The organism is Nocardia sp. NBC_01499, assembly GCF_045040275.1.
Classification (GTDB): domain Bacteria; phylum Actinomycetota; class Actinomycetes; order Mycobacteriales; family Mycobacteriaceae; genus Nocardia.
Genome location: NZ_CP109426.1, coordinates 2,242,362 through 2,300,032, shown reverse-complemented (window position 1 = coordinate 2,300,032; position 57,671 = coordinate 2,242,362). Strand labels below are relative to the sequence as shown.

The following is a 57,671-nucleotide window of genomic DNA, read 5'->3' as shown; positions in this document are numbered from 1 at the left end:
ATCAGCAGCGGGCGCCGGCCAACGCGGTCGACCAGCGACGCACCGGTGAAGGCCCCGACAACACCGACAAGCGCGATGATCAGCGAGCCGGCGTAAATGCCCGTGGTGCTGCTGGTGACCTGCTTGAGGATCGTCGGCGTGTACAGGGTGATGCCGTAGTAAGCCAGGGTGTACATGAACCAGAAGCCGCAGCAGAAGAAGGTCATGCGTAGCAACGGCATGGTCAGCAGGGTGCGCCACGGGGTGCGGTGGCCGGTGTGTGCGGTGGCGAGCACGGACTGGGTGTCGCCGAGGTCGGTCAGCACGGCGCGTGCCTGCTCGGTGTGCCCGTTGGACGCCAGCCAGCGCGGCGATTCCGGGATGCTGCGCCGCATCCACAGCACGATCAACGCGAAGACCGCGCCGAGCACGAGCATGATCCGCCAGGTGTGCTCGCCCGCGAACGGCACGAGGATGAGCGCGAACACGTAGGTGCAGGCCGCGCCGATGAACCAGGTGGCGCCCAGTCGGCACATCAGGCTGCCGCGGCGCTTGGCCGGTGCGTATTCGGCGAGCAGTGAGGTCGAGATCGTGTAGTCAGCGCCGATCGCAAGACCGAGCAGGAACCGGCAGATCAGCAACTGCCAGGCGTCTTGGGCCACCGCGGCGAGCACCGCGAACACGACGAACCCGAGCAGGTTCACCAGATACATCTTCTTACGGCCGAGCCGGTCGGTGAGCCTGCCGAACACCAAGGCGCCGAAGAACATTCCGATGACGGCCGACGCGGTCAACGCGCCGGTCATCAGCGAAGACAGATGCCACTGTTTGGCGACGGTCGGCAGTGCGACCGCGATCACCGTGATGTCGTAGCCGTCCAGGAACATGCCAGCGGCCGAGAGCACGGTCACTTTGCGATGGAACGCCGAAAGCTTGGTCGAGTCGAGAACGGAAAAGGCATCGTGCGACACGATGGTCCCTTCGTGGGAGCGAGCAATTTACTCAATCGTTTTAGCAGTGGTAGAAGCGCTATTCCAAGCATCGGCCGACGATGGCGCGCACTGTTCATCTTGGTTCAGCCTCCGTTCGCTAAGGTGTCCCTTTGTGGCAGCCGGGATCACTCAGCGAGATATCGCGTCCTCGCTCGGGGTGTCGATATCGGCGGTGAGTCTGGCACTGTCCGGCCGTGCCGGTGTCGGCGAGCAACTACGCGAGCAGATCCTCGCCCGCGCCGCCGAACTGGGGTACCGGCCCAATGTCTCCGCCGTCGCGCTGCGGACCAGGCGGACCAAGGTGCTCGGCCTGCTCATCCGCAACCTGCGCAACCCACACTTCCTCGACGTGATCGACGGCTTCGACGAGACCTGCGCCAGCGCGGGCTACGACGTCATGGTCGGATCCTCCCGATACGACCCGGACCGGGAGCGGGAACTGCTCGACGCCTTCGAAGACCGGGCGATCGATGGGCTTGCGATCGCGCCGATCGGCGCGAGCCGTCAGGTGCGGCAGTGGCACGCATCGACCAAAAGGCCGGTGGTCCTGCTCAATTCGGCCGAGGGCGGCGACCGGCAGACGACGATGAGTGTCCGATCCGACCAGCGCACGGCGGTGGATCTTGCGGTGCGCCACCTGGTCGACCTCGGCCACCGCCGACTGGCCATGGTGATCGCCCCACCGGACAAATCACCGGATCCCGAACGCTGGCAGCGGTTCCACGTGCTCAGCGCGCAACTTGATTTCGCCGCGACCGCCGTGACCACCGAACTCTCCGCCGATGCCGCACGGGTCGCGGTCGCCGACGCGTTGCGGGGCGCGCCCGAGGTACGGCCGACCGCGTTCGTCGCCAACAGTGATTACATCGCGCATGCCGTCTACCTCGCGGCCGCGGACTGCGGATTGCGCGTGCCCGACGATGTTTCCGTCATCGGACACGACGATCTGCCCACCTCGGCATCACTGTCGCCGCCGTTGACCACGATCGGTGTGAACCGTCGCGAAATCGGCGAGCGCGCCGCCACGCTGCTCATCGGCACCCTCGCCGGTCGTCCACCGGAGGACCCGGACGTCATCGTCGCGGTGGACCTGCGCGTCAGATCCTCCACCGCGCGGCCGACCGTATAGCGCGCCGGATCGCCCGCGATTTCACGCAGCGGGAACGCCCGTAGGAAGTGACCGGTGTCAGGCCCGCGACCGGGTCTCCTCGGATCCGCCAGGCAGGGTGATCCAGATCACAATTCGGTGACGGTTATGCCGATTCCACCTGAAACCTTTCCAAATGCTTTGCGAAGTCTTTACTATTACCCAGACCTTCGCGTCAACCGGGCCGCCGCTCTCGAGTGGCTGAGTTACGCCCCGCTCGCTTTCGATGCCAGTACATGTTCCACCGATGAACCGGGACGGCACACGTCCGCCCGGCGAAGGAGAAATATGTCCACCGACACCGATTCCGCACCACGGACGTCGCCGCGCCACCTCGCTTTCTCCGCACGTCTGGCCAGTATCGGCCGCCACGATCTACCCGCCTCCATCGTGGTTTTCCTTGTCGCACTACCGCTTTCCCTCGGCATCGCGGTCGCCTCGGGCGCACCCGTCGCCGCGGGCCTGATCGGGGCCGTGGTCGGCGGGGTGGTCGCGGGGCTGGTCGGCGGCTCAGCGGTGCAGGTGAGCGGGCCGACGGCGAGTCTCACCGTGATCGTCGCCGAGAGTGTGCACCAATTCGGCTGGGCCGCGACGTGTTTCATCACCGTCGGCGCCGGTGCGTTGCAGATTCTGTTCGGGTTGAGCAGGGTCGCCCGCGGCGTGTTGGCGATCGCGCCGGTGGTGGTGCACGCGATGCTGGCCGGGCTCGGCGTGATCATCGCGCTGCAGCAGGTGCATGTGCTGCTCGGCGGCGCGTCGCTGAGTTCGTCGTTCGACAGTCTCGTCCAGCTGCCGCATCAGCTGATGTCGGTGCATCGCGGCGACCTGCTGATGGGGCTCGTGGTGATCACCATCCTGATCGCCTGGAAGTTCGTGCCGCGCCAGGTCAGGGTGGTGCCGGGGCCGCTGGTCGCGGTGGTGGTCGCGACGCTGCTGTCGCTGGTGCTGCCGACCCATGTCGAGCGTCTGGTCCTGAACGGCTCGCTGCTCGACTCGATCGGACTGCCCGCCATTCCGTCGGGCAGCTGGACCGCGATCGCGATCACCGGCGTGACCATCGCGCTCATCGGCAGCGTCGAAACGCTGCTGTCCGCGGTCGCCGTTGACAAGTTGCGGCCGGGAACCTCGACCGACCTCGATCGCGAACTGATCGGGCAGGGTTCGGCCAACATGGTCTCCGGCCTGCTTGGCGGACTGCCGGTGGCGGCGGTGATCGTGCGCAGCATCACCAATGCGCAAGCGGGCGCGCAGAGCCGGGCGGCGACGGTGCTGCACGGTGTCTGGGTCCTGCTGTTCGCGGTGGCGCTTGTCGGTCTGGTGCAACAGGTCCCGAAGGCGGCGCTGGCTGGGCTGCTCATTCTCATCGGCGTGCAGCTGGTGAAGTTGGCGCACATCCGGCTCGCTCGGCGCACCGGTGATCTCTACGTCTATGTCGCGACGGTGCTGAGTGTGGTGTTCCTGAACCTGTTGGCGGGCATGGTGATCGGGCTCGCGCTGTCGTTCGCGCTGCTGCTGTGGCGGGTGGTCCGGGTGACGATCATCGCGGAACCTGTTGCGAGCGCGCGACGTTGGGTGGTGACCATCGACGGCACCTGCACCTTCCTCGCGCTGCCGAAGCTGTCCGCCGAGCTGGCCAAGGTGCCTGCGGGGGTGGACGTGACGGTGGAGATGACGGTCGACTTCCTCGACCACGCCTCCTATGAGCGAATCACCGAATGGGCCGCGCGGCGCGAATCCGAGGGCGGCACAGTCGAATTCGTGGAGATCGGCAGCGCGCGGATGGCGCGGGCGATGGCGGGCCCGCCGGAGCGCGGCAACTCGAGGCAGGTCATCGATCAGGCGATCAGCCCGTGGCGGCGCACCGGCATCCGCGAGGATCCGATCGTCGCGGGCATCGCGGCCTACCACCGCGGGCATGCGCACTTGATGCGCCCGCACCTGGACGGCCTGCGGCACCGCCCCGACGCGGACTCGTTCTTCCTCACCTGCGCCGACGCCCGCATCGTCCCGAACGTCATCACCAACAGCGGGCCCGGCGACCTGTTCACCGTGCGCAATGTGGGCAATCTGGTCCCCACCGCGGGCAGCGACGTCTCGGTCGAGGCCGCGCTGATCTACGCACTGGAGAAGCTGGACGTGCGCGCGGTCGTCGTGTGCGGTCACTCCGGTTGCGGCGCGATGGAGGCGCTGTATCGCGAGGTGCGCACCGGATCGGGGCTCAGCGACTGGCTTGCGCACGCCCGCCCGAGCCTGGACCGCTTCCGCCTCGGCCACCCGGTCGCCGAGGCTGCCGCGTTGGCCGGATTCGGCGAGGTCGACCAGCTCGGCATGGTGAATGTGGCGCTGCAACTGGAGACGCTGCATGCGCACCCGGCCGTGCGGCAGGGCATCGAGGAGCGTGGCGTCGCGGTGTCGGGGCTGTTCTTCGACCTGGCCACGGCCCGGGTGATCGAGGTGACCGTGGACGGTATCGCGGAGTTCGACGATGAGGGCCGCCGTGTTGCCGCTGCGCCGGTTTAACCGGCGCGACGGCCCATGCGTCCCGCCACGTGTCTGTGCGGCAGGCCATATTCGGGGTAGCGCGGAGTTTACGCGCTATTAGCCCCGTTCTCAGGCTTTGCTAAGTCTTTACTCATAGCCTTATTCCGGTTTACCTCTCGACCCATTGGTGCGTCGAGAACTGCTTCACCGCGAGATGCCGGTTCGCGGTCGTGTGCCCTGCTGGACATGTAGATCGTCAACCGACCTCGGCCGTCGTGGCCGAGTTCGGCGAAGGAGATAGTCATGGTCGTCGAGAACGATTTAGCCCCACCGATGTCACCGCAAGCGGAACGGGGCCATAGTTCTTGGCCCAGGTCCGATCGTCTGCGTTCGATTCTTCGCCACGATCTGCCCGCTTCGATCGTGGTCTTCCTGGTCGCCTTGCCGCTGTCGCTAGGCATCGCCGTCGCCTCCGGCGCGCCCGTCGCCGCTGGCCTGATCGCCGCCGTGATCGGCGGTGTGGTCGCCGGTCTCTTGGGCGGCTCCGTTCTGCAGGTGAGCGGCCCGGCCGCCGGACTCACCGTTGTCGTCGCCGAGTCCATCAACCAATTCGGTTGGAAAGTAACCTGTTTCATCGCCGCCGCGGCCGGTGTGCTGCAGATCCTGTTCGGGCTCAGCCGAATTGCGCGGGCCGCGCTCGCCGTCGCGCCGGTGGTCGTGCACGCGATGCTGGCCGGTATCGGCATCACCATTGCGCTGCAACAGATTCACGTGCTGCTCGGCGGATCGTCGCACAGTTCGGCGCTCGAGAATCTCACGGAACTGCCGGGGCAGTTGTTGTCGCTGCACGGCGGTGACGCGTTCATCGGCGCGGTGGTGATCGCCATCATGCTCGGCTGGAAGTACGCACCGGCCAGGCTGCGCGTCGTCCCCGGTCCGCTGGTCGCGGTATTCGCTGGCACCGTGCTCGCCATGGTGTTGCCGACCGGTGCCGAGCGAATTGTGTTGAACGGCTCGCTGTTCGACGCGATCGGTTTGCCGGAGCTGCCGCGTGGTGATTGGTCGGCCATTGTCTTGATGGTTATCACTATCGCCTTGATCGCCAGCGTGGAAAGCCTGCTCTCCGCGGTGGCGGTGGACAAGATGCACTCGGGTCAGCGCACCAATTTCGATCGCGAGCTGATCGGTCAGGGCTCGGCCAACGTGCTCTCCGGGCTGCTCGGCGGCCTACCGGTCACCGGCGTGATCGTGCGCAGTGCCACCAACGTGCAGGCGGGCGCGCGCAGCCGGGCGTCGGCGGTGCTGCACGGCGTCTGGATCCTGGTGTTCTCGGTGATGTTGGCCGCTGTGGTGCAACAGATTCCGAAGGCCGCGCTGGCCGGCCTGCTGATCGTGATCGGCATGCAGCTGGTGAAACTCGCGCACATCCGGCTCGCCCGGCGCACCGGTGACCTGCTCGTCTACGCCGTCACCGTGGTGTCGGTGGTGTTCCTGAATCTGCTGGAGGGCGTGCTGATCGGCCTCGCGCTCGCCTTCGCCCTGCTGCTGTGGCGGGTGGTGCGAGTTGCCATCAGCGCCAGGCAGATTCCGGGTTCGCAGCGCTGGGTGGTCACCATCGACGGCTCCTGCACGTTCCTCGCGCTGCCGAAGCTGTCGACGGAATTCGCGAAGGTGCCCGCCGACGCCGACGTCACCGTCGAGATGACCGTCGACTTCCTCGACCACGCCGCCTTCGAAGCCATCGAGGACTGGGTGCGTCAGCAGGAAAGCAACGGCGGCAGTGTCGATTTCGTGGAAATCGGCACCGCGAGGATGGCGCACGCGACCGACGGTCCGCCGTCGCGCAGCTTCGGGCGCGCGGTATGGACCGACATCCTCGGTCCGTGGCGGCGCAACGAGCACGCCGATCCGATCGCGGCCGGTGTCGCCGCCTACCACCGCAGTCACGCGCACGTCGTCCGGCCACACCTGGACGAACTGCGGGACAGCCAGGATCCGGATTCGTTCTTCCTCACCTGCGCGGACTCGCGGATCGTGCCGAACATGATCACCAACAGCGGGCCCGGTGACCTGTTCACCGTGCGCAATGTGGGCAACCTGGTTCCCGCCGTCGGCGACCCGTCGGTGGACGCGGCGCTCGTCTTCGCCCTGGAGGAGCTGAACGTCCGCTCGATCGTGGTCTGCGGACACTCGTCCTGCGGCGCGATGAAGGCACTGCACTCCGGGGCGCAGGCCGGTCCGGAAATCGACAAGTGGCTCGCGCATGCCCACCCGAGCCTGGACCGGGTCCGGCGCGGTCACCCGGTCGCGGTGGCCGCAGCGCGGGCCGGATTCGGCGAGGTGGACCAGCTGAGCATGGTGAACGTGGCCGTGCAGCTGGAAAACCTGCAGCGCCATCCCGCAGTGCGCGCGGCGGTGGCCGAGCGCGGCGTGACGGTGTCGGGTCTGTTCTTCGATATCGCCAGCGCGCGCGTCATCGAGATCACCGAGCACGGACTCGCCCATATCGAGGACGAGGCGGGTCACCGGGTCACGCCCGAACTCGTCTGATCTACGACCGTCGAGCCCGCCCGAACCGACCAGGTCCGGGCGGTCTCGACGGCTGCGACCTGGGCCGGACCGGGCGGTCTCGTACGCTGGGATCGTGACGGTCGAGCTGGAAGCAAGATCGACGGGGACGGGCTGGCGCGCCTTCCGTGCCCGCGTTGCCGCGCGACCTACGCTGAACCTCGCCTATCGGGTCGGGGTCGCGATGGTCGGCATCGCGGTGCTCTCCGTCGGGATCCTCGCGATTCCCGACAGGGCGCTTGCGAGGACGAGTGTCCGAGGCCGCACCCTGGACCCGGCTGGGCGATCGTGTTCGCCGGACTTGGCATCCTCGCCACCGAATTCGCCTGGGCACAACGGGCACTCGGCTGGCTGCGCGAAAAGTATCGGCAGGGTATGGCGTGGTATTCGCGGCACTATGGATTTTGGGCACGTTCGGGATGGTCGGCAGCTGGATCGGAGTCGAGTGGCAATGGTTACGCAGTCCCCTGAAATGGTGAATACGGTTCCCGGGCGAATGTTGACGCAGCCGGACTGGCTGGCGGCACGGATCGCCGAGATGGGTCACTCGTGGGGGACAACCACACCGAGGATCGCGGGCACGCTGTGGTGGTGCATGGTCGCCTCCGCGCTGGTCGAGCAGATCGCGCGGGCCTACGCGCACGACGAGCAGGCGGTCGAGCCGGTGCTCGACCGCTTCGACTGCGAGGTCCGTCCCGACGGCGGCGTCGAACGCATCCACCTCCTCGCCGAGCCCGACGAAACCACCGAGCCCGGCGCCGCACTGCGGGAAACCCTTGCGGCCGTGATCGGTCCCGTCGCCGAGGTGTCCGGCGCCGGCATCCCGTCGCTGTGGGCGATCGTCGCCGACGCCGTCGGCAACCGAGCCCTCGACGCGGGTTCCCCAGCGGCGGGCACCCGACTGGCGACCGACATCGGCGGCAAGCTCCCCACCCCGCGCTTCGTCGAGATCGGCGGCCGCACCTTCGTCAAACGCATCTCCTGCTGCCTGGTCTACGAGGTCCCCAACTGCGAGATGTGCACAAGCTGCCCCAAACGCCCAGCCGCCGAACGCGAAACCCTGCTCGGCAACCTGGCGGAGCGTGACCAGTAGGACCCCAAACGGACCAACCGATTTCGCAAAAACAAGGGTACGAGCACGATCGCCGACTCCGAAGACGACCGTGTCCCCGAACCGCAGGGCAGGGCGGCGGGGGTGCCATACGACTGGCGACGTCCGACCTGGGCGCGACTGCGTGCCCGCTGGTGGAACCATTCGCGGCCCCGACACCACGGGACGGGGCAGAGGAATCCGGGTCTGGCGACTGCTGATCCTTGCCCATAGTCTCGGCTCATACCGATGCCGAGCGGGGCGGGTGAAAATGGGGCTACTTGGACGTCCGAGATCGTTGGAGGAGCTGCGCGGCCCGCTCAGAAGCTATCGACATCAACCGCCCGTGGCAGCGCGTGCGCTGGCGGACACTGTACTCGACACAGCCATCGTGCCAGGCCCTCGGCGATCGGATGAGCTGCGAACGGTTCTACTCACCGGTGCGAGTGGGTTTCTCGGCGCGTATCTGGTGCACGAGCTGGTAAACCGGCTCGGGGTGCGGGTCTGGTGTGTGGTGCGCGCGACCGGACCGGTGGCGGCTCAGCGGCGGGTCGAGGCGGCGTTGCGGCGGCACCGGCTGTGGAGCGAGACCACCATGCGGAACGTGGGGGCCGTGCCCGGTGATCTCACCGCGCCACGGCTCGGCCTCACCGCCGCTGACTACCAACGCCTGGCCGAGACCACCGATGCCATCGTCCACAACGGGGCTCGGGTCAACCACGCCGAACCCTACGAGCGGCTGCGTGCGGCCAATGTGACCGGCACCGTGGAGATTCTGCGGTTCGCGTGCCGGAGCGCCACGATCCCGGTGCATTTCGTGTCGACCACTTCGGTGGCGGCCCGACAGGACACTCCGGTCCGCGAGATCGTCCCCGGCCTGCCCGGCAATGCCGACGGGTATGTGCTCGGCAAGTGGGTGGCCGAAGTCCTGATGACTCAGGCCGCCGCGCGCGGTCTGCCGGTGCTGATCCACCGTCCCGACCGCATCTGCGGCGCGGCCGCGACCGGCGCGACCGGCACCGATGATGCATTCTGGACGATCATCCGCGCCATTGCCCGCCTCGGCGTGGCACCAGCAATCGCCGACGTGGCCATCAGCTTGGTCCCGGCCGACTATGTGGCCTCCGCGATCGCCCACACCGTCGGTCAGCACCCACGCATCGGCGCGCGGGCACCGGTACATCACCTGGTCAACCACACCTCGATCACACTAGAAGCGGTCCTGGATCGCTTGCGCGCCAACGGCTTTCCTGTCGAGATCGTCGCACCCGAGAACTTCGTCGTCGAACTCTCCAGGGCCGCCCGCACCGATATGGGGATGGCCCGAGCCCTAATCCTCAGCCAGATGACCGGGCCCGGGACAAGCGAGTGGGATGACACCACCACCCGCCGAGCCCTGTCCGGCTCCGGAATAACGTGTCCCCCGATGACCGCCGACCTGATCGACCGCCACCTGGACCATTTGACCGAGATCGGCTTCCTGCCGAACCCCGCCGCATAACCCCGGACCGCATCAACCCGTCAGCTGCTGAGCAATACAAGGATGCGGCGGGCGCGTATCCAGCGGCTCACATCCCAGACGTGCGCGAGTCGAGATACGCCGCATATCGATCGTTCGGGACCGCGGCGTAGTCCAACCGGCGGGGCGATGACCCACCTGAGTGTGCCCTGAAACCCCGCAGTGGCGGACTAGCCGGGTGAGCGTGTGCGCGTTGGTCATGGCATGCCGATAGCATGGTCGCGCCGGGGCACACCGCTTGTCCCGGCCATGATCCACCGCACCCGAGAAACTCCAAGGAGAGCACCGTCGTGACCACCTCAGCCCGCAACAACCCCGCCGTCCTCGTCCGGGTTCCGGCCGGGACGACGGCGGGTGCCGCGGTGCGCGAGGCCGGGCTGCCGACCAAGGGCCCGGACACCATCGTCGTCGTGCGCGACGCGGAGGGTCTCAAAGACCTGTCCTGGATCCCGGACACCGACGTCGAGGTGGAGGCGGTCGCCGCCGACACCGAGGACGGCCGCAGCGTCATCCGGCATTCCGCCGCGCACGTGCTTGCCCAGGCGGTGCAGCAGGAGTTCCCGGAGGCCAAGCTCGGTATCGGCCCGCCGATCACGGACGGCTTCTACTACGACTTCCAGGTCGACAAGCCGTTCACCCCGGAGGATCTGGCCAAGCTGGAATCCAGGATGAAGAAGATCGTCAAAGGCGCGCAGCGGTTTTCGCGTCGTGTGATCGAGGTCGAGGACGCCCGCGTCGAACTGGCCAAGGAGCCGTTCAAGCTGGAGCTGATCAGCGACAAGTCCGGTATCGACGATCCGGAGGTGATGGAGGTCGGCGGCAAAGAGCTGACCATCTACGACAACCTCGATCCGCGCACCGGCGAACGCCTCTGGGGCGATCTTTGTCGGGGTCCGCACATCCCGACCACCAAGTTCATCCCCGCGTTCAAGCTGACCCGCAGCTCGGCCGCCTACTGGCGCGGTGATCAGAACCGCGAAGACCTGCAGCGCATCTACGGCACCGCCTGGGAATCGACGGAGGCGCTGGAAGAACACCTGCACCTGCTCGCCGAGGCCGAACGCCGCGACCACCGCAAGCTCGGCCTGGAACTGGACCTGTTCAGCTTCCCCGACGAGCTCGGCTCCGGCCTGCCGGTGTTCCACCCCAAGGGCGGCATCATCCGCAAGGAGATGGAGGAGTACTCGCGGCGCAGGCATGTCGCCGCGGGTTACGAATTCGTCAACACCCCGCACATCACCAAGGGGCACCTGTTCGAGGTCTCCGGCCACCTCGACTGGTACCGCGACGGCATGTTCCCCGCGATGCACCTTGACGCGGAGCTGAATGAGGACGGCACCGTCCGCAAGCCGGGCCAGGACTACTACGTCAAGCCGATGAACTGCCCGATGCACAACCTGATCTTCCGGGCCCGCGGCCGGTCGTATCGGGAACTGCCGTTGCGGCTCTTCGAATTCGGCTCGGTGTACCGCTACGAGAAGTCCGGCGTGATCCACGGCCTGACCAGGGTGCGCGGCATGACCCAGGACGACGCGCACATCTACTGCACCAAAGAGCAGATGCACGCCGAGCTGACCAGCACCCTGCAGTTCGTGCTCGCGCTGCTGAAGGACTACGGCCTCGACGACTTCTACCTCGAGCTGTCCACCAAGGACCCGGTCAAGTTCGTCGGCACCGACGACATGTGGGAAGAGGCCACCGAGACCCTGGCCAAGGTGGCCGAGGCCTCCGGGCTCGAGCTGGTGCCCGATCCGGGCGGCGCCGCCTTCTACGGCCCGAAGATCTCCGTGCAGGCCAAGGACGCGCTCGGCCGCACCTGGCAGATGTCGACCATCCAGCTCGACTTCAACCTGCCGGAACGGTTCGACCTCGAATACACCTCCTCCGACGGCACCAAGCAGCGGCCGGTGATGATCCACCGCGCGCTGTTCGGTTCCATCGAACGGTTCTTCGGCGTGCTCACCGAGCACTACGCCGGTGCCTTCCCGGCCTGGCTTTCGCCGGTGCAGGCGGTCGGCATCCCGGTCGCGGAAGCCTTTGCGCCGCACCTGGATCGGGTGATCGAGCGGCTGCGGGACGCGGGCGTGCGCGCGCAGGTCGACCGCAGCGACGACCGGATGCAGAAGAAGATCTTCAACAACACCGCGCAGAAGGTGCCGTTCATGCTGCTCGCGGGCGAGCGGGACGTGAACGCCGACGCGGTCAGCTTCCGATTCCGTGACGGCACTCAGGTGAACGGCGTGCCGGTCGCCGACGCGGTGGCCACCATTGTGGCGTGGATCGCGAACCGGGAGAACGCTTCGCCGACCGCGGAGGGCTTCGAGATCAAGGGTGCGGAATGACTGAACGTGCGGCGCCCGAGCTGAATGACGCCGAGGGCGGCATCGTGGACCGAGGTGCGGGCGAACCGGACCGGCTACAGCGGCTGTGGACCCCGTATCGGATGTCCTACATTTCCGAGGCCGCCTCGACCGGCCCCGCCTCGACCGGGCATCCGTTCACCGACATCCCGAAGATGTCCGACGAGGACGGTCTCGTCATCGCCCGCGGCGAGCTGGTCTACGCGGTACTCAACCTGTACCCGTACAACCCCGGCCACATGATGGTCGTGCCCTACCGCAAGGTGGCCAACCTCGAGGACCTCACCCCGGCCGAGAGCGCCGAGCTGATGGCGTTCACCCAGCAGGCCATCCGGGTGATGAAGAAGGTGTCGCAGCCGCACGGCTTCAACGTCGGGCTGAATCTCGGTGGCGTGGCGGGTGGTTCGCTGGCCGACCACCTGCACCAGCACATCGTCCCGCGCTGGGGTGGCGACGCGAACTTCATCACCGTGGTCGGCGGCGTGAAGGTGATGCCGCAGCTGCTCCGCGAGACGAGGGCGCTGCTGTCGGCAGCCTGGAAGGAAGTCCACTAGAAGTGCTGAGCTTCTTCGGCCGCGATACGTTTGCCAAAGCGACTGCGCCGCTGGGCAAAGCGCTGGTGAGCACCGGGCTCACCCCGGATGCGGTGACGGTCATCGGCACCACCGCGTCGATCGCCGCCGCGGTCACCCTGTTCCCGAGCGGACACCTGTTCTGGGGCACCATGGTGATCTGGTTGTTCGTCATGTTCGACATGCTCGACGGCGCGATGGCACGGGCGCGCGGCGGCGGCACGAAATACGGTGCGGTGCTCGACGCCACCTGCGACCGGATGGCCGACGGCGCCATCTTCGGCGGCCTCGCGTGGTGGGCGGTGTTCCACGAGCATCACAAGCCGTTGTTCGCCGCGACCCTGGTGGTGCTGGTGACCTCGCAGGTGATCTCGTACGCCAAGGCGCGCGCCGAGGCCAGCGGGCTCTCCGCCGACGGCGGGATCATCGAGCGGCCGGACCGTCTCATCATCGTGCTCGTCGGCGCCGGGTTCACCGGTATCGGTGGGTATTGGGGTCTCAACTGGCTCACCTACGCCGTGCACGTCGCGATGTGGATCCTTGCTGTGCTGAGCATCGTCACGGTATTCCAGCGGGTGCTCGCGGTGCGGAGTTCGCCGGGCGCGCGTGACGTGCTCACCCCTACTCAGCGACCGGCGCGGCCCGAAAACCCTACGGCGGGACCGGCGAACGCGACGGAGCTGCCAACGTGAGACCGCCATATCGTGGCGGTGTGGTGCAGGAAACGGGGCAATGGTCATGAGTATCGGGGAGCGGTTGAGCGACGTCGGATACGCGGCGGGCTGGCGGCTGGTTCGGGCACTGCCCGAGTCGACGGCGCGGCGACTGTTCGACTGGGGCAGTGATCGCGTCGCGCGCAAGGCGAATCGCGCGTTCCGGGCCGGTGGCGAGCCGAATCAGTTGCGGCGCAACCTCGCTCGGGTAATCGGCGGCACGCCCTCGGACGTGCCGGACGAGCTGATCCAGGCGAGCGTCCGGTCCTATGCGCGGTACTGGCGTGAGGCGTTCCGGCTGCCGTCGATGGACCACGCGGCCATCGGCGGACTTGTGCTGCAAGGAAAGTCGCACCTGGAGGCGGCGCTGGCCGCAGGGCGCGGGGCGGTCCTCGTGCTGCCGCATTCCGGGAACTGGGACATGGCGGGGGTGTGGCTGGTGCAGAATCACGGCACCTTCGCGACCGTCGCCGAACGGTTGAAGCCGGAGTCGCTGTTCGAGCGGTTCGTCGCCTACCGGGAAAGCCTCGGCTTCGAGGTGTTCCCGCTGACCGGCGCCGAGCAGCCGCCGTTCGTGCAGCTGGCGAAGCGGTTGCGGGAGAACAAGGCGATCTGCCTGATGGGGGAGCGCGACCTCACCGGTCGTGGCGTTCCGGTCACCTTCTTCGGCGAGCGCACCTGGCTGCCCGCCGGCGCCGCCAAGCTGGCCATCGAGACCGGGGCGCCGCTGCTGCCGGTGCACACCTGGTTCACCGACGACGGCGCGGAGGGCTGGGGGATGAAAGTCTACGAGCCCATTGATGTTTCGCGCGGGGTCGCGGCGGCCACGCAGGCGCTGGCGGACCGGTTCGCGGCGAATATCGCTGCGCACCCGGCGGATTGGCACATGTTGCAACCACAGTGGGAAAGCGACCTGTCCGAGGCGCGGCTTGCCCGGATCGCGGCCGCGCGGTCCGCCCATGATGAGCCGAATACGGCGGCGGGCGTGGGTGTTTCGGCGGCGTCGCAGGCAGCCATCGATCTGGACGCGGCACCGGGCGCGGACGCGGCGGCGACCCCGAACGGCACGGCAAACGTTGACACGACGGCTCATTCGGACGGCGCCCCGTGAAGATCGGCATGGTCTGTCCCTATTCGTTCGACGTCCCCGGCGGCGTGCAGGCTCACGTGGTCGAACTGGCGCGGGTGTTCATCGAACGCGGGCACCGGGTGAGCGTGCTCGCGCCCGCCTCGGAGGACACACCGCTGCCCGATTTCGTGGTGTCGGCCGGTCGCGCGGTCGCGATCCCGTACAACGGATCGGTGGCGCGACTGTCCTTCGGGCCCATGGCCTACACCAGGATTCGCCGCTGGATCGACGGCAATGATTTCGACGTGCTGCACATCCATGAGCCCAACGCGCCGAGCCTGTCGATGCTCGCGTTGAAGATCGCCGAGGGTCCGATCGTCGCCACTTTCCATACCTCGACCACGAAGTCGTTGGTGCTCAGCACCTTTCAGGGGGTGCTGCGGCCGTACCATGAGAAGATCAGCGGGCGGATCGCCGTCTCGGAGCTGGCCAGGCGCTGGCAGGTGGAGGCGCTCGGCTCCGACGCGGTGGAGATTCCCAACGGTGTCGACGTGCCCGCGTTCGCGCGCGCCCCGATGCTGCCCGGCTACCCGCGCGCGGGGCGGACCGTGCTGTTCCTCGGCCGCTACGACGAACCGCGCAAGGGGATGGACGTGCTGCTCGGCGCGCTGCCCGCGCTGGTGCGCAAGCACAAGGACCTGGAGATCCTGATCGTCGGGCGCGGCGACGAGGACAGGCTGCGCCGCGAGGCGGGCCCGCTCGCCGGGCACCTGCGTTTCCTCGGTCAGGTGTCGGATGCGGAGAAGGCCTCGGCGATGCGCAGCGCGGACGTCTACGTCGCGCCCAATCTCGGCGGCGAGAGCTTCGGCATCATCCTGATCGAGGCGATGGCCGCCGGAACCGCCGTGGTGGCAAGCGAATTGGATGCCTTCCGCCGCGTGCTGCGCGACGGGGCGGCGGGTGTGCTTGTGCCGGTGGGTGATTCGGCGGCGCTCGCGAAGGCCATCGACGGCATGCTCACCGACGACAGTCGCAGGGCCGGATTGGTCGACACCGCGACCCAGGTGGTCGGCGAGTACGACTGGCCGGTGGTGGCCGAGCAGATCCTGCGGGTGTACGAGACGGTGACCGTCGGCGACACCAGGGTGCGGGCCGCCGGATGATCACCTTCTCCGCGACAACGGTTCTCGTTCTCGCGCTGATCGCGGCGGTCATCGTCGCGATCGGCCTCTGGGCCTACTCCACCGCCAACCGGCTCGACCGGCTGCACGTGCGCTCCGACCAGTCCTGGCAGGCGCTCGACGCGGCGCTGGCCCGGCGGGCCGTGGTGGCCAGATCGGTCGCGATGGCGATCGCCGACCCGGTGGTCGATCCGGTGCTTGCCGATCAGGCCAAAGTCCTTGCGCTGCTGGCCGATCGGGCCGAACGCGTCGGGCGCGCTGATCGCGAGACCGTGGAAAACCAGCTCTCCGGGGCGCTGTCGACGATCGACATCGCGAAGTTGCGTCCGCAGATGGTTGCCGAGCTGGCCGATGCCGAGGCGCGGGTGCTCATCGCGCGCCGCTTCCACAACGACGCGGTTCGCGACACCCTGGCGTTGCGCACCCGGCGGTCGGTGCGCATCCTGCACCTCGGCGGTACCGCGCCGCTGCCCACCTACTTCGAGATCACCGAGCGCGCCACCCCGGCCGCGTCCACCGGTCTCACCGTCGACACGACCCGCACCACCGCGCGCATCGTGCTGTTCGACGAACAGGACCGCACCCTGCTGATGCGCGGCAACGATCCGACCACCCCCGACGTCTCATTCTGGTTCACCGTCGGCGGCGGAGTCGACCCGGGGGAGACCCTGCGTGATGCCGCCGTCCGCGAGCTCTACGAGGAGACCGGGCACCAGGCCGATCCGGACAGCCTGCGCGGCCCGATCTGGCGCCGCGTCGCGGTGTTTCCCTTCGACGGTGACCTGATCCGCTCCGAAGAACTGTTCTTCGCCCTGCGCGTGCGCGGTTACGAACCGCGGGCGACCAACCTGACCACCATCGAACGCCGCTCGATTTCCGGCAACAAATGGTGCACCACCGAGGACATCATCCAATTGGACCGTTCCGGTGAGACCGTCTACCCGTACAACCTTGACCAACTGCTCCCCGAAGCCGCTGCGGCCGCCTCCGGTGTCGCCCATCCCGAGGTCCGCTCGATCCGCTGAGCGGGGTGTGATGTGTTTCACGATCGTGCTACGGTCGCGACTGAATTGTCGCGTTCTGGGTAGTGCTTGACGCAAGGCACTCGAATCCGGTGTCGCGGCCCCCGCCCGCGGTGGGGGGAAATGCTCGGTGTGCGGAGGTACGTAATACATGTCCTACCTGTTGTTCGATTTCCTGCTGCCGCTCGTCGGCCCCGCCGCGGCCGAGTACTGGGCACAGTTGCTGGTTGTCGGCCCGCTCTGAGTCGCCGCCGGAAGTTAGCGGTGGGCGGCGAAAGTTCCCCGCTGCGGCTTTCATGGCCTCGCCGACCGGTCCAGTGAGCGCGGTCGGCGGACAGAGCGCCTGGTAGTTGACAAGGCCAGTCATCTCCGACTGGCTATCAAGTGGCCTGGGTGGCCCGCCTAGAATTAGGTCGATTCAATCCCTTGCGACCCGATTGGCGCAGATGACCCAGGAGTTTGCCGTGACGACGCCCGACACCACCCAGACCATCGGCACCGCCCGCGTGAAGCGCGGCATGGCCGAGATGCTCAAGGGCGGGGTGATCATGGACGTCGTCACCCCCGACCAGGCCAAGATCGCCGAAGACGCCGGTGCGGTCGCGGTGATGGCGCTGGAGCGGGTGCCCGCCGACATCCGTGCCCAGGGCGGCGTGTCCCGGATGAGCGACCCGGACATGATCGACGGCATCATCGCCGCCGTCTCCATCCCGGTCATGGCGAAGGCCCGCATCGGTCACTTCGTCGAGGCGCAGATCCTGCAGAGCCTCGGCGTCGACTACATCGACGAGTCCGAGGTGCTCACCCCCGCCGACTACGCCAACCACATCGAGAAGTGGAACTTCACGATTCCGTTCGTGTGCGGCGCCACCAACCTTGGTGAGGCGCTGCGCCGAATCACCGAGGGCGCGGCCATGATTCGCTCGAAGGGCGAGGCAGGCACCGGCGACGTCTCCAACGCCACCACGCACATGCGCAAGATCCGTCAGGAGATCCGCAGGCTCACCTCGCTGCCCGCCGACGAACTGTTCGTCGCCGCCAAGGAACTGCAGGCCCCCTACGAGCTGGTCCGCGAGGTCGCCGAAACCGGCAAGCTGCCCGTCGTCCTGTTCACCGCCGGCGGCATCGCCACCCCCGCCGACGCCGCGATGATGATGCAGCTCGGCGCCGAAGGCGTCTTCGTCGGCTCCGGCATCTTCAAGTCCGGCAACCCCGCCGAACGCGCCGCCGCCATCGTCAAGGCGACCACGTTCTACGACGACCCCGACGTCCTCGCCAAGGTGTCGCGCGGACTCGGCGAGGCCATGGTCGGCATCAACGTCGAGGAACTGCCGGTCGACCACCGCCTGGCCGAACGCGGTTGGTGATTGCGCGCCTTACGCGGGCGATTTGAACTTCACGGGCAGGGACTCAGCTGAGTCCCTGCCCGTGTGCGTTGGGGGTGTGTTGCGGCTGCGCGGAGGTGTGTCGGCGCATGTCGGGTGTGGTGCGGCGGTCGGCCGGTTGGAGATCGCGGCGTTCGTGTCGCGCGAGATCGCGGCAGATGCGTTGTGGGCTGCGCGGAAGTGTGTCGGCGCATGTCGGGAGTGGGGTGTCGGTCGGCGCGGGTGGGAGATCGCGGCGTGCGCGAGATCGCGGCGGGTGCGTTGCGGGCTACGTGGAGGTGTGTCGGCGCATGTCAGGAGTGGTGCTGCGGTCTGTCGCGTTGGAAATGGCTGCGGTTCGTGGGGCGCGCAGCAGGTGCGTCGGCGTATGCCTCGGTTGCGTTGAAGATCGTTGCGGCTTGTGGTGTGCGTGGTCGTTGTGGGTGCGTTGCGGATTTCGTGGGGTCGATGGTGTTGGCGGCGGCCGGTAGAGGTGGGCGGCGTTTGCGGGCGCGAGAGCGACTCGTGACTTGCGTGTCGATCGTGGCCGGTCTGTCGTTGACGTCTCGGAGGTCGTGTCGGCGGTGCGGTAAGAGCGAAATGTACAGCGCCGCACGACTTTTGATGTCACGCACCTGGAATTTTGGGTGCAGGGAATCAAAAGGGTGCAGCTGTCGGTAGCGTCGACGGCATGGTTTGGCGGGAGGGCGTCGTTTGATCGAGTGTGGACGGGTGTAGGTAGTCGTGGAATTGCGTCAATTGCGGTACTTCGTTGTGTTGGCGGAGGAATTGCATTTTCGGCGGGCGGCGGAGCGGTTGTTCATTTCCACGCCGACGCTCAGTCAGCAGATCAAGGTGTTGGAGCGGGAGATGGGTGGGGCGCTGCTCAGTCGGGAGCCGAGGGTCGAGTTGACGGCGGCGGGGGAGGTGTTGTTCCGCACCGGGAAGGAGGTGCTGCGGTCGGTGGATGCGGCGGTGCGGGAGACCAGGCGTGCGTCCGCCACTGGTGCGCCGGTGCTTCGCTTCGGACTGCTGAACGGTCTACCCCCTTGGCTCCCTTCACGAATCGAGGAACTGCTGCCGCCAGGGACCCGCATGGTGCTCACCGGCGGCACCACCGCCGACCAGGTTCGGTTGCTCGATGACGACGAGGTCGATCTGGCGCTCGTGCGCGCGCCCGTCGCGCTACCCGACCGCTTCGCCCAGCGGCCGGTCGCGCGTGAGAACCTCGGCGTCCTGATCTCATCGGCCCATCCACTGGCCGATTCCGCCGAGATCGACCCCACCGATCTCACCGATCAGGAACTCATCCTCTTCGCCAGAGAATCGGCCGCCGGACTCCACGACGAACTGCTGCGCGCGCTGCGGGATCGAGGCGCCCACGTCCGGCTGAGCGACAGCGCGATGGGACACGCGCAAATGTTGGCAGTGCTGCCCTTACGTCCGGACACGATCGGCCTCAGTTCGTCACGCGCCGCCGACCGCCCCGGCCTGGTCTGGCGACCACTGCACGGCGGCCCCTTGGCGGTCACCTACGCCGCGATCTGGCGCGTACCGGTCAAGAACCCGGCGGTGCGGGCGCTGGTCGACGTGCTCACCGCCGACCCCCATTGGCGGGCGACCGCCGACCCGAGCTGATTACGCTGCATGGCGGACTTTTGTGGTCACTTCGCCGCGATTTGGTGTGCCTGTCAAGAACCTGGCTGTGCGTGTGTTGGTCGCCGCCCCCCATTGGCGAGTGTCCGCCGTCTGTAGCTGATTACGCTGTGTGGCAGCAGTTTTGGGCTACCTTGTCGTGATTGGCCTGTCTGCCAGGAACCGGCTGTGCGGGCCGTTCAGCGATCCGCTCTCGGTCGAGTTGCGGGTCAGTTTGCCGTCGACGGCCACCAGCTTGGTGACCGTGGGTGGTTCGTCGACACTGACAAGCTCGACCGTGTGATCGACGCATTCGTTGTCGAGCTGACGGCCGATGTGCGGACCGAGAGGCTCTCGTTCCCGCCGACCCTCGAACTCGTCGGCCGGTGGGCATATGGCGGCCGGCGGTCTCGATTCAGCAGCGGTCTTATGTGGAACCGACTAGCCTTTTACTCGACGTCTCGACCCGATACGGCCGTATTTGACCGACTCTTCACCGCGCCCACACGATCGTCTTACAGTTCTCACAATTGTGCTGGGTAGCTTGACATTTCGATGCATGTCGACCGCCGCGTCGGCAGTTCGTGCCGCATCACCGTCGATGTACCAGCCGAACGCAAAGGACGAGCAGTTGAAACTTCGTAAGACCGGACGCGTAGCGATCGCTGGCTTGGCCGTCGTGGCCGCACTTGGCTTGACGGCCTGTGGCAGCGACGACAAGAAGGATCCGCCGAAGTCGACCACGACCAGCGCGACTGCCAACCCGGGCACGCCCGCGACTGCCAACCCGAACACGCCACCCCCGCCGACCGTCGATGAGCTGAACCTCCTGCTGCAGAAGGCGCTCGACCCAGCGGTGCCGAGCGCGGAGAAGCTCGACCTCGTGCAAGGCATCGAGGCCGACCCCGACCTGCCCAACCGCCTCGCTCAAGCGTACAAGGACGCGAACGCCAAGGCCGAGATCACCGGAGTCACCGCCTTCGGCGATTCCGTAAGTGCCCAAGGCAAATTGACGATCAACGGCACCGAGAACCCAGTGGACGTGCCCTTCGTCCTCGACGGCGGCAAGTGGAAGGTCCAGAAGTCATGGGCCTGCTCCGCCCTCACCAACCTCAACCAGCAGTCCCCCGCCTGCACCAGCTGACCCCCGCACCCCTGCTGCCCCGCCGCGCACTGAACCGTCAGCGATTCAGTGCGCGGCAAGCGAATTGGTGCGCGGCGTCGAAGTCGTAGTCGCGGAGAGGGGCGCGCTCGCAGTGTGCGCGGTCTGTCGTGCGGGGCCACGTGGGGCCTTCGTGCGGGCTGACCTGCGGCGTTAGTTTGACGCTAACGCGAATTCGATAGTGCGACATGGACACTCGATCGGTGCGGTGGTCGGGTGGAGGGATGACAGATAGCGCAACAACAACAGAACGAGTCGTCATTGTCGGCGGCAGCTCCGGTATGGGATTGGCGCTGGCCGCCGCGCTCGTGGCGGAAGGGGCGGAGGTCATCATTGCCAGCCGGTCGGCCGAGCGGCTGGCCGATGCGGAACGTACGGTGCCCGAGGGGCCGGGCACGGTGCGTTCGATCGTCGCCGATATCACCAGCGAGACTGATATCGAGCGGCTGTTCAGCGAGGTCGGTCCGATCGATCATGTGGTGACGACCGCGGTCGATGTCGAGGGTGTGTATCAGCCGATCGCGTCGTTCGACCTCGAGTTGGCTCGAAAGACCTTGGACGCCAAGCTGATCGGGCCCGCACTACTTGCCAAGCATGCACGGATTGTGCCCGGCGGTTCGCTCACCTTCACTTCGGGCATCGCCGCCTATCGCCCCGCCCCTGGCTCCTCGATCGTTGCCGCCGCCAACGGCGCCCTCGAATCCCTCGCCTACGCCCTGGCCATCGAACTCGGGCCCACCCGAGTCAACGTGGTCTCCCCGGGCTGGATCGACACCCCGATCTGGGACACCATCGCCGGTGACGCCAAAACCGAACGCCACCAACAACTTGCCGCCCGCCTCCCCGTCGGCCGCATCGGCCAACCCGCCGAAATCGCCAAGGCCATGCTCGCCGTCATGCATAACCAGTTCATCACCGGCACCGTCCTGCACGCCGACGGCGGCCATCGCCTCGTCTAGTGGCCCATGGTGGCGGCAACATCGAGAGCGCCTTTCCATGGTGCGCCACGCACGGGCCGGGAGAAGTGGATGCATAACGTGGTCAGCTCGGCGGCGGCGATTCAGGGGAGCCCGGCCAGGAGTCGACGTCGGTCCACGGGGATGGTTGGTGGGGTTGCCGACCGGGCGGCCGAAAACGTGCTGGTGGAAGTAGTCGACGGAGCTGCCGGTGATCGCGGAGACGGCGAATTCCGGTGGTAGCGACGGCCAACGGGACATGGCGGCGGCAAAGTGCGAGTGGAGCCGCCCTCATGTCCCGTTGGATGCATCTGGTTACGTGGATATGCGCATCTAACTACTAGGTGGGCAGCGCCGCTTCGAAACAAGAGAGCAAGGACGGGGGAGGGTTAGTCGAGGCGGAGCGCTGGGCGGTCGGGGTGGTCCCAGCGGGCGAAGAATGTTGGGGTAGTGGGGGTTTCGAGTAGGGCGGGGATGGTCCACTGATCTTCGGGTGGGGTGGTGCGGCGCAGAGCCGGTTCGGACATGTCGAGGCGGACGGTCAGGTCGAACCGGAGGGAGCGGGTCAGGAGCATGGGGCCCGCGATGAGCAGGACGGTGTCGGCGGGAGCGGGGCGGATGGTCGCGCGGGCCGAACGATCGGTTGCCTCGTCCCACAGGGCGGGGAGCCAGCGGCCCTCGGTGTGCAAGGCGTCGATGACCTCGCGGCGGAGCGCGTCGTAGTCGAACCAGGAAGTGCGGTAGGAGATCTCGTCGCGGCCGAATTCCACGCGCAGCGAGGCCGGGCGGACGTAGTCGTGCAGCGAAACCACCTCTGCGGGTCTACCGGTATCGCGCAATGCGGCGGCCACTCGGCGGGCGAGGTCGACGGGGTAGGCGGCGTCTGCACCGTCTATCGCGATCACTCGATGGCCGGGCATGGTGCGGACGCGCTCGATGAGACGTTCAATGAGGGCGTCCTGGGTGATCGGAACGAACTGTGGCACCGGTCCATCAGAGCAAACCGTTGGGGCGGTAGTCGTCGGCGGTGTGGGTGCGGACGTGTTTGTCGTGCGGTGGTTCTCGGCGGTGTGTGCGGGGAGGCGTGTTCGTCGGACGGCGGTTGTGCGGTTGGACGGGCGTTGGTCGCGCGGTGTGTGTGCGGACAAGTGTTCGTCGCGTGGTGGTTGTTGGCGGATCGCGGCAGATCGGTGCGGTGTTTGTCGGCGAAGCGCGTGTTTGTCGGTGCGTGCGGTCGCATGGTCTATCGCGCGCTGTGCGTCGGCGAAGTTGGTGTTCGTCGTGCGGTGTTTGTCGCGGTGTGGGTAGGGACGCGTGTTCGTTGCGCGGTGCTTATCGGCGGTGTGCGGCTGCGTGTTCGTCGCGGGGTGGTCGTCCGAGGAGTGCGGCAGATCGGCGTGAAGCACAGCCCTCGTCACCGGGGTCAGGCGGCCGAGACCGGAATCCATTGCTGGGCGATCACCTGACGGCCGAGGAGGAGCCGGACGGCGTGGCGCGTTAATCTCAGCCCATGGCGACAATCGAAGAGGCGCTGGAGATAGAGCGGCTCGAGCGCGACATCTTCCGTGGAGCGTCCACGAAGACTCAGCTTCCGCGCACGTTCGGCGGACAGGTTGCCGGCCAGGCGCTGGTGTCGGCGGTGCGGACGGTCGAAGCGCGGTATCAGGTGCATTCGCTGCACGGATACTTCCTGCGGCCGGGCAACCCGGACCAGCCGACGGTGTATCTCGTCGAGCGGATCAGGGACGGTCGTTCGTTCTGCACCCGGCGGGTCACCGGCGTGCAGGACGGTCAGGCGATCTTCACGATGTCGGCGTCGTTCCACCTCGGTGACGAGGGCCCGGAACATCAGGACGTGATGCCCGCGGTGCAGCCGCCCGACGAGCTCCCCGACGCCAGCACCACGCTGAGCCCGGAACGCCTGTGGGCGATGCGCGAGTGGGAGCACTGGGATATCCGCACGGTGCCGCAGGACCAGGTGGCTCGCCGCGAGGGCGTCGTCTCCCAACAGCAGGTGTGGTTCCGCTACCGGCATCCGCTGCCCGACGACCCGCTGTTCCACGTCTGCACCCTCGCCTACATGAGCGATATGACCCTGCTCGGCTCGTCGAAGGTGACCCACCCGGATGAGAAAACCCAGAACGCCTCGCTCGACCACGCGATGTGGTTCCTGCGCCCCTTCCGCGCCGACGACTGGCTTCTCTACGACCAGGCCTCCCCGTCCGCGGGTTTCGGCCGCGCCCTCACCGGCGGCAAGATCTTCAACCGCGAAGGTCAGCTCGTCGCAGCGGTAGTGCAGGAAGGCCTCATCCGCAATCTCCGCGACTGAGCGAAGGTTTTGTCGACCGCGGTGGTGTGGGTGTGGCCGACTCACACCACCGCGGCCGCCTGAATTCGTTCAGGCTTTCAGCCCACCTGGACGCGCAGGTGGCAGACCACTGTGTCGGTCATTCGGCGCAGGACGCGTTCGAGTTCGTCGCTGCGGTGGCTGGGTAGGACGCGGTTCCAGCCGACCGGGGGGTCGACCTCGGCGATGACGACGACCTTGCGGCGGCCCTCGAAGTTCTCCCTGACGTAGCGCGCCACCGGCCCGCCGACCGTCGCGTCGCTGTCTTCGAGCAGCACAAGGCGCACCTCGGGATGCCACGCCTCCCAAGCCTTGGTGAACGCCTTGACCGACTCGCCGGGCAGGCAAACATGCACCGCGACAACGTCTTTGCCGATCGACAGCGCCGCAGACAGCGCCTCGCAGCTCAAGTCGGAGACCTCGGACACCGGCACCACGATGACGGCGTCGCGCGGCCGAGGCGGCGGCGGTACCTCGTCGGACCGGCGGAACGCGCCGATCTTGCCGTAGGTGTCGCGAATTCGTTCCATCCCGACCACGAGCACGGGCAGGATCAGCACGATCAGCCAGGCGCCCTCGGTGAATTTCATTGCGGTGGTGACGATCGCGGCGACGAAGGTGAGCACCGCGCCGAACCCGTTGAGCGCCATCCGCCAACGCCAGCCCGAGGTCTTGGCGATCAGCCAGTGTCGAACCATACCGACCTGCGCGATGGTGAATCCGACGAACACCCCGATCGCGAACAGCGGAACCAGCGCGTTCATATTGCCGTTCGCGCCGATCAGCAGCACACCCGCGGCGATGGCGAGGGTCAGCACGCCGTACCGGTACACCTCGCGCGGCGAGCGCACCGCGAACCGATGCGGCAGGCAGTTGTCGTCGGCGAGGATCTTGGTCAGCGTCGGCAACCCGCCGTACGAGGTGTTGGCGGCCAGCGCCAGCAGCACAACGGTCGCGAATTGGACGACGTAGTAACCGATTCCGTGTCCGAGCGCCGCCTCGGTCAACTGCGAGAGCACCGTGGTGCCATCGATCGGATGCACCTCGAACTTCTCGATCAGCAACGCGAGCCCGATCAGCATGACACCGAGCAGCGCACCGAGTGCGACCTCGGCACGTTGCGCGCGAACAACTTTCGGCGCCTCGAAGCTCGGCACCGCGTTCGCGATCGCCTCGACGCCGGTCAACGCGGCACACCCGCTGGAGAATGCCTTGAGCAGCAACAGAACTCCGACCGTGTGCATGTCGAGCACGGTCGCGGTGCCTTCGCTGACACTCGCGGGTTCCGAACGCAGCAGTCCCGCGATGATCACCGTGCAGATGCCGACCACGAAGATGACGGTCGGCACCATGAACGCGCGCGCACTCTCGGTGATGCCGAGCAGATTCAACGCCGTGATGCCAACCAGAATCGCGACGCACAACCACACCGTGTACGGAAGCAACGCGGGAAACGCCGAGGTGAGCGCCGCGACACCGGCGGCGATCGACACCGCGACGTTCAGCACATAGTCGATGATCAGCGAGGCGGCGGCGGTCAAACTGGTGCGATGCCCGAGGTGCGCTTTGGCCACCGCGTACGCACCGCCACCGTTCGGGAACGCCGCGATCACCTGCCGATACGAGGCGACGAGCACCGCGAGCACCGCGGCGATCGCCAGCGTCACCGGCAGGGTCAGGCCGAGCCCGGCACCGCCTGCGGTGGCAAGCACCAGCACGATGGCCTCGGGACCGTAGGACACCGAGGCCATCGCGTCGAGGGAAAGTCCCGCCAATCCGGTCGGCACGGTGAGGCCCCGGCGGGGACGGACAGTATTGGGCTCTCCACGCGGCGCGGGGACCTTACGCGGCAACACAGCTATCACTCTGTGAGTGTCGACCTGTTTCGGGCCGACCGACCCTCTCGTTGACGGAACCCTGACGGAGACCGTGAGCAGGCCCACACCGCGGCGGCTCGTAAACTTTCCGACGTGAACGCTTCCCCGGTCGCCGCACCCGCCGCCGACCTCGCGCCGACCGGCCCGACCATCGGCGTGCTCGCCCTGCAGGGCGATGTGCGGGAACACATCGCCGCCCTGGCCCACTGCGGCGCCGAACCCGTGCTGGTCCGGCGCGCGTCCGAGCTGGCCTCGGTGGACGCGCTGATACTGCCCGGCGGCGAATCGACCGCCATCAGCAAACTGCTCGAGGTCTTCGAACTGCTCGAGCCACTGCGCGCGCGACTGCGAGATGGCATGCCCGCCTTCGGTTCCTGCGCTGGCATGATCCTGCTCGCCGACGAGGTGCTCGACACCAGGCCCGACGCGAAGCACCTGTCCGGCATCGATATGACGGTGCGCCGCAACGCCTTCGGACGACAGGTCGACTCCTTCGAGGTCGACCTCGACTTCGAAGGACTCGACGACGGCCCGATGCGCGCGGTGTTCATCCGGGCACCGTGGGTGGAGCGCGTCGGTGATGGCGTCGAGGTGCTCGCGACGGTGCCCGACGGACCGTTCGCCGGCCGCATTGTGGCAGTGCGGCAAGGGAACGTGCTCGCGACGTCGTTCCACCCGGAGGTCACCGGCGATCTTCGCGTGCACCGGATGTTCGTGGACCTGGTCCGGGACGCGTAGTTCACGCGCCGTTCAGACCGCGATGACCGGCCGAGTAGGCTGGAGAAGTTGTCCGTCCGGCCGGGCCGGTACGGTACACATCACCAAACGTGCCATCGACCTGAAGGAAGTAGGGAATGAGCGGCCACTCCAAATGGGCCACCACCAAGCACAAGAAGGCGGGGATCGACGCCAAGCGTGGCAAGCTCTTCGCCAAGTTGATCAAGAACATCGAGGTGGCGGCCCGCACGGGTGGCAGTGACCCCGGCGGCAACCCGACGCTCTACGACGCCATCCAAAAGGCGAAGAAGTCGTCGGTGCCCAACGACAACATCGAACGTGCCCGCAAGCGCGGCGGCGGTGAAGAGGCCGGTGGCGCCGACTGGCAGACCATCATGTACGAGGGTTACGGCCCCAACGGTGTCGCGGTGCTCATCGAGTGCCTCACCGACAACCGCAACCGCGCCGCGGGCGAGGTGCGCGTCGCGATGACCCGCAACGGCGGCAACATGGCCGACCCCGGCTCGGTGTCCTACCTGTTCCACCGCAAGGGCGTCGTGACGCTGGAGAAGAACGGCCTGTCCGAGGACGACGTCCTGATGGCCGTGCTCGACGCGGGTGCCGAGGAGGTCAGCGACCTCGGTGATTCCTTCGAGATCATCAGCGACCCGAGCGACCTGATCCCGGTGCGTAAAGCGCTGCAGGCCGCCGGAATCGACTACGACTCCGCCGAATCCGGCTTCCAGCCCTCGGTCTCGGTCGAGGTCGACGCCGACGGTGCCCGCAAGGTGATCAAGCTGGTCGACGCGCTCGAAGACAGCGACGACGTGCAGAACGTGTACACCAACGTCGACATCTCCGACGAGATTCTGGCCCAGCTCGACGAGTGACGGGCAGAACTCCGCCGCATCTGATGGTCGACATCTCAGGCGAGATCCTCGCGCAGCTAGACGACTAGTCCGGCAGGTTCTCGTAGTACTGCTTCATCGAGGGGTAGTAGTCCTCGAAATCGGGGCGGTCCGCACCAGTGCGGGCCGCCCTTAGTGCGTTGATGTGTCGAAGCGCGCGATCCAGTCGGCGAGCTCGGTGAGCGGCGCCGGATCGAGCACGTAGTACCGCTGCCTGCCGATGAGTTCGTCACGCGCCAGGCCGCTTTCGCGCAGCACCCGCAGATGCCTGCTCACTGCGGGCCTGCTGATCTCGAACCGCGCCGCGATCTCACCCGCGGTGAGCCGGGTCCCGCACAGCAGCGTCAGGATCTGCCGCCGTACCGGATCGGCGATCGCGCCCGCTACTTCGTCCACCCGGAAAGTGTAACCAAGTGGTTACGCTTTTGTTCATGGTTGCCAGCTGTTCCCTGGCGACCAAAGGGAAGGCGGCCGGTCGATGATCCGACCGGCCGCACAGGACGATTATTCGCGCGTCACTTCGGGAGCTCGGTCCGGCTGGACCACTCGTAAACACGCAACCGCCCCTCCGGGGTGTCCTTCTCCTTGCGGGTCACCTTGAAGTGTTCGTAACCACCCTTGAACGGGACTTTCAACTCGATCCCCGGCGGGGTGATGGGAACGATTCGCGCGGGCATGTCTTTCGGCCCGCCCTCGAGGACAGCCTTCACAACAGTGCTCATCATCGGATGGTAGAAGCGTGACCGCCCCGATTTCGCGGATTCACCGAAGCGCCGCGCGGAAAAAGTTTCGGTGTCAGGGCACAGTGACAACCAGTTTGCCGACGGTACGACCGGTGTCGCCCAACGCATGCGCCTTCGCGGCCTCCGTCAGCGGGAAGGTGCCTGCGATCGTCGGACGCAACTTGCCGGATTCGACGAGCCCGGCGAGCGCGACCATGCCCGCGTGGTCGTCCTCCACCAGCAGGCGCTGCGCGCGCACGCCGAGCTTGTTCGCTTCCGCCGCCAGATCGACATCGCCGAACGGGCGCAACGTGACGAGCAGGCCGCCAGGACGCAGCGTGCGCAGTGAGCGGATGCTGTTGTCGTCATCGATCACATCAAGCACCACGTCCACGTCGCGGACCGCCTCGGCGAAGTCGACTGTGCGGTAATCGATCACTTCGTCCGCGCCGAGGTCGCGCAGGAAATCGTGATTGGGCGCGCTGGCCGTGCCGATGACGTAAGCACCGTGCGCCTTGGCGATCTGGACCGCGAAATGCCCGACCCCGCCCGCCGCCGCGTGGATCAACACCCGCTGACCTGATTGCAATTCGGCCGTGTCGATCAGCACCTGCCAGGCGGTGAGTGCGGCAAGCGGGATCGCGGCGGCCTGCACATGATCCAGGCTCGTGGGTTTGCGGGCGAAGGCGCGCGCCGGTCCGACGACGTATTCGGCCAGTGCGCCATGGCCGTTCGGGTAGGGGAGCATGCCGAAGACCTCGTCGCCGGGGTGGAACAGGGTGACGCCGATGCCGGTTTCGGCGACCTCGCCGGAGACGTCCCAGCCGAGCACGAAAGGCGGCGGGGGCAGGAAGACGCCCGCGATGGCCCGGTGCTTCCAGTCGGTCGGGTTGAGTCCTGCCGCACGCACTCGGACCAGAATCTCGCCCGGACCTGGCACGGGCCGGGGTAGTTGCACTTCGGTGAGGACCTCGGGGCCGCCAAGGATGTCCTGACTGATCGCGCGCATGTTTTCACTCATTGCACCGAGTTTGCCGTTCCTGCTCTTGGCAGGAAATGGCACAATTGCCATTCTTCGATATGATCGTGCCATGACGTCTTCGGTTCATCGGATCGCGGTGCTTGCCCTCGACGGGGTGTACCCGTTCGAGCTCGGTATCCCGAACCGAGTGTTCGGTAGTGCGGGTGGTCGCTACGAGGTCCGCACCTGCTCGCTCGACGGCGAGCCGGTGCGCACCGTCGCGGACTACTCGATTGCCGTCGCGCACGACAGCAGCATCATCGACACCGCCGACACCGTGATCCTGCCCGCCTGCGACGTCGCGATGACCCTCGACGGCGACCTGCCCAAGCCGGTGCGCGACGCGCTCGCCCGGATCCGGCCCGATGCCAGGCTCGTCGCGATCTGCACCGGCGCGTTCGTCGCGGCGGCCGCCGGTCTGCTCGACGGTCGCCCCGCGACCACGCATTGGCATGAGGCCGACCTCTTCCGGCGCACATTTCCGCGAGTTCGCCTCGACCCCGACGTGCTGTATGTCGACGACGAAGACATCCTCACCTCCGCGGGTGCGGCGGCCGGTATCGATGTTTGCCTGCACCTTGTGCGCCGCGACCACGGCAGCGCGGTCGCCAATGCTGTGGCCAGGCGTTGCGTCATACCGCCGTGGCGCGACGGCGGCCAAGCTCAGTACATCGAGCAGCCGGTCCCGCCGTTGACCTCGGCCGGAACCGCCGTCGCGCGGCAATGGGCACTGGAGAACCTGCACCTGCCACTCACCGTCGACGAACTCGCCATCCAGGCTCGAATGAGCAAGCGCACCTTCGCCCGCCGCTTCAGCGATGAGGTCGGTATGAGCCCAGGCCGCTGGCTGATCCAGCAGCGCCTGTTCCGCGCCCGCCACCTCCTCGAATCGACGGACATGACGGTCGACCGGATCGCGGGCGAGGTCGGCTTCGCCACCGGCACCTCCTTACGCCAGCACCTACACGAGGCGATCGGCGTCTCACCCCAGGCCTACCGCCGCACCTTCACGCGCAAACTCTCGCCCGCGTAACGACGAAGGAGCCGTCCACGGCCAACGGGACCTGGTGGCGGCAAAGTGCGAGTGCGGCCGCCACCATGTCCCGTTGGTCAGGTGGCGTTGGGGGTGGGGAGGCCGAGGCGGGCGACGATCCACGGCAGTGACGAGGTGAAGGCCGCCGACGCGAATTGCCAGGTGTGGCCGCCCTGGGTGGTGTGGATGGTGCAGTCGATGCCGACCTGCCGGCCCTGATCGCACAGCTTTTGCGCGGCGCCGACCTCGCCGGAGTTCATGAAGCCGTCGTGGCCGCCCATTCCGGCGGTATCGTCGTCCGCGACCTGCGGTGGACGACCGTGCGGCGCGGCATTGCCGGTCGGGTTGCGGCGCTGTGGCGGCGTGAGGTCGTCGAAAAGCCCTGCGACACCGGTGTATTGGCCGTGCTTGGCCATGACGGTGAGCGGGTCGAACGCGGCCCACTGGTCGGCGTTGCCGCCGAAGAGGCGGGTGATGGTTTGTTCTTTGGTGCCCGAATCAGGGCCGATGTCACCGGCTATATCGACGAAGGTGTGCATCAGTTCTGGATGCATGACGGCGAGATCGACGGCGCAGGTGCCGCCCATGGACCAGCCGACCACCGCCCACTGCGCGGGGTCGGCGGAGGCGGCGAAGCGAGATTCGAGGTAGCTCGGCACATCCCGGGTCAGGTGGTCGGCGGCGTCGCCGCGCGGGCCGTTCACGCATTCGGTGTCGTTGTTGAAGGCGCCGCTGGAGTCGACGAAGACGAGGATCGGGGCGCGACCACCGTTGGCGGCGGTGAACTGGTCGACGGCGGGCATGATCTGGCCGCTGCGGATCCAGTCGGCGGGCGTGTTGAACTCACCGGCGATCATCATCACCACGGGCAACGTGGGCGGGGTCGGCCCGGCGAACCACGCGGGCGGCAGATACACGTACTCGGTGCGATGCGGAAAACCGCTGCCCGAGTCGGGAATCTGGACCGGCACGATCTTGCCGGTCGACACGTCGGTATTGCGCAATCCACCCAACGCGTCGATATCGGTCTGGTTCGGCAACGGACCGGCGGTGAGCGCACTCCACGCGGACTCGGCGGTGGGGTAGTAGCCGACCCACTGGTTGAGCACGAGACCGGTACTGAGCAGGGTCAACGGAATCGCGAGCACCGCGACCCCGCGCCGCCACCAGGACGCGCCCCGCCAGCCGAGCACCGCGACGGCAAGCGCGCCGACCGTTCCGCCGACACAGGCCCACAGCTGCGCGGGCGCGGGATCGGACGCCAACCCCTGATTGGACACATACCACCGCGTGACCAGCGCCCCGATGACGCCGATCAGCACGCACACCGGCACCTGAATCACCCACCACCGCCGCGTTCTTCGCGCGACCGCGACGAGCAGCACGACCACCGCGACGATCTCGACGGTCAACGGCAGCCACCCATGCAACAGGGAGATCCCATGATGAAAGGTGTTCTGATAGTTCGGATTCAGATTCGCCGACGGCAACTGCGGGGCCGGTGGTGGCACCGGGATCGCGGGCGCGGCAAACGGCACTCCAAGGGCAGACACCTACGGCATTGTCGACACCGTTCCTCGAGGCAGCCTGTGAATCGGCTCCAGCCAACCTGTGTGCTGCGCGGTCGGCTGGTCGAGAGTCTCGGTGAGCCAGGTCATTTCCGAAACTTGTCGGTGGGCGGTGGCATAGTCGGGGTCGTGTCGTTCAGTACGCGTATCGAAGTCCGGGTGTCCGATCTTGATCCGCAGCTCCATGTCACCGGCGCGGCCTATCACCAGTTCGCCGACCACTCGCGCTTCGCCTGCGTCGAGGCCGCGGGCATCTCGGTCGGCGAGTTGATCGCGGACGGGTTCGGACCGGTCAATCTGGAGACGACGATCAAATTCCACCGCGAGCTACGCGGTGGCGACTCGGTCGACGTGTCCTGCGTATGGCTATGGGGGACCGGCAAGACCTACCGCGTCGAACAGATCCTGACCCGCGCCGACGGGGAGGTGGCCGCCACGGTGATCCACGTCAGCGGCCTGCTCGACCTGCGGGCCAGACGTCTGGTCAGCGATCCGGCGCGGGAGTGGGCGGCACGTGCCAGTAAACCGGAACTGCTCGGCCTACCGGCGACGCCGTAAGCGCCCGGCACACCCCGTGTCGCTGGACGGTGAACGACCCGCCCTCCGCTAAACTCTCGAACAGTTGTTCGTCTCTGTGAGAGGGGATTTCGTGCGGGTCATGGGCGTCGACCCCGGGCTCACCCGGTGCGGCCTCAGCATCGTCGAGGGCGGGATCGGCCGCAAGGTCACCGCGATCGCCGTCGACGTGGTCCGCACCCCGCCCGACATGGACCTCGCGCAGCGACTACTGCAGGTTTCCGATGCCGCCGAATTGTGGCTGGACACCCACAAACCAGGGGCCGTCGCGATCGAACGAGTCTTCGCCCAGCACAATGTGCGTACCGCGATGGGCACCGCGCAGGCGGGCGGGGTGATCGCGCTCGCGGCCGCGCGCCGCGGCATACCGGTCGCGTTCCACACGCCGAGCGAGGTGAAGGCCGCGGTGACCGGCAACGGCACCGCGGACAAGGCGCAGGTCACGGCGATGGTCACCCGGATACTCGGGCTGCAGGTCGCACCGAAACCCGCCGACGCGGCGGATGCGCTCGCGCTGGCCATCTGCCATTGTTGGCGGGCGCCACTGATGGAACGGATGGCCAAGGCCGAAGCCCAAGCGGCCGAGGCGCAACGCAAGTACGCGGAACGGCTTGCCGAACAACGGAAGGCGGTAAAGAGGTGATCGCGTCGGTACGCGGTGAGGTGCTGGAAATCGCCCTCGACCACACGGTGATCGAGGCGGCGGGCATCGGCTACCGACTCAATGTCACCCCGGCCACGCTAGCCACGCTGACCCGCGGCGAGGAAACCCGGCTGTATACGGCGATGATCGTCCGCGAGGACTCGATGACGCTGTTCGGCTTCGCCGACACCGAGGCCCGCGACCTGTTCGGCCTGCTGCAAACGGTGTCCGGCGTCGGCCCCCGCCTTGCCATGGCCGTCCTCGCGGTGCTGGAGCCCGAGGCGCTGCGCAAGGCGCTCGCCGAAAGCAATGTCGCCGCGCTCACCAGGGTCCCCGGCATCGGCAAGCGTGGTGCCGAACGCATGGTGGTCGAGCTGCGCGACAAGGTGAATCTTGTTCCGGTGCAAGCCGGTCCGCCCGGCGCCGCCACCCCGGTCATCACGCCGGTGCGCGACCAGGTGGTCGAGGCGCTCATCGGCCTCGGTTTCCCGACCAAACAGGCCGAGCAGGCCATCGACTCCGTCCTCGCCGAACAGCCAGCCGCCAACACCTCCGTCGGGCTGCGCGCCGCACTCAACCTGCTCGGCAAGAATCGGTAGCACGGCATGGATCACGAAGAAGAAGTAGACGAATCCCAGGTCACACCAAGCTATTTGAAGTCAGACGGTGAGATCGAGGCCAGCCTGCGCCCGAAGTCGCTCGACGACTTCATCGGCCAGCCCCGCGTGCGCGAGCAGCTGGCGCTGGTGCTGCGCGGTGCCAAACAGCGCGGCGGCACACCGGATCACGTGCTGCTGTCCGGGCCGCCCGGCCTCGGCAAGACCAGCATGGCGATGATCATCGCGGGCGAACTCGGCACCGCGCTGCGCATCACCTCCGGCCCCGCGCTGGAACGCGCGGGCGACCTCGCGGCCATGCTCAGCAACCTGGTCGACGGTGACGTGCTGTTCATCGACGAGATCCACCGGATCGCCCGCCCCGCCGAGGAAATGCTGTACCTGGCGATGGAGGACTTCCGCGTCGACGTGGTCGTCGGCAAAGGCCCTGGCGCGACCTCGATTCCGCTCGATATCGCCCCGTTCACGCTGGTCGGCGCGACGACAAGGTCCGGTGCGCTGACCGGTCCGCTGCGCGACCGCTTCGGCTTCACCGGGCACATGGACTTCTACGACCCCGCCGAGCTGCTGCTCATCATCCTGCGTTCGGCGCAGATCCTCGGCGTGCAGATCGACCGCGAGGCCGCCGCCGAGATCGCCAGCCGGTCCCGTGGCACGCCACGCATCGCGAACCGATTGCTGCGCCGCGTCCGCGACTACGCCGAGGTCCGCGCCGACGGCATCGTCACCCTGCCCATCGCGCAGGCCGCACTCGAGGTGTACGACGTCGACGTGCTCGGCCTCGACCGCCTGGACCGCGCCGTATTGGCCGCGCTGGTGCGCAGTTTCGGCGGCGGCCCGGTCGGCGTCTCCACCCTCGCGGTGGCCGTGGGGGAGGAGGCCGCCACCGTCGAGGAGGTATGCGAGCCATTCCTCGTCCGCGCGGGCATGGTCGCCCGCACACCCCGCGGCCGCGTCGCCACCGCCGCCGCCTGGGAACACCTCGGCCTCGTCCCACCCCCCGACCTGGTCTTCGGCTCCATCGAAGTCCGAGGCCGCGAACCCCAACCCACCCTCGACCTCCTCGAGTGAGATCGCGTCTCGAGGCGAGTCACATGGTGCCTGTCGAAGATCGATCAGCAACCATACGACTCGCCTCGATAGGCACCCCTGTCGCCGACTGCTGTTCTCGAACCCATGTCAGGGGCTTTCGTCTCGAGGCGAGTCATATGGTCGTTGTTGGAGATCATCTGGCGACCGTATGACTCGCGTCGACGGGTGGTGTTGTGTCGCAGCGTTACTTGGTGGCTGCCGGTGCAGTGTCTCCCGGCGGCGCTGATGCTCGGCATGCGGCAGCACCTCGACCGCTGGATTCGGGGATGCGGCCGGATGGTCTGCTGTACTCGACCTCATGTGAACGCGGCATCGAGGCGAGTCATATGGTCGCTGTTGGAGATCATCTGGCGACCATATGACTCGCGTCGACGGGTGATGTTGTGTCGCAGCGCTACTCGGTGGCGTCGCGGTGCAGGGTCCAGCGGTGGTGCTGGTGTTCGGCGTGCTGGAGTGCGGTGACCACCAGGTCCAGGAAGGCGTCGACCTCGTCGCGTTGGTAGCCGCGGGTGCCGAGGCGCGCGCCGGTGAAGCGCACCGAGCGCACATCCGTGACGGTCAGGCTGCCGGGGCCGCCGTGTGCGAGGGTCGCGGCGACCAGGTCGAGGAACGCGTCGACTTCGTCTTCGTGGTATCCGCGATGACCGACCGGTGACAGCGTGAACCGCATCCGCCGCACGTCATCGGGGGTCAGCATCGACTGCCCGTTGCCCGACGGTGCCGGCCGCGCACCGCGCTGCCGGATCTCCAGCTCGACGCGCACCTGATCCAGATACTCGTCGACCTGATCCGCGCGATAGCCGCGCCCACCGGGCCGGGGCGCGCCGAAGGTGACGTGCCGCAGATCGTCGGCGGCGAGGGCGCCCCGTCCGGCCATGGTGGCGGCGACGAGGTCGAGGAAGGCGTCCACCTCGTCCGCGTGATAACCACGCTGCCCGAATGGTGGTGTCGCGAAACTGATTCGGCTCACATCCTCGGGGGTCACGGGCGACATTGTGTCAGGCCCGGTGCGCTGGTCCGTCGGAATGTGCGTTTTTCGTACTCCCTGGTCTCTTGCGACCACGAGCGCCCCCTGGCGGACACGTCGGAATTGTTCTCTCACCTTAACGCCGCCAAGGCCGTCAGGGGGCTTATCGATTTGCTCAATCCTTGCGGACACCGTCGATCAGCAGCCGCCGAATGGCCTCGTTGAGACCCTGGATGGACCCGGCGTCGGTGTCGCGCAAGCCGTGCACAATACCGGCGAGCAGCATGCCGGTGACCGCCCGCGCGGTATTGACCGTATCCAAATCCGCTCGCAGATAACCGAGTTCGACGCCGTGGTCGAGATACCCGGCGGTGAGCGCATCGGCCATGTCGAGCAGGCCGTAGAGGCGCGCGGTCAGCTCCTCGTCGATGCCGGGTGCGTGCACGAGCAGCAGCTGGGCGACCCGGCGGTCGTCCATCAGGATGTGCGTCAGCGCCTGGCCGATCCGGTCGGTCTGTGCGCGGTATTCGTCGAGCGTGGTCGCGGCGTCGGGGGCGTTCTCGGTGCCGAGGGTGTCGATGATCTTGGCCGACAGGTCGTCGATGACGTGGTCGATGATGTCGCGCTTGTTGCTGAAGTAGCGGTAGAAGGTGCCGTGCCCGATGCCGAGGTGACCGGCGATATCGGCGATCCCGGTGCCGTGATAGCCCTTCTCCGAGAAGCAGACGAAGGCGGTGTCGATGATTTCCTGGCGGAGCTCGGCTTTGCGCCGCTCGGCACGCGTCAATGGCTTCGTCACGCCCTCGATGATACAGTCGTCACAAGCGGAATGATGTGTCATTCTGTGATAGACGGTTCACATACCTGGAGGTTCGGAGTGGCGCCTCAGTACGACGCGGTCGTGGTCGGTGCGGGATTCGGTGGCATGGGGGCGGGCATCGAGCTCGATCGGCTCGGCCTGAGCAATTACGTGATCCTCGATCGCGAGAGCGATCTCGGCGGCACCTGGCACGTCAACCATTACCCCGGCCTCGCGGTCGACATCGCCTCGGTCACCTATTCGTATTCCTTCGAGCCGAACCCGTATTGGACGCGACTGTTCGCGCCGGGTGCGGAGCTGAAGAAGTACGCGGGCCATATCGCCGACAAATACGGCCTGCGCCGCCGCATGCGCTTCGGCACCGTGGTCGACGGCGCCCGCTGGGACGAGGAGCACCAGCAGTGGGTGGTGTCGGTCGCGGGCGGTGAAACCCTCACTGGCCGTTACCTTCTCACCGCGACGGGCTTCCTTTCCCAGCCCTACACCCCGCCGTTCCCCGGCATCGACTCGTTCGCGGGCAAGATCATCCACACCACCGCGTGGGAGGACGATTTCGACCTCACCGGTCGCAAGGCGGCGATCATCGGCACCGGCGCCACCGCCGTGCAGCTGGTGCCCGAGGTGGCCAAGAAGGCGCAGGCGCTCACCGTCTTCCAGCGCACCCCGATCTGGGTGGTGCCCAAGATCGACACCGCCATCCCGAAGCCGGTGCAGAAGCTGTTCGACCGGGTGCCTGCCACCCAGAAGGCGGCCCGGCTGTTCAACACCAGCCTGCTCGAGGCGCTCATGGTGGTCGGCGTGTTGCACTACACCCAGGCCAAGCCGTTGAACAAGGCCGCGGGCATCCTCGCCAAGGCGCATCTGCGTACTTCGGTGCGGGACAAGGAAACTCGCAAGCAGCTCACCCCGCACTACGACTTCGGCTGCAAGCGCCCCACCTTCTCCAACGCCTACTTCCGCACGTTCAACAAGCCGAACGTGCGGCTGGAGACCAACTCGATCGATCACATCGAGGCCGACGGCATCGTCACCGCCGACGGGCACAAGACCGAGATCGACACGCTAATCCTGGCCACCGGATTCAACCTGTGGGACGTGAACTTCCCGGCCATCGAGATCATCGGCCGCGACGGCGTCAATCTCGGAAAGTTCTGGCGGGACAACCGTTTCCAGGCCTACGAGGGCATCACCGTGCCGAAGTTCCCGAACTTCCTCAGCCTCAACAGCCCGTACTCCTACAGCGGCCTGTCCTACTTCACCACCATCGAGGCGCAGATGAAGCACATGGGACGGCTCTTCGGTGAGCTGTTCCGGCGCGGCGAGGACACCTTCGAGGTGACCGAGGCGGCCAACGCGGGCTTCCTGGACCGGGTCACCGACAAGCTCGGCACCTCGGTCTTCTACGGCGGCGACTGCTCCACCGCGCGCAGCTACTACTTCAACCCGCACGGCGAGGCCGCGCTGCTGCGCCCGACCAGCACCCTCAACGCCCACCGCGAGGCGGTCAGCTTCCCGCTCGACGACTACGTGTACGGAAAGTCGGCCTGAGCCACGACGCCCCGTTGCGCGAGCCCCGCCGGATACGCCCCGGCGGGGCTCGCCATTTTCCTACTTGGCGATCTTGCGCAGCACCCACTCCGCGAGCATCGGTGTCACCATCGAGTGCTCGGTATTGGTTGCGTTGCAACAGAATTCGGTGAGCGCGGTCTGCTCGGCGGTCACCTTGCGCAGATCCTTGTCGAGCTCGACCTCCCAGGTCATCGGGTCGAAGTCCAACGCGATCGCGCTGACCGACGGAACGAAGCAACTCCAGCGCTTCGCCTCCTCCATATCGATGCCGAGCGTGGTGGCGACCTGCCCGAACGAGTCGAGCATCCCGCCGGGTGCGCCGTCGAACGGTGCCACCCCGGTGGTCGTCGTGGTGCGCGCGGTCAGCCCCAAATGCATCCCGCCGACCGACTGCTTGTCGCCGAACGCCGGTTGGTAGCGCGCGGTGGCGCTGCCGACCATGCCGCCGAGGAACTTCTTGTCGAAGGCGATCTCCCCGGCGGGCAGCGCTGGCCCCTGCCCGTCGCCGCGACCGTTAGCGACACCGAGCCGGACCGGTCGCTGCGGGAACCCACCCAAATCGGCCATCTCCTGGACGAATTGGGCGCGCAGCGGCGACGCGGTGGCGACCGGACCCGAATACCGCGCGTCCTCCACCCAGGCCCACAGCAGCTGCTGGGCCGCGGGGCTGCGGATCAGGCTGGCCTTGCTTGCCTTACCCGGCGTGCCCGTCTCGAAGAACTCGAAGAAGTACGCCATCTGCTGCAGGACCAGCGGAATCCACGCCCCGTTGTGCGGCGAATCCCAGGACAGATAGGTCCCGGTCTGGTGATCCTCGTCGGCACGCTCCATCGCGGCGAGCGCGTGCCGGGTGATCAGGCCGCCCATGCTCACGCCGCCGACGATCAGCGGCCGTTTGCCCTGCTGCTCGGCGATGACCTTGCCAATGCAGGCCCGCGCCACGCCCGAGTTGACCTGGATGTAGTCGTGCCGGGCGTCGAAACCGAGCAACACGATGTCGATGCCGGCGGCGAGCAACTGGTCGAACAGGCGCTCACCCGCGTCGGAATACGGGTGGTTGAACCACTGCCACAGCGCGTCGAGGTCGCTCGGCCCGTAGTTGAAACCGTCGGCGAAGATCATCGGGTTGACCAGCCGTTCGTGCCCGCTCGCCAGATGCACCTCCGCCGTGCCCTTGCCGTATTTGCCAAGGTAGGAGTGCTCGGACACGAGCGGCCACTGGTAGTCCGGGTGCCGGGCCGGTTCGCCGTTCCTGGCGACCGGCGTGCCGAACCAGGCGCCCGATTCGGCCATCCGCGCCAGGTCGTAGAGCGCGGGCGCGGACAGATCCCCTGCGGCTTTCTGGAGCAGTGTTTTAACGTCGATTCTGGCTTCCTTGGCCATCATCGTTCCCCTTTGTGAAGGCACAGAAGGTCCCGAGACACGGCTCGAAGATCGATGAGTTCGTGCGAAGATCAGGCTCCCCGGCAACGCCGTCGGGACGTCCTGCGCTGATGAATTCCCTGCGATTTCTACTGTAGGCCAACGGAATTCGTTACGGACGGGTTTCCGGCCGGAGAATTTCCTGGCAAACCGACCGGGCTCTTCGGACTCCGGTGATCGCCGCGAATTCGCCGTGCGATATGGCCGACGGGCACATTCGCGCTCCCCAGCAGGTGTGCCGGTGTGGCGGCGGAGACACGAACTGGCAGACTGTCTGGGTACATACCCATCCCACCCACAAGACTAGGGACTGACTTCGACGATGGAACTTCTGTTTCCGCTGCTGCTGGTAGCCCTGCTCGTGCCGATGTTCCTCGGCGTCCGCCGTCAGAAGCGGGAAGCCGCCAAGGTCACCGACATGCAGGAAACCCTCAAGGCGGGCGATCAGGTCATCACCACGTCGGGGCTGTACGGCACCGTCGTCGATCTCGACGACACCACGGTTGATCTCGAGATCGCCGAGGAGGTCGTCACGACGTGGCTGCGCGCGGCCATCCGCGAGGTCCGCGTCGAGACCACGGTCGCCGACGAGGCCGACGCCGACACGATCGCGGTCGACGCGCCCGCTGCCGACACCAACGGCGCGCACGTGGCCGACACCAACGGCGCGAACGTGGCCGACGCGGTCGAGGAATCCGCCGCGCAGACCGAGACCCGGCTGACCAAGGACTGATGTCCGTTCGGCGTGCCCACGCGCCGGATGCCGCCGCGACCGAGGCCAAACGGCCGACGCCGCGGCGGTGCCCGATCCGCGGGCCCCGTCGCTCACGCCACTACTGTCCGCACCCGGCGTCGCTGGTGTGTGCCTGCCTGTTCCACTCTCGACTTCCCGCCTAGGAGATGACGTACTGTGCCACCTTCCCAGGGATCGGCGCATCCGCTCCGGCTGCTCGGTGTTTACGCCGCGCTGCTGGCCGTGATCTATGCGCTGGTGTTCTTCACCGGTGACAAATCCTCGACACCACGGCTCGGCATCGACCTCCAGGGTGGTACCCGGGTCACGCTGACCGCTCGCACCCCGGACGGCGGAAGGCCGAACCAGGACAGCCTGAAAAAGGCGCAGGACATCATCGAGAACCGGGTCAACGGTCTCGGCGTCGCCGGGTCCGAGGTCGTCATCGACGGCGACAACCTGGTGATCACGGTGCCCGGTGACGACGGGCAGCAGGCGCGCGCGCTGGCGACCACCGCCAAGCTGTACATCCGTCCGGTGCTGACCGCCGTGCCCGCCGCCCAGCGCGGCCAGGCGCAGCAGCCGCCGCCGGGTGCGGTACCGCCACCGGCTTCGGGCGACGGGGCCCCGCCCGCCGCGGGTGAGGTCGCGCCGCCGGTGCCGGGTGAGGGAGCGCCTTCGGTCGGTGCGCCCGCCTCGGGCGGCCAGCCCGCGCCTCCCGCCTCGGAGCCGGCACCGCAGCAGCGTGTGTTCCCGGCTCAGGGCCCGACCCAGCCGCCGACGCCGACCCAGCCGCCAACGCCGACACAGCCGCCCGCCGAGCCGAACAACCTCACGCCGCAGGAACAGGCGACCAAGGACATCCAGGACGCCAAGGCCATCCGGCAGAGCTCCGATCAGAGCATCCAGCAGGCCGCGATGGCCACGCTCGACTGCAGCAAGCCGGACCCGTTGCAGGGCAACGACGATCCGAACCTGCCGCTGGTCGCCTGCTCCACCGACGGCCAGGAGATTCTGCTGCTCGACAAGAGCCGCATCGACGGTCAGGAGATCAAGAGCGCGAGCTCGGGCCTGAACACCCAGCAGGCGCGACACGAGGTGTACCTCGAGTTCAAGTCCGGCGGTAGCGACGCGTGGGCCCAGCTCACCGGCGAATACGTCAACAAGCGGGTCGCCTTCGTGCTCGACACCAAGGTGGTCAGCGCGCCGACCGTGCAGCAGGGTCCGCAGCAGGGTGGCCGCACCCAGATCTCGGGTAACTTCACCGCGGCCTCGGCCAAGGAACTGGCGAACACGCTGAAGTACGGTTCGCTGCCGCTGTCGTTCCAGACCTCCGAGGCCGAGACGGTGTCGGCGACGCTGGGGCTCTCCTCGCTGAAGGCGGGTCTGCTCGCCGGTGCGATCGGCCTGGCCGTGGTGCTGGTCTACTGCCTCGCCTACTACCGGATGCTCGGGTTCGTCACCGGATTCTCGCTGGTGGCTTCGGGTTTCGCGGTCTACGGCATCATGGTGTTGCTCGGCAGATGGATCGGGTTCACCCTCGACCTCGCCGGTATCGCCGGTCTGATCATCGGTATCGGTATGACCGCCGACTCGTTCGTGGTGTTCTTCGAACGTATCAAGGACGAGATGCGTGAGGGCCGCAGCTTCCGTTCCGCGGCTCCGCGTGGCTGGCAGCGGGCCCGCCGGACCATTCTGTCCGGCAACGCGGTCAGCTTCATCGCCGCCGCGGTGCTCTACATCCTCGCGGTCGGACAGGTGCGTGGCTTCGCGTTCACCCTCGGCCTCACCACCATCCTCGACGTCGTCGTGGTGTTCCTGGTGACCTCGCCGCTGGTCTTGCTCGCCTCACGCACGAACTACTGGGCCAAACCGTCGGTGAATGGGCTCGGTGCGATCCAGCAGGTCGCGCGCGAGCGGAAGGCGGCCGAGGCCGCACTCGGGAAGGCGTGAACGAGATGACGAATCACACGAGCACCTCGCGCACCCAGAATCCGGCCGAGACCACGGACGTGTTCGCCGCGGTGACCGAGCCGCCCAAGCACGGCTTCTTCAACCGGCTCTACACCGGCACCGGTGCCATCGACGTCATCGGCAAGCGCCGGATGTGGTACCTGATCACCGCGACCATCATCCTGATCTCGTTGGGCAGCATCATCTTCCGCGGCTTCAACTTCGGGATCGACTTCGAGGGTGGTTCACGGATCCAGTTCCCGGCCGCGGGTGCGAGCCAGAGCCAGACCGAAGATATCTACCGCTCCGTGATCGGCACCGACCCCGTCTCGGTGCAGACCGTCGGCGGTGGCGGCAACGCGACCATCCTGATCCGCTCCGAGGCACTCAACAAGGATCAGGTAGACGCGCTGAACAACGCGCTGTTCGCCAAGTTCCAGCCCAAGGGCAAGGACGGCACCCCCAGCCGCGCCGCGATCAGCGCCTCCGACGTCAGCGAGACCTGGGGTAGCCAGATCACCCGTAAGGCGCTCATCGCGCTCGCGGTGTTCCTGGTGCTGGTCGCCGCCTACATCGCCATCCGGTTCGAACCGCACATGGCGATCGCCGCGCTGGCCGCGCTGGTCTTCGACGTCACCGTCACCGCGGGCGTGTATTCGCTCGTCGGCTTCGAGGTGAGCCCGGCGACCGTGATCGGCATCCTGACCATCCTCGGCTTCTCGCTGTACGACTCGGTGGTCGTCTTCGACAAGGTCGAGGAAAACACCAGGGGCATCCTGCATTTGAACCGCCGCACCTACGGCGAGCAGGCCAACCTCGCGGTGAACCAGACGCTGATGCGGTCCATCAACACCGCCCTCATCGGCATCCTGCCGATCGTCGGCCTGATGGTGATCGCGGTCTGGATGCTCGGCGTCGGCACGCTCAAGGACCTGGCGCTGGTGCAGCTGGTCGGTCTGCTGGTCGGCACCTACTCCTCGATCTTCTTCGCGACACCGCTGCTGGTGTCGATCAAGGAGCGTTGGGGCCCGGTCGCCAGGCACACCGAGAAGATCAAGTCCCGGCGGGCCGGCGTGGCCAGCGCGCGGGCGGGTGTCGAGGCGGAGCGCCGGGCGAGCACCGCGACCGGCCGATACGGCAGCGACGAACCGCGCAGGCCGCGGGAACCGGGGCAGGCGCCCCGACCGGGCGCGCGCCCGAGCGGGAAACGGCAGAAGCGGCGGCACTGACACAGGCAAGGGGTTTCATGCGACAGCCACGCAGCCGAGCGGTACGTCTGATCGGAGTGTTGGTCGCGGGCACCCTGGCCGCCGGGTTGGCGGCCGGGTGCTCGAGCAAGAACCAGGTGCCGTCTATCGGCTATGCCGTCGACGGCACCGTCGCCAGCTACAACGGCGGCAGCACCCTCGGCGCGAGCACCGGATCGACCTCGGTGTTCGGCCGGGTGCTCACCGGGTTCTTCTACACAGGACCGGACGGTCAGCAGGTCGCCGACACCGACTTCGGCAGCGCCAAGGAGACGCCAGCCGACGTGCTGACCATCCAGTACCGGCTCAACCCGGACGGCGTGTACTCCGACGGCGTGCCGACCTCGTGCGACGACCTGGTGCTCACCTGGGCCGCGCGCAGCGGGCGATTCACCAAACCCGGTGACCGAGGGCCGGTTCCGCTGTTCGACGCCGCGAGCACCGCGGGCTACTCCGATATCGAGCGGGTGGACTGCCAGCCCGGATCGCACGACGCCACCGTGGTGTTCCGGCCGGACCGGCACTACCTGCCGTGGCGCAACCTGTTCACCGCGGGCGAGATCATGCCCGCGCACGTCGCGGCGCAGGCGGCGAACGTGCCGAATGTGGTGTCCGCCTTGCAAACCGGCGATCCGAGCGCGCTCGGGCGGATCGCCGACTTCTGGAACACCGGCTGGAACTTCGGCACCGGCAATCTCGACCTGGCGAAGTTCCCGTCGTCCGGGCCGTACCGGATCGAATCCTTCAGTCAGAAGGACGGTTTGGTGCTGGTCGCCAACGAGCGGTGGTGGGGTAACAAGCCCGCGACCGGTCGAATCATGGTGTGGCCCAAGACCGTCGATCTGAAGTCCAAGATCGGTGACAGCGCCATGGGTGTCGTCGATATCGGCGCCGGATCCGTGAAAGACCTGAACCTGGACGGATTCCGGGTGCAGAACGTGCCGGGCCGCGGCGTCGAGCAGCTGGTGCTTGCGACCGGGGGAGTGCTCGGTTCGAACGACCTGCGCAGGGCGCTCGCCCTGTGCGTGCCGCGCCAGGCCCTGTTCGACAAGCTCGGCAAGATGCCGGACGCGCCAAAGGACGGGCTCGGCTCGGGCCCGCTCAACTCCCATATCGTGCAACAGGATTCGCTGTACTACCCGTCGGTCATCGGCGCGGCGGGCAAGTTCAACGGCGGTGACGTGCCCGGCGCGACCCAGGCCGTCGCGGCGTCGAAGACACCCAATCCGACCATCCGCATCGGCTACCTGCGCCCTGATGATCGTCGCGCGCAGACCGTGGCGATGATCACCGACGCGTGTAAACCGGCCGGCATCACCATCGTCGACGCCGGCGCGCCCGATTTCACGCCGTCCCAGCTCACCGAGGGCAAAGTCGACGCCATCCTGGCCAGCACCGCGTCCGCGCCCGGCCCGGCCGGATCGATGAGCGGGGTCGCGGCTACCAGTGCGTTGCGCTCCGGTAGCGGGCTCAATTTCGGGCGGTACGGTAACGGCCGTTACGATGCGATCACCGATCAGCTTGCGGCCGACGACAACTCGACCACACAGCTGAACCTGCTCACCGAAGCCGAAAACCTGCTGTGGGCGGAGTTGCCGAGCATCCCCCTGTTCGCCTCCCCGCGCACCATCGCGTTCGGCGGTGGTTTGCAGAACGGGATAGCCGCGCCCAACCAGGCGGGGTCCGGGTGGAACATGGACCGCTGGGTGCTGAAAAGGTGACAGGTGCTGTGGGTGTTGTGATGATGGAGAGGTGTCGATGAGTAAGCACGCGGCGATCGAATCCGATGAGCTAGCCGCCGATCGGACCGGCCGGGCCGCCGAAGCGGTCGAACGTTTGACCCGCTGGCGCGACGACTTCCCCACTCCGGGAGTCCGTTTCGCCGACCTCACCCCCGTCTTCGCCGACGCCGAAGGCTTCCGCACCGTCATCGACTGCCTCGCCTCCTGCGCCCCCGACGCCGACCTCGTCGCCGGCGTCGACGCCCGCGGCTTCCTGATCGGCGCGGCCGTGGCCGCCAGCCTCGGTACCGGCGTGCTCGCTGTCCGCAAGGCAGGCAAACTGCCCCCGCCCGTCCTGCGCCGCGAATACCACCTCGAATACGGCACCGCCGCCCTCGAAATCCCGGCCGACGGCGCCGATCTTCGAGGCAAGCGCATCCTGCTCCTCGACGACGTCCTCGCCACCGGCGGCACCCTCGCCGCCGCAGCCGACCTCTTCGCCCAGGCAGGCGCCCAAGTAATCGCCGCCGCTGTCGTTTTGGAACTCACCTTCCTGAACGGCCGTGACCACCAGGGCAATTACCCCCTGACCTCCATCGTCAAGGTCTGACCTGCTGCGGTTCCCCGCACACGCGGAGAGAGGGCGCTCGGTCCTCTCCCGCAAGTGACCCCGAGCCGACCATCGTGACTCCGGCCATCCCGCTGTAGACGCGGGGATGACCCGACGAACGCTGTCGACGGGAACGTCGCCGCCAGTCATTCCTCGTGCACGGGGATGGTCTGCGTCATCCTTTAACAACGAATGCTTTTGCGGCGCACCGGAGAACCCGCGCTGAAATCGCTGTAGTCTCCCCCGATCAGCTGGGGTGATCCCGGGGTAGACCACGGCGTCTTCATTTCCGGCTGCTGCAGTCAGCGCTTCGGATAATCAGTTCACTTCGCGTCGAGTTGTTCGTACGGTGGGCGGATGGATTGTGTGGCGGTCAGGCTGATGTGCGCGGGGGATTTGCCCAGCGCTGAACGGGCTTCCGACGTGGTGTTCCTCGACAGTGATCGGCGGGATCGGCGGGTCAGCGAGGCTGAGCCCGAACCTCGATCGGAGGAGGGAGCCAAGCGGTGGATCGATCGCATGCGCTACTTCCTCGAGGTTGATCCGCAGGGGTGCTGGGTCGCGGTCGACGAGGCGGAGGTGGTCGGTTTCGCGATCTCGCAGAATCGAGATCGGCTGTGGTACTTGGCAACCTACGGTGTTCTGCCGGGCAGGCAGGGGCAAGGCATCGGGAAGCGGCTGTTGGATGCTGTGCTGAACCATGCCGACGGTCGTCAGGGAATGTTCTCCTCCAGCGTGCATCCCGGAGCCACCCGGCGATACCGGTTGGCCGGGTTCTCGCTGCATCCGCAGATGCGCATGGTCGGCACGGTCGACCGGTCAACCCTTCCGGTGGTGACCGGGCTGTCCGACGGATCGGCCGACGACTTCGACTGGATGGATCGACTCGACCAGCAGCTCCGCGGGGCGGGCCACGGATCGGACCACCAGTACCTGCTGAACAATCACCGCCTGGTCGTGTCCCGCGCCGACGAGCCGGGCTACGTGTACATCGACGATCGAGGACGCCCGATTCTCCTCGCCGCCGCCGATCACCGAACCGCAGCAAACCTGCTGTGGGACGCGCTCGCCTCCGCCCGAGCCGACACCCTCGTCAACTGCATCACCACCGCCAACGAGTGGGCCGTAGATGTCGGACTGGCAGCGGGCCTCGACATCGGCCAGGAGGGATACCTCGCGGTCCGCAACATGCCAACCCCCGCCCCCTACCTGGCCAACGGCCAGTTCCTCTGAAACACACTCCTGCACAAAGCAACTCGATGACAGGTGATCCTGATCGGCGCGGCCGTGGCCGCCAGCCTCGCCAGCGGCGGCACCCTCGCCGCCGCAGTGCACGTCCCATCCGGATGTCCCGCGGTTTCGAATACCTCAGACGTATCTTGAACCGTTCGGTTCGGATTACCTCCGGGGATAGGAACAGGCCATGGGTGTGGATCGCGTTCGAAGTAACAGGCTCGTCGTCGTGACCATATTCGCCGCGACCAGTTGTCTAATTGCGATGACAGCGACAGCCGGAGCCGTGTCAGCTCAGGATGAGTACGTCAACTGTGCCGACACCGGGTTTATCAACGGCATGCTCAACGCTCACAACCAACTTCGGGCGCAACGCGGAATCCATCCACTGGTCCTCAGCGAGGACCTGACCACCTATGCCGGAACACGTGCGCGGCAGTTGGTGACGCACTTCGTCCACCGAGGGCGATATGTCGAGAACATCTACCACGGGCAGACGACGACGCCGGCCATGGTTGTCGACTACTGGGCGCAGGAACCGCCGCATCTCTCCCAGATGGTGTTACCACGCGCGACCCACATGGGCGTCGGCTGCGTAGCAGTCGAGACAGGGGCGCCTACTTCATACGTCGTAGTGAACTACCAACCGTAGGAAAGTCGGAGCCGCACATGAGCCAGTCCGCCGACCGTGGCTTGCCGGCCAACTCACGCTGAAAGTCGCTTCGGCCAGAACGAGGCCTCGTGGTGCAGGCCGGTGCGAATGATCGGCATCGTATTGCCCCCGAGTCGATTCGGTATCAGAAGCTTGCGGGTAGCCAGTCCATGGCGGCCGCGCATTCGCGGAGGACGGAGACGTGACCGTCTTCCGGCCGAGTCCACAACTGCGCCTTGGGGATTTGTTGGTGTAGCCAGTCGGCGTGCGCGGGTGGGACTACTCGGTCCTGTCCGCCTTGGACGAGTAGCACCGGGGCGGTGATCGCACTCAGCTCGATGCCCCACGGGCTGACAAAGGCTACGTCGTCGTCGATCAGTCCTTCGATGCCTGCCTCACCCGCTCGCTGAGCATCAGCGCCGAGACTGGACCATTGCCCGGCGAGGGCGTCCCAGTCGGCGGGAATGAAACTGGCCGTGTCGAATTCGTCGGTTTCCGCGAAACTTGCCCTGGCTGCGGTCCCACGCATCGCGGCCTCGAGTCCACCCGGCGACACCATGCCAGCGAACCAGTCGAACTCATCGGTGAAGGGTGCGATCCCGGCCAGGCAGACCGCCGCGGTGACCCGATCCGGGAGTTCGGCGGCACAGGCGAGGGTGTGCGGTCCACCCCCGGAGGCGCCCATCACCGCGAATCGCTCGATGCCGAACGCGTCGGCGATCTGCTCGACATCGCGCGCGGCTGCGGCGACATTCCGCCCGGGTAGCCGAGTGGAGCCCCCATAACCGGGCCGCCCGTAGGACAACAGCCGGATTCCGCGCTCGCCCGCCGCCGTTAGCAACGGATCCAGCGGCGCTCCCGTTTGCGGAGAACCGTGGTGCCACAACAGAACTCCCGCACGCCCGTCGTGCTCGCTGTCGTAAGCGCGAACGATCCGCCCGTCACTCAACCGAATGTCCCGAGATGCGACCATGCCGCCACGTTAGCGCCACCCACCGACAACCTTCGCGCTTGACATGGAGTGCGCTCCAACTCATAGCGTTGCGTCCAGTTAGTTCAAATCTCAGGAGGCACAGCATGATCAACGTCCCTACCCGGCAGCTCGGCGAACTAGCGGTTTCCGCGCAGGGCCTGGGGTGCATGGGTATGAGCCACGGGTACGGCGCCGCGGATGACGCGCAGTCGATCGCGACGCTGCGCCACGCCCTCGACCTCGGCGTGACCTTGCTGGATACCTCGGACTTCTACGGCTTCGGGCACAACGAGGAGCTGATCGGTCGGGCCATCGCCGGGCGCCGCGACGAGGCGGTGCTCGCCACCAAGTTCGGCTTCGCCAACCGCCTCGGCGAGCCGATCCAGATCCGCGGCGACGCGGAATACGTGCGGCAGGCGTGCGACGCGTCGCTGCGACGGCTCGGCGTCGACCACATCGACCTCTACTACCAACACCGGGTCGATCCGCAGGTGCCGATCGAGGAGACCGTCGGCGCCATGGCGGAGCTGGTGCAAGCCGGGAAGGTCCGCTACCTCGGGCTGTCCGAGGCCGGTGCGCAGACCATCCGGCGGGCGCACGCGGTGCACCCGATCAGCGCGCTGCAAAGCGAGTGGTCGCTGTGGACCCGCGACCTGGAGGCCGAGATCGCCCCGGTCTGCCGCGAACTCGGCATCGGCATCGTTCCGTTCTCCCCGCTCGGGCGCGGCTTCCTGACCGGCAAGTACAACTCGGTCGAGGCATTGGCGGACAACGATGTGCGGCGCAGCCAGCCGCGTTTCGCCGACGGCAACCTCGAACGGAACCTGGCGATCGTCGCGAAGCTGAACGAGCTTGCCGAGGCGAAGGGCATCACCGCTGGCCAGCTCGCCCTGGCCTGGGTGCAGCACCGCGGCGACGATGTGGTGCCGATCCCCGGCACTCGGCGCCAGCAGTATCTGGAGGAGAACCTCGCGGCCCTGACCGTCGAGTTGTCCGCCGCTGACCTCGCCGCCATCGAGGCCGCCGCCCCGGCCGAGCAGATCGCGGGCACCCGCTACGACGCGACCAGCCTCACCTTCACCAACGGCTGAATCGCCCGGTTGTGGCGTCGCGTTGGTGGATGCCGTCATGTCCGCCGACCGGATTTCCGGAGCGTCGTCCCGATAGCGCGAATCTCAGCGAATTCGAAGATTGGGCTGCAAGGATTCGCCGGTGAGTGTTGCGCCGCCGATGCGGCAGGTCAGAGCTGACTACGACACGGCGACCGTGGTTGTCTATCAGGCATATCCGGCGGCTATCGCCGACGCGGCCATTGCCGCAGGGACTTTCGTCGACCCGTTCAGTCGGGACCGGATGACGTGGATCAAGCCTTCGTTTCTATGGATGATGTATCGCTGCGGATGGGCGACCAAGCCGGGGCAGGAGCGGGTGCTCGCAATCTCCATCACGCGCAGCGGGTTCGAGTGGGCGCTATGGCAGTCCTGCCTGAGTCACTATGTGCCGGAGATGTATTCGGATCGGCAGGCGTGGATGGCGCGGCTACGGGTGAGTCCTGTTCGCGTTCAATGGGATCCGGAGCGCGACCTGCATCACCGGCCGCTGGCGCATCGGTCGCTGCAGGTCGGGCTCGGCGGTCCGGCGGTGGGGCTCTACGTCGATCGGTGGATCACCGGCATCCGTGACGTCACCGCGGAGGCGCAGCGGATCAGGCGGCTGGTGGCAGACGGGAAGGTCGAGGCCGCCGCCCGTGCGCTGCCGGTCGAGCGGCCCTATCCGCTGACCGCCGAGATCGCCGGCGTGATCGGGGCAGGGTAGAGCCCGAAAAGCGGCTGTGAGCGGGTGTGATTCAGATATCACTGGCATCGGCGGCGCAAGTGTGGTTAATCTAGGTTGGTCTTGTTCCCGTTGATCGGAGTCATGCAGTTGAACTCATGAGGTAGCCACTCGGGCGGCCCGCAGTCGCGCGCCGCGTACCCGTAGGGAACCTCTGGAGTCACCATGGCAATTCTGTCATTTTCCGATCTCACTTTCGCCTGGCCGGACGGCACACCTGTGTTCGAAGGGCTCGACGGCGGCCTCGGCCCTGGGCACATCGGCCTGGTCGGCAGCAACGGCGCGGGCAAATCCACCCTGCTGCGGCTGATCGTCGGCGAGCTCACCCCCGCCCGCGGTTCGATCACGGTCGTCGGCCATCTCGGCTACCTGCGGCAGGACCTCGGTCTCGCCGCGGGGCAACGAGTCGACGCGGTGCTCGGTATCGCGGAAATCCGGAAAGCCTTGCACCGCATCGAATCCGGTGGCACCGCCGAGTCCGACTTCGACATCGTCGGCAATCGCTGGGACGTCGAGGAACGGGCGATCGCCCTGCTCGGACGGCTCGGCCTGCACTACGTCGCCGACTCGGCCGAACAGCTGGATCGCCGACTGGAGACCCTCTCCGGCGGCGAGACCACGCTGCTCGGACTGGTCGCCGAACTGCTCGCCGAGCCGGAGATCCTGCTGCTCGACGAGCCGACGAACAACCTGGATCAGCTTGCCCGCGAACGGCTTTACGAGGTGGTCGCCCAATTCTCCGGCACCGTGCTCACGGTCAGTCACGACCGTGAGCTGCTGGAGCGAATGAGCACCATCGCGGAGCTGCGGCAGGGCGAACTGCGCATGTTCGGCGGCAATTTCAGCGAGTACGAGCGGATCATCGAGGCCGAGCAGGAAGCCGCACGAGCGGCGATCCGGGACGCGCGCAGCGATGTGAAGAAGCAGGCGCGCGAGCTCATCGATACGCGGATCAAGCTGGATCGCCGGATGCGCTACGGGCAGAAGATGTGGGACACCAAGCGTGAGCCGAAAATCATTATGGCCGAACGCAAACGGCAAGCGCAGGTGTCCGCTGGCAAGTTGCGCAACCAGCACATCGGCAAGCTGGAGACGGCCAAGGACCAGCTCCAGCAGGCACAGGATTTGCTGCGTGACGATCGGGAGATCCGCGTGGATCTGCCCGATACTCGGCTCTATCCCGGCCAGGACGTGATCGAACTGGTCGATGTCGAGTTGGCTTGCGGGCCAACGGTTTCGCTGCGAGTCAGCGGACCGGAGCGGATCGCGTTGACCGGGCGTAACGGCATTGGCAAAACCACGCTGCTGAAACGGATCTCGGCCGCGCACCCGAAGGTGCCGTGGCGGATGCTGCCGCAACGCCTCGACATCTTCGACGAGCAACGGTCGGTGTTCGAGAATGTGGCGTCGACGGCGCCACACGCTTCGCCGGAACAGATCCGAGCCCAGTTGGCCCGCTTCCTGTTTCGCGGTACCGACGCCGATGTCGCGGCCGCGGCGCTGTCCGGTGGCGAACGCCTCAGGGCCGCACTGGCCATGCTGCTGCTCGCCGACCCCGCCCCGAAGTTGTTGCTGCTCGACGAGCCGACCAACAACCTCGACCTGCCCAGCCTCGAGCACCTCACCCAGGCGCTGGCCAGTTTCGAGGGCGCGCTGATCGTGGTCAGCCACGACCCGCGTTTCCTCGACGACATCGGCCTCACGCGGCGGGTGGAGCTCACCGAGGACGGGCTGAGCGAGTAGTGCGTCGCGTAACCCCGCACACCCCTTGATCTCCCGCACCCGCAATCGCCTGCGATTCGATATGTGCCTGATCAAGGGGTGTGCGATAGGCCGATATTCCTGGCCGACGCGCGGCAACGTTCGATACGCTGCGTCAATGGTGCCCCTGTCGCATGCCGCAGCGTTCGCCGCTGCGGCGCTTGTCATTATCGTCATTCCCGGCCCGAACGTGCTGTTCGCGATCGGGCGCGCCTTGGCGCACGGCCGTCGTGCGGCCGTGGTGTCGGTGCTCGGCTCGATGGCGGGTACCGCCGTTCCGGTGATCGGCGTTGCGGTCGGCCTCGGCGCGATTCTCGCCGCGTCCGCGATCCTGATGACGATCGTCAAGATCGTCGGCGCGTGCTATCTGATCTACCTGGGAGCCATGGCGATTCGGGATCGGAAGAAGCTGACCCTCGCGCTTCGATCGGCCGACGCCGACCCGTCGACGGGCCGCATGGTCCGGCAGGGTTTCATCGTCGGCGCGACCAACCCCAAGACCATCGTGTTCTTCGCCGCCGTGCTGCCGCAGTTCGCGGTGCCGGAGGCTGGTGCGTTACCCCTACAGTTCCTGACCCTCGGCGCGATTGCCATTACCATTCAACTCTTTTCGGACACCGCATGGGCGATGGCCGCGGGGACGGCGCGGAGCTGGTTCGCGCGCTCACCACGTCGGCTCGAGGCGATCGGTGGCACGGGCGGGCTGATGATCATGGGAGTCGGTGCGAGCGTGGCGTTCAGCGGGAGCAACTGAACGTCAGTCGAGTTCGGCCACAAGCTTTTTCGGGGCAACCTTGCGGTAGGCGTCGTGGATGATCTCGGCGACCTCGGTCCAATCGGGGTCGACGTCGAGCCGCACACCGATCCAGCCGCTGTGGCCGACGTACGGCGGTATGAAGAACCGCTCCGGTTCGGCGTCAACCAGTTCGGCCTGCACCCCTTCGGGAGCGGGGCACCAGATGGTCGGACCAGGCTCGTCGTAACCCCCGTCGATGAACTTGACGAACGAGGTCTTCGCGCGCACGAAGAAGGTCGGGCAGCCGTGGCTGAGCCGTTCGCTGCACTCCGGTAGATCCAGGCAGATCGCGCGGATCCGCGTCAACGGGTCCATCCGCGCAGTCTACGACGCGGACGTGCCGCGCAGCGCCCTTCGGACCACTCCGGGGTGCCTGAGCAGGCCGGGCGCATCGGTCGCGATCGCCCCTTCGTCCTTCGCCGTGTGTATGGCACCGAACCTAGCCGCGTGCCCAAGGCTGCTCTGTCCGACATTGTCTGTTCGATCGCGCACGCTCGACGCGATCGGCGAGCGGTGGACGCCGCTGATCCTGCGCGACCTGTTCGTCGGGTTGACCCGGTTCGAGGACATCCGGCGCGACCTCGGCATCGCCTCGAATGTGCTCACCGCGCGGCTTGCCGCGCTGCAAGCGCACGGCATCGTGGAAACCAGTGTGTACCAGTCGAATCCGGTCCGGCACGAGTACCTGCTCACAGCCAAGGGGCGCGACCTGTATCCGGTCCTGACGATGCTCGTCGCCTGGGGTGACACCTGGCTCGCCGGGCCGGACGGGCCGCCCGCGTTGGTCGTGCACGATGACTGCGGCAAGGTCACCGCGGGTGTGGTGGTTTGCCGGGAGTGTGGATCGGCGCTGACCGCGGACAACGTGCGGTTTCATCAGGGGCCGGGCGGGCATCGTGGTCCGGGGACCATGCTGGTCGGCGACCACATGGCGTCGCCGACCTGACCTACTCGGCGATCGTCGGTCGCGCGGTCAGTTGACCGTGATGGGCTCGGCGCCGGTGGCCGCGACCAACTCCTGGAAGGTAGTCGGAAAGACGGTATGTGGGTGTCCGGCCGCGGCCCAGATCTCCGGCTGATCGGCCAGCGTCTCGTCGATCAATGTCCTGATCGGTGCTGGGTGACCCAGCGGTGCCACACCGCCGATGGCCTGACCGGTGTGCGCGCGAACGAATTCGGCGCTGGCACGGGAAAGCTTGGCGATGCCGAGGTGCGCGGCGACCTTGCCGGTGTCCACTCGGTGGGCGCCACTGGTGAGCACCAGTAGCGGCGAGCCTTCGGCGTCGAAGATGAGGCTGTTGGCGATCGCAGCGATCGGGCAGCCGAGTTGTTCGGCCGCTGCGGCCGCGGTCGGGGCGGTCTCCGGGAGCACCCGTACCCGTGGGGTCACTCCGGCGGCGCGCAAGGCGGCCTCGACGGCGAGCACGGTCGGCCGCTGGGAGATGTCGTCCATGGCGGCGATCTTAAACCGCTGGCACTTGCGGAGCCCGTGACTTTCTCGAGTGCTGCACAGCTTTCATCGATCGCGGTCGATCGAGATGTGCGGGGAGTCGCGCGCCATAGAACGCCTCGTTCGGTGATCCAGCCTGTGATGACTCGGCCGGAGTATGTCGGGAAGTGCTGGGCGACAAGGTTTTACCGCGATGCCGAACGCACAGATATCTCGGCTCGCTGCGGCGCGTCTCAGCCCGCGGCGACGACCTCGATTTCGACCAACCAATCGTTGTCCAGGGTCTGCACCACGATCGCGGTGGTCGGGACGGCGCGGCCGCCAAGCGCCGCCACCCGGGCGGCCGCGTTCGCCTCGGCGTCGGACGTGTCGCGCAGGTAGCTGGTGAGGCGGACGATGTTGTCGACGGTCATGTCGGCCGAGGCCAGGATGGCGCGCAGGTTCGACCAGATCAGGTCGAGTTGTTCGGTGAGGGTCTCGGCGGGCTTCCCATCCGCGTCGAGGCCCATGGTGCCCGAGACGAAGAGCAGTCGTTCAGCGCCACGAACCTCCATGGCGTGTACGTAGTCGTCGGCGGCGGCGTAGATACCTTCGGTCGGATTGCGCTGCTCCAGCTCCACGCGTTCGATCTTGCCAGGCAATGCGATTCGAGGAGGGAGTTCTTGACCAGACTAGTTTTAGTCGCATACACTAAAACTAGGTTCACGAGAGGAAGTGATCACATGGGATACGGAAACTGGGACGACACCGCCTACCGGGCGGCCAAGACCTTCCGTGCCAGCCGGGGGCTCGACGACTTCGGCTACACCGCCGAAATGCGGGGTGTGCCGTACGAGAACTGGCAGGCACATCCGACCCTCGATCCGCTGGGGGTCGGCGCGCGGGAGTGCCGGGATTCGGCCGACCACGAGAATTCGCTGCCCATCGCGGTGTTGTTCGACGTCACCGGGTCGATGGGGCGGGTGCCGCGGATCATGCAGCAGAAGCTCGGCAAGCTGCACGGGCTGCTGCAGCGCAAGGGATACGCGGACGACCCGCAGATCCTGTTCGGCGCCATCGGCGACGCCGACTGCGACCGAGTTCCGTTGCAGGTCGGGCAGTTCGAGTCCGACAACCGGATGGACGAGCAGCTGCGCGCCATCCTGCTCGAGGGCGGCGGAGGCGGGCAGAAGTCCGAAAGTTATGAACTGGCCGGGTATTTCATGGCTACCCACATCGTCACCGACGCATGGGAGAAGCGTCGCAAAAAGGGCTACCTGTTCCTGATCGGCGACGAGTTGAACAAGCCGAGGCTGGCGTCGCGGCATATCCGCAGCGTCATCGGTGACAGTGTGCGGCGCGACATCTCGGTCGAATCCATCTACCGCGAGCTCGCCGAGCGCTGGCACATCTACTACATCCTGCCGAATCAGTCGAACTACTACGACGATCCAGAAATCGCCGACCACTGGCGCGGGTTGCTCGGCCAGAGCTTCCTGAAGCTCGACGATCCGGCCGCCGTCTGCGAACTCATCGCCCTGACAATCGGTTTGGAGGAGGGCCGCGTCGACATGGACGCCGGGCTCGCAGACCTGCGCGATGTGGGGTCGGCCGCCGAGGCCGCGTCGGTCGGCAAGGCGTTGGCCACCAACACTCCGCGGATGCGGGCGTTGCCCAGTGGGCGTCGCTAGGGCGTCGGTTCCCGGGCGAATGCGCCGATGGCGTGCGACGGGGCGGCATCAGCGACCGGATTGCCTCGATGTAGGCGTTACCCAGTTGGCGTAGCTGGCACGTCGGTTCCCAGGCGAACCTGCTGGTGGCGTGCGACAGGGTGGCGGCGCATCAGCGATCGAATCGTCTCGATGTGGGCGCTGCTCAGTGGGCGTAGCTGACGCGGGACTCTAGAGGGCCACGCTGATGGCATGCACGGGCAGCCGATTCGGATCGCCTCGATGCGCGAGGTCTGTCGCCGTCGACGCGGTAGGTGTCGACGCGGTAGGTGTCGACGCGGTAGGTGTCGACGCGGTAGGTGTCGACGAGTGAAATAGGAAGGAGAGCACCGTGTTTCGGTCGCACATAGTGGTTGTCGACCTTGGCTTCGGGGATGCGGGGAAGGGGGCGACTGTCGATTGGTTGTGCTCCGCCGAGGCGGGGCTCGGGGTCTCGGCGGTGGTGCGGTTCAACGGGGGTGCGCAGGCGGCGCACAACGTGATCGCCGACGGGCGGCAGCACACGTTCGCGCAGTTCGGGTCGGGGACCTTCGCTGGTGTGCCGACACTACTTTCGCGGCACGTGCTGGTCGAGCCCATCGCGCTGGCGGGGGAGGCGCGGCAGTTGGCGGCGCTCGGCGTGCCGGATCCGCTGGCGCTGCTGTACATCGACGGTCGGGCGTTGCTCACCACACCGATCCATATCGCCGCCAACCGTGCCCGCGAGGACGCGAGGGGTTCCTCGCGGCACGGTTCGTGCGGTCGGGGGATCGGTGAGACCGCCTCGTACGCGCTGGATCACGACGCGCTGACGGTGTCGGATTGCCTGCGCCCCAAGGTTCTTCGCGACAAGCTCCAGGTGCTCGCCGCGCATTACGGTCCGCTGATCGCCCCGAGTGAACATCGCTACGAGCCGATCGACACCTTGGTCGAGATGTATCGGGAGTTCGCCGCCGCCGTCCGCATCGTCGGCGGCGAGCAGCTCGCCAGGTTCGCGCGGCGCGGCCGACTGGTTTTCGAAGGCGCACAAGGTGTTTTGCTCGATGAATGGCGCGGCTTCCATCCGCACACCACCTGGTCGACCGTCGAGCCACGCAACGCTCACGCCATGCTGTCCGAAATCGGTGCCACCGGTGATGTTCTCGGCGTCACCCGCACCTACATGACCCGCCACGGCGCAGGCCCGCTCCCCACCGAGGACCCTGCCCTCGACTTCCCGGAACCACACAACACCACCGGTCGCTACCAAGGCGACTTCCGCCTCGGCCACCTCGACCCGATCCTGCTGCGCTACGCGATAGCGGTATCCGGC

Annotated in this window: 52 protein-coding genes and 1 pseudogene (2 of these 53 cut by a window edge); 39 read left to right on the top strand and 14 right to left on the bottom strand. The window is 67.0% G+C overall.

Annotation, left to right across the window (positions count from 1 at the left end; genetic code table 11):
- Window positions 1–950 carry the 5' portion of an MFS transporter gene (locus OG203_RS10430; protein WP_405165474.1) on the bottom strand. Its footprint begins 409 nt before the window's first position, so 950 of the gene's 1,359 nt are visible here — the first part of the coding sequence; the start codon lies at window positions 948–950; the stop codon falls past the left edge of the window.
- A 133-nt stretch (window positions 951–1,083) separates the two neighbouring features.
- On the opposite strand from OG203_RS10430, the gene OG203_RS10425 reads away from it, so the two are divergent.
- The 16 genes and pseudogenes from OG203_RS10425 to OG203_RS10350 all read left to right on the top strand — a co-directional run bounded on the left by OG203_RS10425 (window position 1,084) and on the right by OG203_RS10350 (window position 21,813).
- Window positions 1,084–2,100 (top strand): LacI family DNA-binding transcriptional regulator, encoded by a 1,017-nt coding sequence (locus OG203_RS10425; RefSeq protein WP_405165473.1) that lies wholly within the window; start codon window positions 1,084–1,086, stop codon window positions 2,098–2,100.
- A 306-nt stretch (window positions 2,101–2,406) separates the two neighbouring features.
- The gene (locus OG203_RS10420) at window positions 2,407–4,638 is read left to right on the top strand and encodes a SulP family inorganic anion transporter (RefSeq protein WP_405165472.1); all 2,232 of its coding nucleotides are present in this window, start codon (window positions 2,407–2,409) and stop codon (window positions 4,636–4,638) included.
- A 294-nt stretch (window positions 4,639–4,932) separates the two neighbouring features.
- Window positions 4,933–7,149, top strand: a complete 2,217-nt coding sequence (locus OG203_RS10415; RefSeq protein WP_405167821.1) for a SulP family inorganic anion transporter — start codon at window positions 4,933–4,935, stop codon at window positions 7,147–7,149.
- A 94-nt stretch (window positions 7,150–7,243) separates the two neighbouring features.
- Window positions 7,244–7,646 (top strand): annotated as a pseudogene (locus OG203_RS10410) (PGPGW domain-containing protein).
- Window positions 7,647–7,663: 17 nt separating this feature from the next.
- Window positions 7,664–8,260, top strand: coding sequence for a (2Fe-2S)-binding protein (locus tag OG203_RS10405; protein ID WP_405165471.1), 597 nt, complete (start codon window positions 7,664–7,666; stop codon window positions 8,258–8,260).
- 343 nt (window positions 8,261–8,603) lie between these two features.
- Window positions 8,604–9,758: a thioester reductase domain-containing protein gene (locus tag OG203_RS10400; protein WP_405165470.1), complete on the top strand. Its 1,155-nt coding sequence runs from the start codon at window positions 8,604–8,606 to the stop codon at window positions 9,756–9,758.
- A 308-nt stretch (window positions 9,759–10,066) separates the two neighbouring features.
- Window positions 10,067–12,118 carry a threonine--tRNA ligase gene (gene thrS, locus OG203_RS10395; protein ID WP_405165469.1) on the top strand — a complete coding sequence of 684 codons (2,052 nt, stop codon included), beginning with the start codon at window positions 10,067–10,069 and terminating at the stop codon, window positions 12,116–12,118.
- Window positions 12,115–12,690: an HIT family protein gene (locus OG203_RS10390; protein WP_405165468.1), complete on the top strand. Its 576-nt coding sequence runs from the start codon at window positions 12,115–12,117 to the stop codon at window positions 12,688–12,690. The genes thrS and OG203_RS10390 overlap by 4 nt, the downstream gene beginning before the upstream one ends.
- Window positions 12,691–12,692: 2 nt before the next feature.
- Window positions 12,693–13,400, top strand: a complete 708-nt coding sequence (pgsA, locus tag OG203_RS10385; protein WP_405165467.1) for a phosphatidylinositol phosphate synthase — start codon at window positions 12,693–12,695, stop codon at window positions 13,398–13,400.
- A gap of 46 nt (window positions 13,401–13,446) precedes the next feature.
- Window positions 13,447–14,532 carry a phosphatidylinositol mannoside acyltransferase gene (locus OG203_RS10380; RefSeq protein WP_405165466.1) on the top strand — a complete coding sequence of 362 codons (1,086 nt, stop codon included), beginning with the start codon at window positions 13,447–13,449 and terminating at the stop codon, window positions 14,530–14,532.
- Window positions 14,529–15,653: a glycosyltransferase family 4 protein gene (locus tag OG203_RS10375; RefSeq protein ID WP_405165465.1), complete on the top strand. Its 1,125-nt coding sequence runs from the start codon at window positions 14,529–14,531 to the stop codon at window positions 15,651–15,653. The genes OG203_RS10380 and OG203_RS10375 overlap by 4 nt, the downstream gene beginning before the upstream one ends.
- Entirely contained in the window at window positions 15,653–16,696 is a 1,044-nt protein-coding gene (locus OG203_RS10370; RefSeq protein ID WP_405167820.1) for an NUDIX domain-containing protein, read from the top strand. The genes OG203_RS10375 and OG203_RS10370 overlap by 1 nt, the downstream gene beginning before the upstream one ends.
- A 443-nt stretch (window positions 16,697–17,139) precedes the next feature.
- A complete protein-coding gene (gene pdxS / locus OG203_RS10365; protein WP_405165464.1) occupies window positions 17,140–18,060 on the top strand; it encodes a pyridoxal 5'-phosphate synthase lyase subunit PdxS in 921 nt (306 codons plus the stop codon).
- Window positions 18,061–18,801: 741 nt separating this feature from the next.
- Window positions 18,802–19,695, top strand: a complete 894-nt coding sequence (locus OG203_RS10360) for a LysR family transcriptional regulator (protein WP_405165463.1) — start codon at window positions 18,802–18,804, stop codon at window positions 19,693–19,695.
- 628 nt (window positions 19,696–20,323) lie between these two features.
- Window positions 20,324–20,836 carry a hypothetical protein gene (locus OG203_RS10355; RefSeq protein ID WP_405165462.1) on the top strand — a complete coding sequence of 171 codons (513 nt, stop codon included), beginning with the start codon at window positions 20,324–20,326 and terminating at the stop codon, window positions 20,834–20,836.
- A gap of 242 nt (window positions 20,837–21,078) precedes the next feature.
- Window positions 21,079–21,813, top strand: coding sequence for an SDR family oxidoreductase (locus tag OG203_RS10350; protein WP_405165461.1), 735 nt, complete (start codon window positions 21,079–21,081; stop codon window positions 21,811–21,813).
- 386 nt (window positions 21,814–22,199) lie between these two features.
- On the opposite strand, the gene OG203_RS10345 is transcribed toward OG203_RS10350, so the two are convergent.
- Window positions 22,200–22,796: a hypothetical protein gene (locus tag OG203_RS10345; RefSeq protein ID WP_405165460.1), complete on the bottom strand. Its 597-nt coding sequence runs from the start codon at window positions 22,794–22,796 to the stop codon at window positions 22,200–22,202.
- A 524-nt stretch (window positions 22,797–23,320) separates the two neighbouring features.
- Here OG203_RS10345 and OG203_RS10340 point away from each other — a divergent pair.
- A complete protein-coding gene (locus OG203_RS10340) occupies window positions 23,321–24,139 on the top strand; it encodes an acyl-CoA thioesterase (RefSeq protein WP_405165459.1) in 819 nt (272 codons plus the stop codon).
- Window positions 24,140–24,216: 77 nt separating this feature from the next.
- Here OG203_RS10340 and OG203_RS10335 read toward each other — a convergent pair whose 3' ends face one another.
- Window positions 24,217–25,908, bottom strand: a complete 1,692-nt coding sequence (locus tag OG203_RS10335; RefSeq protein ID WP_405167819.1) for an APC family permease — start codon at window positions 25,906–25,908, stop codon at window positions 24,217–24,219.
- A 219-nt stretch (window positions 25,909–26,127) separates the two neighbouring features.
- Between OG203_RS10335 and pdxT the strand changes: the two genes are divergently transcribed.
- Both pdxT and OG203_RS10325 read left to right on the top strand, forming a co-directional pair.
- A complete protein-coding gene (pdxT, locus tag OG203_RS10330; protein WP_405165458.1) occupies window positions 26,128–26,772 on the top strand; it encodes a pyridoxal 5'-phosphate synthase glutaminase subunit PdxT in 645 nt (214 codons plus the stop codon).
- Between the two features lie 116 nt (window positions 26,773–26,888).
- Window positions 26,889–27,641, top strand: a complete 753-nt coding sequence (locus OG203_RS10325) for a YebC/PmpR family DNA-binding transcriptional regulator (RefSeq protein WP_405165457.1) — start codon at window positions 26,889–26,891, stop codon at window positions 27,639–27,641.
- Window positions 27,642–27,791: 150 nt separating this feature from the next.
- Here the strand turns inward: OG203_RS10325 and OG203_RS10320 are convergent, their stop codons facing one another.
- The 3 genes from OG203_RS10320 to OG203_RS10310 all read right to left on the bottom strand — a co-directional run bounded on the left by OG203_RS10320 (window position 27,792) and on the right by OG203_RS10310 (window position 29,402).
- On the bottom strand, window positions 27,792–28,055 hold the full coding sequence (locus tag OG203_RS10320; protein ID WP_405165456.1) for a metalloregulator ArsR/SmtB family transcription factor: 264 nt from the start codon (window positions 28,053–28,055) through the stop codon (window positions 27,792–27,794).
- Window positions 28,056–28,174: 119 nt separating this feature from the next.
- The gene (locus OG203_RS10315; protein ID WP_150406073.1) at window positions 28,175–28,381 is read right to left on the bottom strand and encodes a DUF5988 family protein; all 207 of its coding nucleotides are present in this window, start codon (window positions 28,379–28,381) and stop codon (window positions 28,175–28,177) included.
- 73 nt (window positions 28,382–28,454) lie between these two features.
- Entirely contained in the window at window positions 28,455–29,402 is a 948-nt protein-coding gene (locus tag OG203_RS10310; RefSeq protein ID WP_405165455.1) for an NADP-dependent oxidoreductase, read from the bottom strand.
- A 70-nt stretch (window positions 29,403–29,472) separates the two neighbouring features.
- Between OG203_RS10310 and OG203_RS10305 the strand changes: the two genes are divergently transcribed.
- A complete protein-coding gene (locus OG203_RS10305) occupies window positions 29,473–30,435 on the top strand; it encodes a GlxA family transcriptional regulator (RefSeq protein ID WP_405165454.1) in 963 nt (320 codons plus the stop codon).
- 77 nt (window positions 30,436–30,512) lie between these two features.
- On the opposite strand, the gene OG203_RS10300 is transcribed toward OG203_RS10305, so the two are convergent.
- Window positions 30,513–31,988 carry an alpha/beta hydrolase gene (locus OG203_RS10300; protein ID WP_405165453.1) on the bottom strand — a complete coding sequence of 492 codons (1,476 nt, stop codon included), beginning with the start codon at window positions 31,986–31,988 and terminating at the stop codon, window positions 30,513–30,515.
- A 144-nt stretch (window positions 31,989–32,132) separates the two neighbouring features.
- Here OG203_RS10300 and OG203_RS10295 point away from each other — a divergent pair, with 144 nt between their 5' ends.
- The 4 genes from OG203_RS10295 to ruvB all read left to right on the top strand — a co-directional run bounded on the left by OG203_RS10295 (window position 32,133) and on the right by ruvB (window position 34,910).
- A complete protein-coding gene (locus OG203_RS10295) occupies window positions 32,133–32,561 on the top strand; it encodes an acyl-CoA thioesterase (RefSeq protein ID WP_405165452.1) in 429 nt (142 codons plus the stop codon).
- Between the two features lie 91 nt (window positions 32,562–32,652).
- Window positions 32,653–33,222 carry a crossover junction endodeoxyribonuclease RuvC gene (gene ruvC / locus OG203_RS10290; RefSeq protein ID WP_405165451.1) on the top strand — a complete coding sequence of 190 codons (570 nt, stop codon included), beginning with the start codon at window positions 32,653–32,655 and terminating at the stop codon, window positions 33,220–33,222.
- A complete protein-coding gene (gene ruvA, locus OG203_RS10285) occupies window positions 33,219–33,821 on the top strand; it encodes a Holliday junction branch migration protein RuvA (protein WP_405165450.1) in 603 nt (200 codons plus the stop codon). The genes ruvC and ruvA overlap by 4 nt, the downstream gene beginning before the upstream one ends.
- A 6-nt stretch (window positions 33,822–33,827) precedes the next feature.
- On the top strand, window positions 33,828–34,910 hold the full coding sequence (ruvB, locus tag OG203_RS10280) for a Holliday junction branch migration DNA helicase RuvB (protein WP_405165449.1): 1,083 nt from the start codon (window positions 33,828–33,830) through the stop codon (window positions 34,908–34,910).
- Window positions 34,911–35,325: 415 nt separating this feature from the next.
- Here the strand turns inward: ruvB and OG203_RS10275 are convergent, their stop codons facing one another.
- Window positions 35,326–35,925: a DivIVA domain-containing protein gene (locus OG203_RS10275; protein ID WP_405165448.1), complete on the bottom strand. Its 600-nt coding sequence runs from the start codon at window positions 35,923–35,925 to the stop codon at window positions 35,326–35,328.
- 148 nt (window positions 35,926–36,073) lie between these two features.
- Complete coding sequence (locus OG203_RS10270) at window positions 36,074–36,739, bottom strand: TetR/AcrR family transcriptional regulator (protein WP_405165447.1); 666 nt, start codon at window positions 36,737–36,739, stop codon at window positions 36,074–36,076.
- A gap of 36 nt (window positions 36,740–36,775) precedes the next feature.
- Here OG203_RS10270 and OG203_RS10265 point away from each other — a divergent pair, with 36 nt between their 5' ends.
- Window positions 36,776–38,266: a flavin-containing monooxygenase gene (locus OG203_RS10265; RefSeq protein WP_405165446.1), complete on the top strand. Its 1,491-nt coding sequence runs from the start codon at window positions 36,776–36,778 to the stop codon at window positions 38,264–38,266.
- Between the two features lie 60 nt (window positions 38,267–38,326).
- On the opposite strand, the gene OG203_RS10260 is transcribed toward OG203_RS10265, so the two are convergent.
- Window positions 38,327–39,673 carry a hypothetical protein gene (locus OG203_RS10260; RefSeq protein ID WP_405165445.1) on the bottom strand — a complete coding sequence of 449 codons (1,347 nt, stop codon included), beginning with the start codon at window positions 39,671–39,673 and terminating at the stop codon, window positions 38,327–38,329.
- A 358-nt stretch (window positions 39,674–40,031) separates the two neighbouring features.
- Between OG203_RS10260 and yajC the strand changes: the two genes are divergently transcribed.
- The 7 genes from yajC (at window position 40,032) to OG203_RS10225 (ending at window position 47,858) form a co-directional block, all read left to right on the top strand.
- Window positions 40,032–40,442, top strand: coding sequence for a preprotein translocase subunit YajC (gene yajC, locus OG203_RS10255; protein WP_405165444.1), 411 nt, complete (start codon window positions 40,032–40,034; stop codon window positions 40,440–40,442).
- Between the two features lie 177 nt (window positions 40,443–40,619).
- Complete coding sequence (gene secD / locus OG203_RS10250; protein ID WP_405165443.1) at window positions 40,620–42,395, top strand: protein translocase subunit SecD; 1,776 nt, start codon at window positions 40,620–40,622, stop codon at window positions 42,393–42,395.
- A gap of 5 nt (window positions 42,396–42,400) precedes the next feature.
- On the top strand, window positions 42,401–43,624 hold the full coding sequence (gene secF, locus OG203_RS10245) for a protein translocase subunit SecF (protein WP_405165442.1): 1,224 nt from the start codon (window positions 42,401–42,403) through the stop codon (window positions 43,622–43,624).
- 17 nt (window positions 43,625–43,641) lie between these two features.
- Entirely contained in the window at window positions 43,642–45,363 is a 1,722-nt protein-coding gene (locus tag OG203_RS10240) for an ABC transporter substrate-binding protein (protein WP_405165441.1), read from the top strand.
- A 37-nt stretch (window positions 45,364–45,400) separates the two neighbouring features.
- Window positions 45,401–45,973, top strand: a complete 573-nt coding sequence (locus OG203_RS10235; protein ID WP_405165440.1) for an adenine phosphoribosyltransferase — start codon at window positions 45,401–45,403, stop codon at window positions 45,971–45,973.
- Window positions 45,974–46,330: 357 nt separating this feature from the next.
- Window positions 46,331–47,206: a GNAT family N-acetyltransferase gene (locus tag OG203_RS10230; protein ID WP_405165439.1), complete on the top strand. Its 876-nt coding sequence runs from the start codon at window positions 46,331–46,333 to the stop codon at window positions 47,204–47,206.
- A 229-nt stretch (window positions 47,207–47,435) separates the two neighbouring features.
- On the top strand, window positions 47,436–47,858 hold the full coding sequence (locus tag OG203_RS10225; RefSeq protein WP_405165438.1) for a CAP domain-containing protein: 423 nt from the start codon (window positions 47,436–47,438) through the stop codon (window positions 47,856–47,858).
- A 145-nt stretch (window positions 47,859–48,003) separates the two neighbouring features.
- Here the strand turns inward: OG203_RS10225 and OG203_RS10220 are convergent, their stop codons facing one another.
- Window positions 48,004–48,831, bottom strand: a complete 828-nt coding sequence (locus OG203_RS10220) for an alpha/beta fold hydrolase (RefSeq protein ID WP_405165437.1) — start codon at window positions 48,829–48,831, stop codon at window positions 48,004–48,006.
- 104 nt (window positions 48,832–48,935) lie between these two features.
- Here OG203_RS10220 and OG203_RS10215 point away from each other — a divergent pair, with 104 nt between their 5' ends.
- The 4 genes from OG203_RS10215 (at window position 48,936) to OG203_RS10200 (ending at window position 53,179) form a co-directional block, all read left to right on the top strand.
- A complete protein-coding gene (locus OG203_RS10215) occupies window positions 48,936–49,922 on the top strand; it encodes an aldo/keto reductase (RefSeq protein WP_405165436.1) in 987 nt (328 codons plus the stop codon).
- A gap of 121 nt (window positions 49,923–50,043) precedes the next feature.
- Window positions 50,044–50,646 (top strand): DUF4291 domain-containing protein, encoded by a 603-nt coding sequence (locus OG203_RS10210; protein ID WP_405165435.1) that lies wholly within the window; start codon window positions 50,044–50,046, stop codon window positions 50,644–50,646.
- 183 nt (window positions 50,647–50,829) lie between these two features.
- Window positions 50,830–52,407 (top strand): ABC-F family ATP-binding cassette domain-containing protein, encoded by a 1,578-nt coding sequence (locus OG203_RS10205; RefSeq protein WP_405165434.1) that lies wholly within the window; start codon window positions 50,830–50,832, stop codon window positions 52,405–52,407.
- Between the two features lie 136 nt (window positions 52,408–52,543).
- On the top strand, window positions 52,544–53,179 hold the full coding sequence (locus OG203_RS10200) for a LysE family translocator (protein ID WP_405165433.1): 636 nt from the start codon (window positions 52,544–52,546) through the stop codon (window positions 53,177–53,179).
- A gap of 3 nt (window positions 53,180–53,182) precedes the next feature.
- On the opposite strand, the gene OG203_RS10195 is transcribed toward OG203_RS10200, so the two are convergent.
- Window positions 53,183–53,536 (bottom strand): MmcQ/YjbR family DNA-binding protein, encoded by a 354-nt coding sequence (locus OG203_RS10195; RefSeq protein WP_405165432.1) that lies wholly within the window; start codon window positions 53,534–53,536, stop codon window positions 53,183–53,185.
- A gap of 157 nt (window positions 53,537–53,693) precedes the next feature.
- Between OG203_RS10195 and OG203_RS10190 the strand changes: the two genes are divergently transcribed.
- Window positions 53,694–54,167, top strand: a complete 474-nt coding sequence (locus tag OG203_RS10190; RefSeq protein WP_405165431.1) for a winged helix-turn-helix transcriptional regulator — start codon at window positions 53,694–53,696, stop codon at window positions 54,165–54,167.
- 27 nt (window positions 54,168–54,194) lie between these two features.
- On the opposite strand, the gene OG203_RS10185 is transcribed toward OG203_RS10190, so the two are convergent.
- Window positions 54,195–54,674 (bottom strand): YbaK/EbsC family protein, encoded by a 480-nt coding sequence (locus OG203_RS10185; protein WP_405165430.1) that lies wholly within the window; start codon window positions 54,672–54,674, stop codon window positions 54,195–54,197.
- Window positions 54,675–54,904: 230 nt separating this feature from the next.
- Window positions 54,905–55,291 (bottom strand): RidA family protein, encoded by a 387-nt coding sequence (locus OG203_RS10180; RefSeq protein WP_405165429.1) that lies wholly within the window; start codon window positions 55,289–55,291, stop codon window positions 54,905–54,907.
- Window positions 55,292–55,393: 102 nt separating this feature from the next.
- Between OG203_RS10180 and OG203_RS10175 the strand changes: the two genes are divergently transcribed.
- A complete protein-coding gene (locus tag OG203_RS10175) occupies window positions 55,394–56,341 on the top strand; it encodes a hypothetical protein (protein ID WP_405165428.1) in 948 nt (315 codons plus the stop codon).
- A gap of 370 nt (window positions 56,342–56,711) precedes the next feature.
- Window positions 56,712–57,671, top strand: the 5' portion of a protein-coding gene (locus tag OG203_RS10170) for an adenylosuccinate synthetase (RefSeq protein ID WP_405165427.1). It continues 294 nt past the right edge of the window; 960 of the gene's 1,254 nt are visible here — the first part of the coding sequence; it begins with the start codon at window positions 56,712–56,714; its stop codon lies beyond the right edge, outside the window.

Bases quoted from the DNA above. Each gene is read 5' to 3' on its own strand.
- OG203_RS10420 (WP_405165472.1), top strand. From the start codon at position 2,407: ATGTCCACCGACACCGATTCCGCACCACGGACGTCGCCGCGCCACCTC.
- OG203_RS10415 (WP_405167821.1), top strand. From the start codon at position 4,933: ATGTCACCGCAAGCGGAACGGGGCCATAGTTCTTGGCCCAGGTCCGAT.
- OG203_RS10405 (WP_405165471.1), top strand. From the start codon at position 7,664: ATGTTGACGCAGCCGGACTGGCTGGCGGCACGGATCGCCGAGATGGGT.
- OG203_RS10390 (WP_405165468.1), top strand. From the start codon at position 12,115: ATGACTGAACGTGCGGCGCCCGAGCTGAATGACGCCGAGGGCGGCATC.
- OG203_RS10380 (WP_405165466.1), top strand. From the start codon at position 13,447: ATGAGTATCGGGGAGCGGTTGAGCGACGTCGGATACGCGGCGGGCTGG.
- pdxS (WP_405165464.1), top strand. From the start codon at position 17,140: ATGACCCAGGAGTTTGCCGTGACGACGCCCGACACCACCCAGACCATC.
- OG203_RS10350 (WP_405165461.1), top strand. From the start codon at position 21,079: ATGACAGATAGCGCAACAACAACAGAACGAGTCGTCATTGTCGGCGGC.
- OG203_RS10340 (WP_405165459.1), top strand. From the start codon at position 23,321: ATGGCGACAATCGAAGAGGCGCTGGAGATAGAGCGGCTCGAGCGCGAC.
- OG203_RS10335 (WP_405167819.1), bottom strand. From the start codon at position 25,908: ATGGCCTCGGTGTCCTACGGTCCCGAGGCCATCGTGCTGGTGCTTGCC.
- OG203_RS10325 (WP_405165457.1), top strand. From the start codon at position 26,889: ATGAGCGGCCACTCCAAATGGGCCACCACCAAGCACAAGAAGGCGGGG.
- OG203_RS10315 (WP_150406073.1), bottom strand. From the start codon at position 28,381: ATGAGCACTGTTGTGAAGGCTGTCCTCGAGGGCGGGCCGAAAGACATG.
- OG203_RS10310 (WP_405165455.1), bottom strand. From the start codon at position 29,402: ATGAGTGAAAACATGCGCGCGATCAGTCAGGACATCCTTGGCGGCCCC.
- OG203_RS10305 (WP_405165454.1), top strand. From the start codon at position 29,473: ATGACGTCTTCGGTTCATCGGATCGCGGTGCTTGCCCTCGACGGGGTG.
- ruvB (WP_405165449.1), top strand. From the start codon at position 33,828: ATGGATCACGAAGAAGAAGTAGACGAATCCCAGGTCACACCAAGCTAT.
- OG203_RS10275 (WP_405165448.1), bottom strand. From the start codon at position 35,925: ATGTCGCCCGTGACCCCCGAGGATGTGAGCCGAATCAGTTTCGCGACA.
- OG203_RS10270 (WP_405165447.1), bottom strand. From the start codon at position 36,739: ATGACACATCATTCCGCTTGTGACGACTGTATCATCGAGGGCGTGACG.
- OG203_RS10260 (WP_405165445.1), bottom strand. From the start codon at position 39,673: ATGATGGCCAAGGAAGCCAGAATCGACGTTAAAACACTGCTCCAGAAA.
- yajC (WP_405165444.1), top strand. From the start codon at position 40,032: ATGGAACTTCTGTTTCCGCTGCTGCTGGTAGCCCTGCTCGTGCCGATG.
- secF (WP_405165442.1), top strand. From the start codon at position 42,401: ATGACGAATCACACGAGCACCTCGCGCACCCAGAATCCGGCCGAGACC.
- OG203_RS10240 (WP_405165441.1), top strand. From the start codon at position 43,642: ATGCGACAGCCACGCAGCCGAGCGGTACGTCTGATCGGAGTGTTGGTC.
- OG203_RS10235 (WP_405165440.1), top strand. From the start codon at position 45,401: ATGAGTAAGCACGCGGCGATCGAATCCGATGAGCTAGCCGCCGATCGG.
- OG203_RS10230 (WP_405165439.1), top strand. From the start codon at position 46,331: ATGGATTGTGTGGCGGTCAGGCTGATGTGCGCGGGGGATTTGCCCAGC.
- OG203_RS10220 (WP_405165437.1), bottom strand. From the start codon at position 48,831: ATGGTCGCATCTCGGGACATTCGGTTGAGTGACGGGCGGATCGTTCGC.
- OG203_RS10215 (WP_405165436.1), top strand. From the start codon at position 48,936: ATGATCAACGTCCCTACCCGGCAGCTCGGCGAACTAGCGGTTTCCGCG.
- OG203_RS10205 (WP_405165434.1), top strand. From the start codon at position 50,830: ATGGCAATTCTGTCATTTTCCGATCTCACTTTCGCCTGGCCGGACGGC.
- OG203_RS10200 (WP_405165433.1), top strand. From the start codon at position 52,544: ATGGTGCCCCTGTCGCATGCCGCAGCGTTCGCCGCTGCGGCGCTTGTC.
- OG203_RS10195 (WP_405165432.1), bottom strand. From the start codon at position 53,536: ATGGACCCGTTGACGCGGATCCGCGCGATCTGCCTGGATCTACCGGAG.
- OG203_RS10185 (WP_405165430.1), bottom strand. From the start codon at position 54,674: ATGGACGACATCTCCCAGCGGCCGACCGTGCTCGCCGTCGAGGCCGCC.
- OG203_RS10175 (WP_405165428.1), top strand. From the start codon at position 55,394: ATGGGATACGGAAACTGGGACGACACCGCCTACCGGGCGGCCAAGACC.